The organism is Phenylobacterium sp. LjRoot219 (genome assembly GCF_964252995.1).
Taxonomy (GTDB): domain Bacteria; phylum Pseudomonadota; class Alphaproteobacteria; order Caulobacterales; family Caulobacteraceae; genus Phenylobacterium.
The window spans coordinates 3,561,520-3,616,190 of record NZ_CAXUQI020000001.1 but is presented as its reverse complement, the minus strand read 5'-3'; the positions used below and the strand labels follow the sequence as shown (position 1 = coordinate 3,616,190).

The window sequence follows — 54,671 nt, the reverse complement described above, 5'->3', positions numbered from 1 at the left end:
CGGTCCCGGCCGCGGCCTGGACAGCCCCGGGCCTGCCGCCGGCGGACGGCGACATGGCGCGCACCGCGGTGGTGGAGAGCGGCCGCACGCTGGTCGACCAGCTTCGGCCGCTGCTCAAGGACAACGGCGTGACGTTCGCCTACCCGATGCTGATCTGGTGGAACGCCAAGGGCGAGCTGCGCGCCTGCCCCTGCGAGAAGCGCGAGAGCTACGGGTACGTGCGCAAGGAACTGGCCGGCTAGCCGCGGGCGCGGCCGTCAGCCTCGCCGGCTGATGATGTCCTTGGTCATGCGCCGGGTCTTGGCCCCTTGGGTGTGGTCCGGTTCGTCGTGGTCGCCACGACGGGTGGCCGAGAGCAGCATCCCTTCTTCAACCGCCTCCCCGAGGTCCTCCTGCGGGTCATCGATGCGTTCGTCTGGCTCCGCGCTCTGCGGGCGGGTCGACGACATGTCCGGAGCGAAGCTGCGATCTTGATCGGCCATGGGTCGGTCCTCCTGTTGTTGGGGGATCAACCCGCCCGCGCGAGGGCCGTTCCTTGCGAAAAGCCGCGTCCGCCTTTAGGCGGGGCGCCATGGCCTCCGCGCTGCAAGCCGCTTACGACGCCCGCCTGGAGCGCGGCGAGATCCGTCCCGACCCGGCGCAGGCCGCCGGTTTGAAGCCGTTGGCCCGGCTGGAGGCCGAGCTCGCCGCCGCCCAGCCGGCCGGCGGACTGGCCGCCCTGTTCAAGAAACCGCAGCCGGCGTCGCAGCGCGGCGTCTACCTCTGGGGGCCGGTCGGCCGCGGCAAGTCCATGCTGATGGACCTGTTCTTCGAGACCGCGCCGGTCGCCGCCAAGCGCCGGGTCCACTTCCACGTCTTCATGGGCGAGATCCACCGGCTGATCGACGCCTGGCGCCGCGGTGACGCGGCGGCGCGCAAGGCTCGCTTCGGCCAGCACAAGGGCGACGACCCGATCCCCCCGGTCGCCGACGTGGTCGCCAAGGAGGCGACCCTGCTGTGCTTCGACGAGCTGCAGGTCACCGACATCGCCGACGCCATGATCCTGGGCCGGTTGTTCGAGGCGCTGTTCGCCCGCGGCGTGACCCTGGTCGCCACCTCCAACCGGGTGCCGGACGCGCTCTACAAGGACGGCATCAACCGGCAGCTGTTCCTGCCGTTCATCGACATGCTGAAGCGCCGGCTCGAGGTGGTCAGCGTCGCAGGCGTGCACGACTACCGGCTCGACCGGCTGCGCGCCGCCGGCACCTGGTTCTCGCCGATCGACCGGGACCACGAGCGGGCCTTCGACGCGCTCTGGAAGGAGATGCTCGGCGGCCAGGAGGAGACCGGCGCGGAGATCGAGGTGCTCGGCCGCAAGATCACCCTGCCGCACGCGGAGGGCGGCCTGCTGCGCGCCAGTTTCGCCAGCCTCTGCTCGGTGGCGCTGGGCCCGAACGACTACCTGGCGATCGCCCAGGCCTTCCACACCGTCTTCCTCGAGGACGTGCCGCAGCTTTCGCCCGCGCGCCGCGAGGAGGCGAGGCGCTTCGTCACCCTGATCGACGCGCTCTACGAGGCGAAGACCCGCACCATCGTGCTGGCCGAGGCCGATCCGATCCGCCTCTACCCCGCCGGCGACGGCGCCTTCGAGTTCGAACGCACCGCCTCGCGCCTGCAGGAGATGCGCTCGGCGAGCTGGCTGGAAGAGCGGTAGCGATGCCCGTCGTCCGGGCCGCGGCAACCTCAGGCGGCCGCGGCGGCCAAGCTTAACCATTGAGCGAACAGGCCGTGCTTATCCTCAGGTCCGACGCCGGGGGGCGTGGGATATTTGGGGGGACGCGTGATGAGGATGCAGACGGCGGCGGTCGCCATGGCCGCCCTGGGGCTGATCGCCTGGGTGGAGCCGAAGACGGCGACGCCTCTGGTGGCGAAGGACGCCGCGGCCGAAGAGGCGAAGCGGCAGATGGTCTATGTGCACAAGACGCGCGCCAAGGAAGCGCAGCGGGTGCAGGACATCGCCTTCCGCATCATGGTCGCCAACCAGGACCTCTGCGCCGACCGCGCGCCGCGGCTGGGCATGGACTGGGACGTCGCCGACAGCTTCGACGCGAAAGTCCGGCCGGCGGCGGTCGAGGCCTACAAGATCGGCGATGGCGTGACGGTCACCCAGGTGATCGCCGGCTCGCCGGCGGCGGCCGCGGGCCTGCAGCCCGGCGACGTCGTGGTGTCCGTGAACGGGGAGGCGGCGCCGACCGGCAAAAGGGCGGACCGGAAGCTTTCCAAGCGGGTCGACGAGATCAAGGGCGCCTCCACCGCGCCGCTGACCTTCGTGGTGCGCCGGGCCGGCCAGGAGCAGACGCTGGCGGTCACGCCGGTGATGGCCTGCGCCTATGGGGTGGCGGTGGCCGACCAGCCCGAGCTCAACGCCTACGCCGACGGCAAGAACATCCACATCACCCGGCCGATGCTGCGGTTCGCGGCGAGCGACGAGGAACTCGCCCTGGTGATCGCCCATGAGATCGCCCACAACGGCCAGCATCATATCCAGGCCAAGCAGAAGAACGCCGCCGTCCTCGGCGTGCCGGGGCTGCTGATCGACATCGCCGCCGCGGCCGGCGGAGTGAACACCAACGGCGCCTTCGCCAAGGCCGGCATGCAGTACGGCGCGTCGCGCTCGTCCGCGGCCTTCGAGGCCGAGGCCGACTATGTCGGCATGTACTACCTGGCCAGGGCCGGCTACCCGACCGACGGGGTCGAGGACTTCTGGCGGAAGATGGCGGTCGAGGAGCCGAACGCGATCTTCATCAAGTCGACCCATCCGGCCACCCCGGACCGTTTCCTGGCGATCGCCTCGGCGGACGACGAGATCGGCGCCAAACGCGCCAAGGGCGAGCCGCTTACGCCCAACCAGAAGGTCAATGAAGCCCGCGCCGCCGAGGCGGGCGGCGCGAAATAATCCCGAGCGTCGTGTGCATGGGTCCCGGACAGCCGCCGCGCGGCTTCCGGGATGACATGGATGGATGGCGTCAGGCCGCCTTCAACGCCTCGACCAGTTCGCGGGCGTAGAGGCCCAGCGCCTCCACCGAGCGGACGCAGAGCCGCAGCTCGCGCAGCGCCCAGTCGTCGGCCAGGGTGACGACGCTGAGGTTCATGGTCTTGGCGGCGCGCGCGGCGGTGGTCTCCGGGACCACGCCGACGCCGACCCCGCACTCCACCAGCCGGCAGACCCCGTCGAAGCTGCGCAGCTGCACCCGCAGGCGCAGCGGCCGGCCTTCGCGGGCGGCCTTGGCGGCCAGGAAGCGCTGCAGCGAGCTCGAGCGCTCCAGCCCGACGATGTCGTGCGCCAACACCTCCGAGAAGGAGACGGTGGTGCGGCCAGCCAGCGGGTGATCGGGCCCGGTGACCACCACGAAGCGGTCAGAGCGGAACGGGAAGGTCTCCAGCGCGCCCATGTCGACGGTGCCGGCGACGATGCCGACGTCGCCGACGCCTTCGGCGATCAGCCCGACGATCTCGTCGGACAGCCGCTCCTCCAGGTCGACGCTGACGTGCGGATGCCGCGCCAGAAACGAGGACAGCGCCTCGGGCAGGAATTCGGTCAGGGCGTTGGTGTTGGCCAGCAGCCGGACCTCGCCGGAGAGTCCGCCGGCGTAGGCCCCGAGGTCTTCGCGCATCCGGGCGCTCTGGGCGATGATCACCCGGGCGTGCTTCAGCAGCGCCCGGCCGGCCGGCGTCGGGGTGACCCCCTGGCGCGAGCGGATCAGCAGCGGCGCGCCGAGCTGCTCCTCCATGCCGCGGATCCGCGTCGAGGCGGCGGCCAGCGCCAGCGCGCTGCGCTCGGCCCCGCCGGTGATGGTGCCGGCCTCGACCACGTCGCAGAACAGCCGCAGGTCGGTCAGGTCGTAGCGCATCCTTCGCTCCACGATACGGGGCCGCGGCCATCGCATCCGCCGAACGCCCCCTCGGTCTCGCGCTTGGCGGCGCGGGGGAGCTGTCAGCGAAGCTGGCCGAGGGGCCGTTTACGGCCTCGCAACCATCGCCCTAAGAGGCTTCGCTCGGGTCATCCTTCGCGTTTCGCGAAGGACCCCTACAACAAAGAAGCATTGCGCCCAAGGGCTTGCGGCGCGATGTGTTCGGCTTCGGCGAAGTAATTGCGAATTGTTCGCAACTACGCTTGCGCCGGGTTCGTTGACACCCCATGGCGGCGGCCTACAAGGCCCGTCGTTCTGTGAGAGATTTTCGAGGGGCTCTGAATCATGACCGACGCCGCCAAGGCGCCCCGTGCGCGGCCGATGTCGCCGCACCTGCAAGTGTGGCGCTGGCATATCACCATGGCGACCTCGATCGCCCACCGCGCCACTGGCGTGGCGCTCTATGTCGGCGCGTTGATCGCCGCCGCCTGGGCGCTCGCGCTGGCCAGCGGGCCGGACGCCTACGCTTCGTTCCAGGGGCTGCTCGGCTCGCCGCTCGGCCTGCTGGTGATGTTCGGCCTGACGGTCTCGTTCTTCTTCCACCTGGCCAACGGCATTCGGCACCTGGTGTGGGACACCGGCCACGGCCTCGACATCAAGTCGGCCAACGCCAGCGGCGTCTTCGTTTTCGCCTTCACCGCGGTCGCCACGGTGGTCACCTGGGTGATCGCCCTGCTGATGGGAGCGCTCTGAACATGGACAGCTATCGCACGCCGCTGTCGCGCGCCCGCGGCCTGGGCGCGGCCAAGCACGGGGTCACCCACTGGATCAGCGAGCGCGTCGGCGCGGTCGCCCTGGTCCCGCTCACCCTGTGGGGCGTCTTCGCCGTCCTGCGCCTGGCGGCCAACGACTACGACTTCGCGGTCGCCTGGATCGCCCAGCCGCTGAACGCGGTGCTGATGGTGCTGCTGCTGGGGATCAGCTTCTGGCACATGGCCAGCGGCCTGCGGGTGGTGATCGAGGACTACATCCACGTCACCCTGAACAAGTCGGCGTTGCTGATCCTCAACCTGTTCGTCTGCGGCCTCGCCGCCGCGCTGTCGATCTTCTCGATCCTGAAAGTCGCGCTCAGCGGCGGAGCCTACTGATCCATGGCTGATTACAACTTCATCGACCATAAGTTCGACGTCGTCGTCGTCGGCGCCGGCGGTTCGGGCCTGCGCGCGGCGCTGGGCTGCGCCCAGGCCGGCCTGAAGACGGCCTGCATCTCCAAGGTGTTCCCGACCCGCTCGCACACCGTGGCGGCGCAGGGCGGCATCTCGGCCAGCCTCGGCAACATGAGCCAGGACGACTGGCGCTGGCACATGTACGACACCGTCAAGGGGTCGGACTGGCTGGGCGACCAGGACGCCATCGAATACCTCTGCCGCAACGCGCCGGCGGCGGTCTACGAGCTCGAGCACTGGGGCGTGCCGTTCTCGCGCACGGCCGAGGGCAAGATCTACCAGCGCGCGTTCGGCGGCATGACCCGCAACTACGGCGAGGCCCCGATCCAGCGCACCTGCGCGGCGGCGGACCGGACCGGCCACGCCATGCTGCACACCATGTACGGGCAGAGCCTGGCGAACGACACCGAGTTCTTCATCGAGTACTTCGCGCTCGACCTGATCATGGACGAAGGCGTCTGCCGCGGCGTCACCGCGTGGAAGCTCGACGACGGCACCCTGCACCGCTTCCAGGCCCAGCAGGTGATCCTCGCCACCGGCGGCTACGGCCGGGCCTACTTCTCCTGCACCAGCGCCCACACCTGCACCGGCGACGGCAACGCCATGGTGCTGCGCGCCGGCCTGCCGCTGCAGGACATGGAGTTCGTGCAGTTCCACCCGACCGGCATCTACGGCTCGGGCTGCCTGATCACCGAAGGGGCCCGCGGCGAAGGCGGCTACCTGACCAACTCCGAGGGCGAGCGCTTCATGGAGCGCTATGCGCCGTCGGTGAAGGATCTGGCGCCGCGCGACATGGTCAGTCGCGCGATGACCATCGAGATCCGTGAAGGCCGCGGCGTGGGTCCGAACAAGGACCACATCTTCCTGCACCTCGACCACCTGGATCCGAAGATCCTGCACGAGCGCCTGCCGGGCATCTCGGAAAGCGCCAAGATCTTCGCCGGCGTCGACGTGACCAAGGAGCCGATCCCGGTGCTGCCGACCGTGCACTACAACATGGGCGGCATCCCGACGAACTTCTACTCGGAGGTCGTCACCCGCGAGGGCGAGAACCCCGACAAGGTGGTCCCGGGCCTGATGGCCGTGGGCGAAGCCGCCTGCGTCTCGGTGCACGGCGCCAACCGCCTGGGCTCCAACAGCCTGATCGACCTCGTGGTGTTCGGCCGCTCGGCCGCGCTGCGCTGCGCCGAGACCATCAAGGCCGGCGCGACGCAGCCCGAACTGAAGCCGCACATGACCGACGGCCACCTGGCCCGCCTGGACAAGCTGCGCAACGCCAACGGCTCGACCTCGACCGCCTCGCTGCGGCTCGAGATGCAGCGCGCCATGCAGGAAGACGCCGCGGTGTTCCGCGACGGTCCGGCGCTGGCGTCCGGCGTGAGCCGCCTGCAGGCGGTCCAGGACAAGCGCGCCGATCTCAAGGTCACTGACCGCGGGCTGATCTGGAACACCGACCTGATGGAGACCCTCGAGTTCGACAACCTGATCGGTCAGGCGGTCGTCACGGTGAACGGCGCGGCCAACCGCACCGAGAGCCGTGGGGCGCACGCCCGCGAGGACTTCTCGGACCGCAACGACGATCAGTGGATGAAGCACACTCTGGCTTGGTTCGACGACGCCTCCGGCAAGGTGAAGATCGACTACCGGCCGGTGCACAACTTCACCATGACCAACGACATCGCCTACATCCCGCCCAAGGCGCGGGTGTACTGAGCCACGCTTAGGAACGCACACTCATGGTTCAGCTCCGGCTTCCCGAGAACTCCCGCGTCAAGAAGGGTAAGCACTACCCGGCTCCCGCGGGCGCGACCAAGACCAAGACCTTCCGCGTCTACCGGTATGACCCGGAAGACGCCGGCAACCCGCGTTGGGACACCTACGACGTGGATGTCGACGCCTGCGGCCCGATGGTCCTGGACGTCCTGATCCACATCAAGAACACCATGGACCCGACGCTGGCGTTCCGCCGGTCGTGCCGGGAAGGGGTGTGCGGCTCCTGCGCGATGAACATCGGCGGCCGCAACACGTTGGCCTGTACCCAAGGCTGGGACGAAGTGGCCGGCCGGCAGGCGTCGATCAGCCCGCTGCCGCACATGCCGGTGGTCAAGGACCTGGTCCCCGACCTGACGCTGTTCTACGCCCAGTACGCCTCGATCGAGCCCTGGCTGCACACCGAGACGCCGGAGCCGCAGAAGGAGTGGATCCAGTCGCCGGAGGACCGCGCCAAGCTCGACGGCCTCTACGAGTGCATCCTCTGCGCCTGCTGCTCGACCTCGTGCCCGAGCTACTGGTGGAATCAGGAAAAGTATCTCGGACCTGCGGCGCTGCTGCACGCCTACCGCTGGCTGATCGACAGCCGCGACGAGGCCACCGGCGAGCGCCTGGACGAGCTGGAAGACCCCTTCAAGCTCTACCGCTGCCACACGATCATGAACTGCGCCCAGGTCTGCCCGAAGGGCCTGAATCCGGCCAAGGCGATCGCCGAGGTGAAGAAGATGCTCGTGGAGCGCGTCGTCTAATCCGCTAGGGTCAAGCGCGCGCCGGAAATCTGAGGCAGATCAAAGCGCCCGCAGCGCGGTCCGTAAAACTGCCCACGGGTTTTGCGGAATGCGCTGCATCCCTTACTTGGAGCCATTCCCCGGAATGGCTCCGGGGGATCGTCAGCGCGATGGATGGCCATCGCCGCTGGGGGTGCGCCGGCGCCACGTTGACCGGCGTTCGAGTTTTCGGCATCGGGGGCTTATGAGCGATCTCAACGCGCATGTCGTGATCATCGGGGCGGGCCACGCCGGCGGTACGCTGGCGGCGCTGCTGCGGCAGTACGGCCATACCGGGCCGATCAGCATGATCGGCGACGAGCCGATCCCGCCCTACCAGCGGCCGCCGCTGTCGAAGGCCTGGCTGAAGGGCGAGGCCGACGCCGACTCCCTGGCGCTGAAGCCGCTGGAGTTCTACGCCGACGAGAACATCGACTTCCGCCCGAACGTGAAGGCGGTGAAGCTCGAGCGCGCAGCGCGCAAGGTGAAGCTCTCCGACGGCTCCGAGCTGACCTACGACTTCCTGGTGCTGGCGACCGGCGCGCGGGCGATCGCGCTGCCGATCCCCGGCGCCGACCTGCAAGGCGTGATGTTCCTGCGCACCGCGGCCGACGCCGAGGCGCTGAAGACCACGGTCGGCCCGGGCAAGCGGCTGGCGGTGGTCGGCGGCGGCTACATCGGCCTTGAGGTCGCGGCCTCCGGCCGGGCGCTGGGCGCCGAGGTCGTGGTGCTGGAGCGCGAGAGCCGGCTGCTGGCCCGCGTCGCCAACGAGGTGCTCTCGGAATTCTTCCGCAGCTACCACGCCAAGCACGGCGTGACCTTCGAACTGGGCGCCAGCGTCACCGGCTTCGAGGGCGAAGGCGGCAAGATCACCGGCGTGAAGCTGGCCGACGGCCGGGTGATCGCCTGCGACGCCGCCGTGGTCGGCGTCGGCGCGCACCCGAACGATGAACTGGCGTCGGAAAGCGGTCTGGAGACCGCCCGCGGCGTGGTCGTCGACCTCGAGGCTCGGACGTCCGATCCGCACGTCTTCGCGATCGGCGACGTCGCCCACCGGCCGATGCCGATCTACGGCCGCATGTTCCGCATGGAAAGCGTGCCCAACGCACTGGAGCAGGCCAAGCAGGCCGCCTGCGCGATCACCGGCCGGCCGGCGCCGACGGGCGAGGTCCCGTGGCAATGGTCCGACCAATATGATCTGAAGCTGCAGATCGCCGGTTACGCCTTCGACGTCGACGAGATCGTCGTGCGCGGCGACCCGGCGAGCGGCAAGTTCGCCGTCTTCCATTTGAACGGCGATCAGGTGCAGTCGGTAGAGGCGATCAACGCGCCGCCCGAGTTCATGATGGGGCGGCAACTGATCGGCAACCGCAAAGCCGTCAATAAGGCGAAGCTTGCGGACCCGGCCGTCTCCATGAAAGAAGTCACGGCCTAAAGAGAAGAAGAGCAGATGGCGAAGATCACCTACATCCAGTTCGACGGGTCCGAGAGCGTCGTCGACGTGAAGCCCGGCCTGACCGTCATGGAAGGCGCGGTGAAGAACAACGTCCGCGGCATCGACGCGGACTGCGGCGGCGCTTGCGCCTGCGCCACCTGCCACGTCTTCGTCGACGAGGCCTGGGTCGGCAAGGTCGGCGACAAGTCGGCGATGGAAGAGTCCATGCTCGACTTCGCCGAGAACGTTCAGGACAACAGCCGCCTGTCCTGCCAGATCAAGATCACCGAAGAGCTGGACGGCCTGGTCGTCCGCCTGCCGGAAAGCCAGCACTAAGGCGCGCTGCGCGCCGCCCCGGCGGCGCGCTCCCGCATAGCTGACCAAAGGGGTCGATGGCCGCGCCCAGCGGCCTCGGCCCTTTTTTGCGTTCAGCCCTCTTCAATTGTCATCCCGGTTTTCGCGCAGCGAAAGACCGGGACCCAAGAACACGGCGTCGCCGAACGAAGCGGCGGCGTTGCGAGCACCGCCCCCAATCGGCGTTCTTGGATCCCGGACAGCCGCTGCGCGGCTTCCGGGATGCCAGTTGGGAGAAGGGGCGGGAGGCTCGAGCCCGCTACCGCGCGAACCCCAGCTCCGGCTGCGCGGCGGTCGCCTGGGCCTCTTCCGGCAGGTGGCAGGTGAAGGTCGCGCCGGCGCCCGGTTCGCTCTCCAGCGCCACCCAGCCGCCATGCAGCTCGGTCAGCGCCTTGACCAGCGCCAGCCCCAGGCCCGGCCCGCCGCGCTCGCGGCCGACGAAGCGGTCGAAGATGTGCGCCTGGACGTGGAACGGGATGCCGCGGCCGGTGTCGGTCACCTGCAGCTGGATCTCGCCGAGCGCGCGGCGCGCGGCGATGGTGATGGTGCCGCCGGGCGGCGTCTGGCCGAGCGCGTTCTCCAGCAGGTGGTTGAGGATCTGGCCGAGCCTTCGGGTGTCGCCGCGGATCACGCCGACGTCGTCGGGGCGCTCGACCACCAGCGAGATCCGCATGCTCTCGGCCTCCGGCTGCCAGCGGGTGGCGATCGTCAGCAGCAGGTCGGCGACGCGCACGTCCTCCAGGTCCAGCGCCATCTCGTCGGCGTCGATCTGCGCCATGTCGAGCACGTCGTCGATCGAGCGGGCGAGCTGGGTGGCGGCGGACTTCACCGACGCGGCGTGGCTGCGGCCGCGGTCGGACAGGCCCTCGCCGGAGCGCTCGAGCAGCTCCGAGTAGCCGATGATGGTGGTGAGCGGGGTGCGCAGCTCATAGGAGACGTTGCCGACGAAGTCGCGCTTCAGCCGCTCGGTCTCGGCCAGCGCCGCCTCGCGCGCCGCCAGCGCGCTCTCCAGCTTGCGTGCGTCGGTGACGTCGGTGAAGGCGATCAAGGTCGCCCCGTCCGGCAGCGGCCGCGACTGATAGGCGACGATCCGCGAATCCGAGGTCTTCACCTCGCCGGACATCGGTGCGCGGGCGCTCGGGTCGGGATCGGCGACCCGGCCCTTCAGCTCGCGCCAGAAGCCCATGTCGTGCAGCTTTGGCACGCACAGCTCGACCACGCCTTCGAAGTCGCCGGCGGTCTCCAACTGCTGCGGGGCGATCTGCCAGAAGCGGGCGAAGGCCTCGTTGTGCAGCCGCAGGCGCCCGTCGGAGCCGAACACCGCGACGGCGTCCGAGAGCTTGTCCAGCGTCGCCTGCTGCACCTGGATCAGGGCATTGTACTGCGCCTTGAGCTTCAGCTCGCCGGTGATGTCGGAGAACAGCAGCAGCAGGCCGCCCAGCGGGTGCGGCTGGCGCACCACCTTCAGCGTGCGGCCGTCGGCCACGCTCCACAGGTCGTCCGGACCGGCGGCGAGCTGTTCGTAGCGGTCGAGCTCGGCGGCCTTCCACTTGCCGTAGTCGGCGGTCTCCGGCAGCCGGCGGCGCTGGCGCAGCCGGTCGAGCACCTCGCCGTGGCTCGGTTGGTCGGCGAGCCAGGCCGGCTCCAGGCCCCAGAGCTCGGCGAAGGCGGTGTTGTGGAAGATCAGCCGCTTGGCCTGGCTGAACACCGCCACCGCCTCGGCGATGTGGTTCAGCGTCTCGTCGTGCGCCTCGACGTTGCGCTTGAGGACCTCGCGCAACTCCTCCAGCTCGGTCACGTCCTCGGTCCAGACGCCGACGCCGCCGCCTTCCAGCGGCTGGGCGGTGACCTGATAGGCGCGGCGGCGGCCGCCGGCGGTGATCCAGCGCACGCCCTGGCGGCGCTGGCCGAGATTGGCCGCCTCGCTGGCCAGCGCCTCAGCGCCGCGGTCGAACGACGCCTGCCGCGCCGCCGCCTCGTCGAGGCTGGCCGCGTCGACCGCCGCCAGCCAGGCGGCGTTGACCCACACCGGCGAGCCGTCGGCGGCGGCGATCCACGAGGGGCAGGTCCGGGCGTTGAGGAAGGCGGCGAAGCGCGGCGCCGTCGGCAGGCCGGGGGCCTCGCCCATCACCGCCGAGAGCCGCAGCCAGGCCAGCGCGCCGGACGCGCGGCCTTCGACCGACACTGCCCCGCCGCGGCCCTGCACCTCGAAGGCGCAGGCCTCGCCGCGCTCGAACAGCGCGCGCAGCCGCCGCGCGTGGTCCGGATCGGCGCGCATCAGCACATTGACCAGCGCCTGGGGCGTCGCCTCCTCGAGGCCGAGCGCCGCGGCGCAGGCGGCCAGCGACTCCTCGCCGGACGCCAGGCTGGCCTGGCCCTCCTCGACGGCGAGCAGGGCGGAATCGAAGGCTTCGGCGGAGGCCTGGGCGGCGTCGGCGTGCTGTTCGAGGGCGGCGAGGCGGCGCGCCAGTTCGCCGACGCGAGCCTCGGCGCGGCCGCGCTGGGCCAGCGCCCAAAGGACGGCGCAGATGGCCAGGGAGACCGCGCCTGCCGCGGCCGCCAAAATCAGTTCGTGCGCGCTCATCGGCCCCAGTCCGCGCCCGCCGCCCGCCAGCGGACGAATCACTCTCCTCGAACATTAGGCGGCTTGGGCCCCGCCCGCACGCACGGTGCGTTTATCCCGGCGAGCTTTTGCGCCATATGAGCCGCAACATGACCGCCATCCTCTATCCCGTCGCGACGAGCGCCGACCAGGCGCTGAGCCAGCCGAAGGCGCAGGCGACCCGCGAGCGCGAGGCCGTCAGGGCCGCCGGCGAGCCCGTGGTGTTCACCACCGAGCTGGCCGGCCCGGCCTTCGCCACTCGCGAGGCGGCGCTCGACGCCTACCAGGGCCGGCTGGAGGACGACCGCTCGGGCTTCACCCCGGCGATCGAAGACCGCTGGTGCAAGCTGGTCGAGCAGGCCGTGACCGAGGCGGGCCGACCGGCGTCGCTCGGCCCGGTGCAGCCGACCTGCCAGGACGGCCACCGCTGGCCCGCGCCGCCGGCTGTCCCGCCGCGCACCGCCTGGCGGCTGGCGGTCTCCTACTGGCGGATCGCCAGCGCCGAGCGCCCGCTGGACGCCCCCCAGGCGCGCAAGGCGCGCCGCTCGAAGCAGGACGTCGACACCGCCACCCTGCGCGCCATCGCCCGCCAGCCGCTACGGCCGGTCGAGCCGCAGCAGCCGCTGGACATCGGCCTGTTCGAGACCCGGCTGCCGGAGAACCCCAGCATCGTCGTGCCGGATGAGTGACGCCGTGGGCTGCAGCCGATGACGGCCGCCAAGTCAGCCGATTTCGGCCTCGCCCCCAGCCTCGACGATTTCGCCGAACTGGCCGAGGCGGCGTTCGCCGCCCTGCCGCAGGCGTTCCGGCGGATGACCGGCGAGGTGCTGTTCCGGGTCGAGGACTTCGCCTCCGAGGAGGTGCTGGACGCGCTCGGCATCGAGGACCCGTTCGACCTCACCGGCCTCTATCACGGGGTCGACGTCGGCCACCGCTCGGTGCTGGATCCGGCGCCACAGCCGTCGATGGTCTTCCTCTACCGCCGGCCGATCCTCGACGAATGGGCCGAGCGCGGCGACGTCGCGCTGGAGGCGCTGGTCGAGCATGTGCTGATCCACGAGATCGGCCACCACTTCGGCCTCTCCGACGCCCAGATCGAGGCGATCGAAGAGCGCGGCTGAGGCCCGCAAGGTCCAGCCCCCGCTTGTCTGCACGGCGCGAAGGCTTGACCCCGCGCGACCTGCCGCGAACTTCGGGGTTGCCGCAGCGCTTCTGTCCGGTCGCAATGGGCCGCCCGCGCCGGCGAGCCGCCAAGAGGTCGCCGGAGCGCTCGGGCGGGAGGACGAACGCCATGGAGCCTTTCACGATCGCCGTTGCGGACGAGGTCCTGAGCGACCTGGACCGGCGGCTGGCGGCGACCCGCTGGCCCGACGACTTCGCCAACGACGACTGGGGTTACGGCGTCAACGTCGCCTACCTGAAGAGTCTGGTGGGCTACTGGCGCGAGAGCTACGACTGGCGCGCCCGCGAGCGGCTGATGAACCAGCTGCCGCAGTTCACCACCACGGTCGACGGCCTACGGATCCACTTCGTCCACGTCCGCGGCAAGGGGCCCAACCCGGTCCCGCTGATCCTGACGCACGGCTGGCCGTGGACCTTCTGGGACTATCGCCAGGTGATCGGCCCGCTGACCGATCCGGCGGCGCACGGCGGCGATCCCGCCGACGCCTTCGACGTCGTCGTCCCCTCGCTGCCGGGCTACGGCTTCTCCACCCCGCTGACGACCCCGGGTATCAACTGGTGGAAGACCGCCGACCTGTGGGTCAAGCTGATGGACCAGCTGGGCTACGGCCGGTTCGCGGCCCAGGGCGGCGACTGGGGCTCGTTCATCTCCGCCCAGCTCGGCCACAAATATCCGGAGCGGATGCTCGGCGTGCACATCCACACGCCCTCGTTCCTCGACTTCCTGACCACCGGCAAGTTCGACAAGGCCGACTTCACCGACGCGGAGAAGCCGAACCTCTACCGCATGGCGGCGTTCGCCGCGGACGAGACCGGCTACATGGCGCTGCAGAAGACCAAGCCGCAGACGCCGGCGGTGGCGCTGAACGACTCGCCGGCGGGCCTGCTCGGCTGGCTGGTCGAGAAGCGGCGCCGGTGGAGCGACTGCGGCGGCGACGTCGAGCGCCGCTTCAGCAAGGACGAGCTGATCGACCTCACCATGCTCTACTGGGTGACGGGGAGCTTCCACACCTCGGCGCGCTTCTACCGCGAGGGCTACAAGGACCCCTGGACGCCGTCGCACGAGGGCTTCCCGGTGGTCCGCGCGCCGACCGCGATCGCCGTGATGCCGGAGGAGCTGACCCATCCGCCGCGCAAGTGGGCGGAGCGCTACTACAACCTGCAGCGCTGGACGCCGATGGCCGCCGGCGGGCACTTCGCCGCCGCGGAGGAGCCCGCCGCCCTGGTCGAGGATCTGCGCGCCTTCTTCCGCGACAAGCGCTGACGCGGACGGCGGCTGCGCCGAGGTCAGCCAGGCTCAGGTCAAGCTGGGGTTGCGTCGTTTTGCAGCGCCTCCACTGGGCGAGCCGACGTTCCTTTCGTCACATTGCACCAGTATCTGAAGGCGCATGCTGAAGCGCTTGTTCGTCATCGTCGCGGCGCTGGGCGCCGTTTTCGCCGCCGTCCCGGCGTCTGCCGGCTCCGAGCCCGTGCGCCAGGTCGAGCTGACCAGCATGATGGGCCGCTGGTACGAGGTCGCCCGGGTGCCCAACCAGCTGCAGCGCGGCTGCACCGGCGGGGCCTCGGAATGGACCCGCACCAAGGACGGCTTCTCGGTCGTGCAGTCCTGCCACAAGGGTGCGCCCAACGGGCCGGTGTCGCAGTGGCGCGCCAAGGCCCGGGTGTCGGACCCGTCGAACACCAAGTTCAAGATGACCTTCTTCGGCGGGCTGGTGTCGCAGGACTACCAGGTGCTCGACCATCGCCCCGGAGAAGGCTGGCTGATCCTGTCGACCCGCGACGGCAAGTACCTGTGGCTGATGTCGCAGAAGCCGACCCTGCCGGCGCCGATCAAGGCCGAGGCGATCTCGCGGATCCGCCAGCTGGGCTTCGACCCCGGCCGGCTGGAGTTCCCGTCGCCCGCGCGCAGCTGACGCAGGCCGGCGAGGCCCGCGGGCCTTGCATCTGCAGAACGCATGCGGAACATTGAGCCCGCATGGAGATCTCCGTCAGCGTCGTGACGGCTTCACGGCCGGAAACCACCGTCCAGGTGACCCGCGGCGCGGCGCGTCTGCTCGCCGCCCTCGGCTATGCGCCGCTCACCGAAGTGACCCTGCCGAACGGCCGCCGCGCCGACCTGATGGCGCTCGGACCGAAGGGGCAGATCTTCATCGTCGAGGTGAAGTCGAGCGTCGAGGATTTCCGCACCGACCAGAAGTGGTGGGAATACCGCCCCTACTGCGACGCCTTCGCCTTCGCCGTCGCGCCGGAGTTCCCGCGCGAGATCCTGCCCGACGAGCCCGGCCTGATCGTCGCCGACGGCTTCGGCGGGGCGGTGCTGCGCGAAGCCCCGGTCGAATCCCTCGCCGGCGCCCGCCGCAAGGCGCTGACCCTGGCCTTCGCCCGCCTCGCCGCGATGCGCGCCGCCGGCGTCCCAGCGACGACGCTGGAGTAGGCGCTCAGGGCTGGATGCCCATGTTGGCGAACTGGCGATCAATCCGCGCGTCGAGCTGGCGCGCCGCCGCGAGGTCGGAGTCGCCGCCCGCCTTGTTTCCGGTACGTAGCTTGGCCAGGCCGCGGCCGAACAGGCTCGTCGGCATGTCGGCGTCCTTGCTGAGCGCCGCGTCGTAATCGGCGATGGCGTCGGCATAGGCCTCCAGCCTCAGGCGCACCAGGCCGCGGCTGTCGAGAAAGCCGGCCTTCGGATCCAGCGCGATCGCGGCGCTGCAGTCCGTCAGGGCGCGGTCGAGCTGCACGCCCCACGTCGCCCGCGCCCAACAGGCGTTGTTCAGCGGGTTGGGATCCTTCGGCTGTTTCGTCACCTCGGCGTCATAGCGAGCCAGCAGGCCGTCCGGCTCGCCGGCGGCGGCTGCGACGATGCTGCGGCCAAGGGCGATAGCGCCTGCTTCAGCCGGGCTTGCCGGCTTGGCGTCGTCGTAGGCGGCTTCCAGCTGCTTGCGGGCGCCGGGAAGGGCTATCACCCTTACAACGTCTTCCTCCGGAATCTTCCGGGTCGGCTGTAAGCGGATCATTGCGAGCAGGTCCTGGAGCGTCGCCTGGTCGTCGCCTGACAGCCCGTAGTGGACGCGGATCAGGTAGGCGTCGGCGTTGGGCTCCAACTTCAGCGACAGCGCCGCGGCCTTGGCCGCCTCGTCGCGTCGGCCGGCGCGCGCAAGCATGCTGGCGTGCGCGGCGTGCGTGAGCGCGCTCTGCGGGAAACGCGCGGCGACGGCGCCGGCGTCGCTGAGCGCTTTGTCGCGCTCTCCCAGGGCGTAGAGCACGTTGAGGCGGTCGATATGGAGCGCCTCGCCGCCCACCTGCTTCTCGATGGCGATGTCCCAGTCGGCCAGCGCGCCCTTGTAGTCGCGGACCTGTTCACGCGCGGAGCCGCGCAGGCGGTAGACCGTGCCCTCCTCGGGCGCGACGAGAACCAGCCGGTCAGCCAGGATCAGCGCGTCGTCGGGACGGTTCTGCATCAGCAGCAGGGTGGCCTTGCCGGCGAGCGCCAGGCGATGCGTGCGATCAAGCGCTAGGGCCTCGTCGAACGCCGTCATGGCGTCGGGATTGCGGCCCAACTGGGCAAGGACAGAGCCGCGAAGCGCCGCGGCGTGCGCTTTCAGGTCGCCGGGCCACTGCTGCTTCTCTAGTGCAGCCAGGGCCTGCTCGAACTTGCCGTCCTGCGTCAGCTTCAGGACGGCTTGGATCGCGGCGGCGTCGGTCGGCGTGACGCCCGACACCGGCCTGCCGGCGACCATCGTCGGCGGCAGGGCGATGAACACGCCCTTGTCGAACAGCGCGTCGGTCTTGCGGTCCGCGGCGTGGGCCTCGGCGAAGCTGAGCTCGCCCTGCGCCGAACGCGTCGTCGCGGTCATGTCGAAGCGCTCGCCGCGGAGCGACGCGGTGCGTGTGTAGCGAACGCCGCCGATGGTCTCGTCGACCGGCTCGCTCTGCAGGGTGAAGCCCTGGCCGCCGGCCGGCAGCAGGATGGTCTGGTGGACTGTCTCGTAGCGCGCGCCGACCGCCACGGGCGCCAGCTTCGCGACATCGGCGTCGCGCGACGGGGCCAGGTCGACGCCGAGCCTCGCCTTGTTGGCCTCATAACGGTTGGCGGCCTCCGGGCCCTGGGTGTCCCAGTCCATCACGCCGGAGCCGGTGAAGCCGAGGCGCACTTCGCCGGTGGCCTCGTCGTCCTCGTAGGTGACGTGGTCGACGGTCACCCAATCGTGCCGGTCCTGCCAGAGCTTGGTGATCCCTTGGTCGCGCTCGTCGCGGCTCAGCAGCGACGCGGCGGTGCGGAACGTCATGGCCTCGTCGCCGCGAAGCACGACCAGGCCCTGGGCTTTCGCCGGTCTCCCAAGGCCGGCGCGGGCATCCAGGTCGAGCCGCCACTCGTTGAGGGCGACCTGCGGCGGCGCCGGCGGCAGGGCTTCGAGCGCGCGCTGATGCGGACCGAGCGGCAACGCCCATTTGAACGGCGGCGGGTCCAGCCGCTCGAGAGAGCGGTCGCCCGGCCGCGAGCCATCGAGCCAGTAGGTCTGGCCCTGCACCGTGGCGCGGACGAGCACATGGTTGAACCGGACGACGCCGGGCAGCGCCGCTTCGAGGCCGTCGCCGCGCACGGTCGACAGCAGCGCGGGCTCCGCCTCGACGCCCAGGCCGCGCAGCAGCGCGAGCAGCAGCACCGTCTTGCCTTTGCAGTCGCCGCTTCGCGTGCGCCAGACCATGTCCGCGGATTGCGGAACATAGCCGCCCAGACCGTCCAGGCGCGCGAAGTAGCGCACCTGGGTCTGCACCAGCTGCAGCGCCAGTTCGGTGCGCACCTTGGCGTCCGGGCTGGCGGCCGCGATCTTGCGGATCTCGCCGTGGAGCGGCGAGTCGGCCGTGATCTGAGCGGCCGTCTCGAAGAGCGGCGCGGCCGCCTCGGCCACCTCCCGCCAGCTGCCGTACTCGCTCACCGCGACGGCCCCGCCGTCGAGATAGCGCATTGGCGCGCCTGGAATGATCGCCGGCGGCTTCACGTTGTCGCCGCTGATGACGATCGCGGCGGCCCCATCCTTCGCTTCCCGCTTCGCCGGCGGCAGCCGGTCGCCGACGCGCCAGTTGACCTTGCGGCCCTCCGGCCAGCTGTAACGCACGAACAGGCGGTCGACCGTCGAGCCGCTGATGAAGTCCTCCGCGTCCTGCCGCTCGCCAAGGGCCGGATTGCGCCGATCGATCGTGAAGCTGAACTCCAGCTCGTCGCCGATCCGCAGATCGGGGACCTGCAGCACCGCCGTGAGCAGGCCGTTCACCTGCAGGGCTTCGAGGCCGGCCTCCCGCTGGATGACCTTGAACGCCGCGCCGGTCTTCAGGACGTCGATTCGCTCGTCGCCACGGCGGATCACCAGTCGGTTCACTGTGGCCTGGCCATAGGCCGGCTGCCAGGTGACGGCGACAGTGCCGGCGTTCTGCAGCGCCGCAAGCGACGAGAGCCGGTAGATCTGATGGCCGAACTGATGGACGCCGGTCTCATCGAGCCGCGTCTGGTAGTCGAGCAGACGCACCTCGAAGCCCGCCGGCCGCGCCGAGCGCGGCGGCGGCTCGACCGGGATGACCCAGGCCGGCGGCGGCGCGATCGGCACGCTGTCTTCCGCGCGGGCGACGCTCGCCACGCCAAGGACCAGCAAAATCATCAGCCGACGCATCGCACCCCCCACGGACTTGTGCGGGGACGGTGTCACAACTGCCCCGAGGTTGGAACTACGGTAGAGCTTCGCCGCGTTCGCAGCCTGTGGTTCTACAGTCCCGCGCCCCAGCGGTACTGCCAGGCGACGCCGACCTGGTCGTAGTCGTTGCCGGTCCGCGCCGAGACGCCGCGGCTGGCGTTGAGCTTGATCGAGTGGCGGCGGGTCACCGGGCGGGCGAGGGTCACACCGACGCGCCAGTTGCGTTGCAGGTCGCGGTTGACGACGTCGTTCAGGGTGGTGCGGCCGCCGGTGAAATAGGTCGCGTCGAGCGAGCCCCAGGCGCCGCCAGCGAAGCTGTAGATCAGGTGGCCCTGGGCCGAATAGAGCGGACTCTGCGAGCGCCGATTGCCGCCGAAGAAGTCGCGGTTGACGGTGTAGAAGGTGACCGCGGCCTTGCCCTCCACGGTCCAGCGGCCCAGCGTCTTGGAGGCGCCGATCTCCGGTTTCACCCACCAGCGGTGGGCGCCGAGGTTCACCAGCCGGTCGGAATCGTACTGGCCGAGCGGCGCCGACACCTGGACGCTGGCGCCAACGATCAGGTCCGGGCGGTAGGCGCGGAATTCCGCGGCGTCGAGCGCCGGCGCGCCGATCAGGCTGACCGACAGCCGCAGCAGCGGATCGCCCAGCCCGGAGACCTCCCGCTGCACCGGCTCGCCCTGGTACAGCGCCCGGCCCGAAAGCCGTCCGGTCGGCAGGATCACGTCGACCTTGCCGGACTTGCCCCACAGGTCGATCGAGCGCGCATAGGCCAGGATCGGGCCGTCGATGCGCAGCTTCGGGTCGGTGAGCGGCAGCGAGGTGTCGAACGACACGCCGCCCCAACTGCGGGCGTAGCCGACGATCACGAAGTTCACCCCCACCGGCGCCGGCGAATAGGCCCGCGGCTCGATGCTTTGCGCCCGCGCAAGACTTCCCGCGCCCGCCGCCGCCAAGGCGGCAGCGAGGCCCGCGCGCCAGGTCCTGGTGGTTGCGCGCCGCAGAGGCGCCTCCCGCGTGGTGATCGGCCGGCCCGGAGCGACCGGCGGCGCTTCCGAGGAACCGGCGCCGCGCGCCCAAGGGCAATCAGGTGTTCGCCTGAGCCGTGGCGGATGGCCGCCGGTTGCGGCGGGCAGCTAGGTGGCCAGCGCCGCGGCGACCATCTCGACCAGGTCTTCCGGGTAGATCTTCTCCGCGGCGGCGGCGATCTCGGCCGGGGTCCACCAGCGGTGCTCGGTCATGATCTCGCGCTCGAGCTCGGTCCAGCCGGCGTCGGCCAGGGCGAAGGGATCGGCGCGGACCAGGAAGTAGCGCTCCTCGGCCATCACCTCGTCGCCCTCCGGCGCGCGCATTTCGAACCGGCGGACGGCGATCTGCGGGCCGGGATGGTCGATGGAGAGGCCGGTCTCTTCGAACAGCTCGCGTCGGGCGCCGTCCTCGAAGCTCTCGCCCGGCTCCAGCGCGCCGCCCGGGGTGGCCCAGAAGATGCGGCCGGTCATCGGGCCGCTGCGGAACTCGAAGCGGAACAGCAGGATCCGGCCGTGCGGATCGACCAGCAGCAGGCGCGCCGAGGGGCGCGGCCGCAACGCCGGCGGCGACGTCAGGCTTTCGCTCACCGCGGGGCGCGCTTGGCCAGGATCCGCTGCAGGGTCCGGCGGTGCATGTTCAGCCGCCGCGCGGTCTCCGAGACGTTGTGGTTGCACAGCTCGTAGACCCGCTGGATGTGCTCCCAGCGGACCCGGTCGGCGCTCATCGGATTCTCGGGCGGCGGCGGGGAGGTGTCGGCCCGGGCCAGCAGCGCGCGGGCGACGTCGTCGGCGTCGGCCGGCTTCGACAGGTAGTCGACCGCGCCGGCCTTCACCGCCTGCACGGCGGTGGCGATGTTGCCGTAGCCGGTGAGCATGATGATCTTGGCCTCGGGGCGGGCGTCGCGCACCGCCTCCACGACCTTGAGCCCGGTGCCGTCCTCCAGCCGCATGTCGAGCACGGCGAACGCCGGGGGGTTCGCCTTCACGGCGGTCAGCGCCTCGGCGACGCTGCCGACCAGGGTGGTCTCGAACCCGCGCTGTTCGAGCGCGCGTCCCAAACGCGTTCGCAACGGCGCGTCGTCGTCCAGCACCAGCAGCGACCTGTCGGGCAGGGCGGCGATGTCAGCGGAAAGGTCGGTCATTCGCTCACCCCGGAGGGGGCCTCCCTTATTCCAACGCCCGCGTCATCCTGTCGCAGGTCGGGCCTGTTCGGCAAGCCTGCTCAGCTCGTCGCGACCTCGATCTTCGGGCGAGGCCAACGCGCCGACACAACTGCGCCGCGCGGCCGGGCGTTCTGAAACGTCACGACCGCGCCGGTTCGTTCCAACAGATTCTTCGAGATGAAGAAGCCGAGGCCCATGCCGATGTGGCCGGTGCGCGAGCCTTCCGCCCCCGGACGGCTGGTGACATAGGGCTCGCCCAGCTTGGCGAGGATCTCCGGCGCGAAGCCTGGGCCGTCGTCGCGCACCTCCATCGACACCGTGTCGGCGTCGAACCGGGCGCTGACCAGCACCTCGGAGGTGGCGAAGTCGACGGCGTTCTCGACGAAGGAGGTGAAGGCGTGGGTGATCTCCGGCATCCGCCGGATGTCCGGGGCCGAGGCGCCCGCTGCGCCGGTGACGATCGCCTCGACGCGGACGTCGGGATGGTCGGCGGCGTGCGGCTCGATCACCTCCTGCACCAGCTGGCGCAGCGACAGCCGCTCGTGCACCTCGTCGGTGGCGGCGTCCGGCTGGTCGGTCAGCCGGCGCAGGATCTCGCGGCAGCGCTGCGCCTGGGCCATCAGCAGCTCGGCGTCCTCCTTGACCTGCGGGGTCGGCGCCTCGCGGAGCATCTCCTTGGCGACGATGGCGATGGTGGCCAGCGGGGTGCCCAGCTCGTGCGCCGCCGCCGCGGCCAGGCCGCCCAGCGCCGACAGCTGCTTTTCGCGCGCCAGCACCTTTTCCGTGACGTCCAGCGCCAGCGTCATCCGCCCGGCCTCCAGCGCCGACTGCCGCACGTAGCTGGCGATCAGCGCGCCCCCGGCGATCACCGCGACGGCGGCGGCGATCCGATAGCCGTGGCCGGTGGCCAGCGCCTGGCCGCCGGGCAGCGGCAGCGAGACGAAGGCGAGGAAGACCGCCACGAGCCCGGCGAGCACGCCGAGCGCCACGACCTGCCGCAACGGCAGGGTGGCGGCCGCCAGGGTCACCGGGGCCACCAGCAGCAGCACGAAGGGATTGGCGGTGCCGCCGGTCAGGAAGACCAGCGCGCCGATCTGCAGCACGTCGAAGGCCAGCTGGCCGGCGGCCTCCCAGTCCGGGAACTCGCGCTGGCCGGGCCAGGCGACGCCGGTCGCGAGGTTGAGCCAGGCGGCCGCGCCGATCACCGCGAAGCCCAGCGGATAGTTCGCCTGGAAGCCGAGGCGGACGCCGATCACCAGCAGCAGCACCACCTCGCCGATGATCACCAGCCAGCGCAGGCTGACCAGGGTGCGCACCCGCAGGTGGCTGCGGTAGACCGAGCCCGATTGCAGGTCGAGGACCGCCGCGGCGACCGCGTCTTGCGCCGCCGCCGGCCGCAGCTTATCGAGCGCTTCAGGCTTCAGCGCCGCTTGCGCGGTTGTGCGCCCCATCTCAGCGGCGCGCGCCGCTGGCCGCCGGTCGCGGCGCGGGGCCAGCTGGAGACCTGTTCATGAACCGCCGTCTGCTCGTCATCCTCGCACTCCTGGCCGTGGCCTTCGCGGTTCTGACGGGCGTGGCCGTCAAACGGGGCGTTCTGGCCCCCAGACCGGAAACCGCCGCCGTGGGCGGCCCGTTCCAGCTCGTCGACCAGACTGGAAGGAAGGTCGACCAGAGCGTGCTCAAGGGCAAGTGGAGCGCGGTGTTCTTCGGATTCACCTATTGTCCCGACGCCTGCCCGACGACGCTGTTCGCGCTCGGCCAGGCCGAGCAACTGCTTGGCCCGAAGGCGGACGACTTCCAGACGGTGTTCATTTCGGTCGATCCGGCGCGCGACACCCCGGCGAAGGTCGCCGAGTACCTGGCGACCGACGCCTTCCCGAAGCGTTCGCTGGGCCTGACCGGCACGGCGGACGAGGTCGCGGCCGCCGCGCGCGCCTATCGGGTCTATTTCCAGAAGGCCGGCGAGGGCGAGGCCTACAACGTCGACCACTCGACCATCACCTATCTGATGAGCCCGAAGGGCCGGTTCGTGTGCGTCATCCCCTACAACACGCCGCCGGAGCAGATCGCCGCCAAGGTGAAGGCGGCGATGGCCAAGGGGCCGGGCGCCGAAAGCTGCTGATGCGGCGCCGCACCCGGCTGAACTGACTGGACCCCTTTAGCCTTTTGGGTGTTATGCTGCAGCGCACAAGGGTCGTCGCATGCTTTATTCGCTGTATGAAGCTGGCTTCTACGCCGCCGCTCCGCTGCGCGCCGCCGCGCTGGCCGCGCGGGATTTCTGGAGTTCGCCGCTCAATCCCGCCCGCGACAGCGAGGCGGCGCGGCGGATCTACGCCGGGGCCGATCTCTTTGTGAACCTCACCCGCCGCTACGGCCGCCCCGCGTGGGGGATCCACGAGGTGCAGATCGACGGCAAGCCGGTGCGGGTGAGCGAGGAGACGGCGTGGAGCACGCCCTGGGTGAAGCTGAAGCATTTCGCCCGCGATCCCGACGACCTGCGCCAGGCCGGCCGCAGCGAGCCGGAGCCGGCGGTGCTGATCGTCGCGCCGCTGTCGGGCCACTACGCCACCCTGCTGCGCGGCACGGTGCAGACCTTCCTGCAGGACCACGAGGTCTACGTCACCGACTGGGAGAACGCCCGCAACGTGCCGATCGTCGAGGGCCGCTTCGACCTGCACGACTACATCGACCACATCCGCCAGATGCTGCGGGCGATCGGGCCCAGGCCGCACGTCGTCGCCGTCTGCCAGCCCGGCCCGCCGACCCTGGCGGCCGCCGCGCTGATGGCCGAAGACGCCGAGCCGAGCCGCCCGGCTTCGATGACCTTCATGGGCTCGCCGATCGACGCGCGGCTCTCGCCGACAGTGACCAACAAGCTGGCCGAGGAGAAGCCGTTCGCCTGGTTCGAATCCAACGTGATCTACACCGTGCCGGCCCCCTATGCGGGCGTCGGGCGGCGGGTCTATCCGGGCTTCGTCCAGCTGGCCGCCTTCATGTCGATGAACCTGGAGCGGCACCAGGAAGCGCACCTGCAGTATCTGCAGCACCTGATGCGCGGCGACGGCGACTCCGCCGACAAGCACCTGGATTTCTATGACGAGTATCTCTCGGTGCTGGACCTCACCGAGGAGTTCTATCTCCAGACCATCGACCAGGTGTTCCAGCGCTACCTGCTGCCGAAGGGCGAGCTCGAGCACCGCGGCCGGCTGGTGCGGCCGGAGCTGATCCGCGACATCGGCCTGCTCACCGTCGAGGGCGAGAACGACGACATTTCCGGTATCGGCCAGACCCAGGCGGCCCACGCGCTCTGCGCCGGCCTGCCCGAGGAGCTGAAGGAAGACTACGTCCAGCCGCACGTCGGCCACTACGGGGTGTTCAACGGCCGGCGGTTCCGCGAGGAGATCTATCCGCGCGTGCGGGCGTTCATCGGTCGCACCCAGCCGGCCTTCGACAAGCAGCGCCGGAGCGCTTAGATTCACGGACGATGAGTCCGTTCGGTCGCGCCTTCGCCGACGGCGACCGGCTGAGCGTGGCCGGCGCCGTGGTCACCCTCAAGGTTCACCGCCGCGCCCGACGGGTTTCGCTGCGGCTCGACCGAGTGCGCGGCGAGATCGTCGCCACCGCGCCCTCCGCGCGCCGGCTGGGCGAGGCCGCCGCCTTCGCCCGCGAGCGCGCCAGCTGGATCGCCGAGCGCATCGCCGAGCTGCCCGAGGCGGCGCCGCTGCGGCCCGGGGTGACCCTGCTGGTGTTCGGCGAGACGGTGCGGCTGGAGGCCGGGACCGGCCGCGCCCGCTGGCTCGCCGCCACCGAACACTATCCCGCCCGCATCGCGGCGATGGGCGAGGGCGAGGGCTACGCCCGCGCCGTGACTCTGGTGTTGAAGAAGCGCGCGCTGGAGCTGCTGACCGAGCGCACCGCGCATTACGCCGCCCTGCTCGGCGCGCCGATGCCGAAGGTGGCGGTGGCCGACGCCAAGGGCCGCTGGGGCTCCTGCCGCCCGGGCCGTCCCGGCCACCCGGGCTCGATCCGCTATTCGTGGCGCCTCGCGCTGGCGCCGTTCGCCGTCGCCGACTACGTCGCCGCCCACGAGTGCGCCCACCTGCTGGAGCTGAACCACGGCCCGAAGTTCTGGGCGCATGTGAAGCGGCTGGTCGGCGACCACCAGCCGCACCGCGACTGGCTGCGCGCGGAAGGCGCCCGGCTGCACGCCTTCGGGCGGGGATAACCCCCAATCCGCTCATCCCCGCTTTCGCGGGGATGAGCGGGGCTTTGATTAGCCCCGCTCCGCGGCCTCAGAACGGCGGTAGGTTGGGATCCTGTGGGGCCGGTTCGAACACCGGTTCCGGCGGATGCGTCAGGGCGACTTCGCCGCTCAGCATGTCGCCGATCGGGTCTTCGCCAGGGACGATCTCGGGCATCGGCAGCTCGCTGCCGGGGATCGGCGCGGCCTGCACCCGGCGCAGGGCCGAGGTCATGAAGGTGTGCCAGATGCCGGCCGGCGCGCCGCCGCCGGTGACCTTCTTCATCGGCGTGTTGTCGTCGCGGCCGACCCAGACGGCGGTGACGAAGCCGCCGGTGTAGCCGACGAACCAGGCGTCGCGGTAGTCGCTGGTGGTGCCGGTCTTGCCGGCCTCGTCGAAGCCCGGCACCAGCGCCCGCGCCCCGGTGCCGGAGACCAGCACCTGGCGCATCATCTGGTTCATGTAGGCCAGCGCCGGCTGGGCGATCACCGCGCGCCGTTCGGGCTGGGCGACGCTGCGGTCGTACAGCACCTGGCCGCTGGCGGTGCGGATCCGCTCGATGCCGTAGGCCTTGGCGTAGTAGCCGCCGTTGGACAGCGGGGCGTAGGCCTGGGCCATCTCCAGCGGGCTGACCTCCACCGCGCCCAGCGCCATCGACGGGTCGAGCTGGATCGCCGAGGTGATCCCCAGCCGCCGTGCGGTCGAGGCGACGTTCGAGGTGCCGACCTCGCTCGCCAGCCGCGCGGCGACGGTGTTGACCGACTCCTTCAGCGCGGTCTCCAGGGTGATCGGCCCGAGGTACTTGCCGGTGTAGTTGCGCGGCTGCCAGGCGCCGATGGTCACCGGCTCGTCGATCACCGGGGTCTGCGGGGTGCGGCCGGCCTCCATGGCGGTCAGGTAGACGAACGGCTTGAAGGCCGAGCCGGCCTGACGCCTCGCCATCGTCGCGCGGTCGAACTGGGTCTGCAGATAGCTGGTCCCGCCGACGTAGGCGCGCACCCGGCCCTGTCCGTCGAGCGCCACCAGCGCGCCCTGCTGCACGCCCTGGCCCTTGCCGGCGGCGACGCCGTCCTGCAGCGACTGCTCGGCGTTGGCCTGCAGCGGCAGGTCCAGGGTGGTGTCGACCACCAGGTCCTCGGTCGGCTCGCCGACCAAAGCGCGGACCTGGTCGTCCACCCAGTCGACGAAATACTGCGCCCGCTGGTTGGCGAGCACCGGATTGACCGTCACCGGCGTGCGCAGCGCCTCGTCGCGCTGCTCCGGGGTGATCGCGCGGATGCGCACCATCTCGTCGAGCACGGTGGTCGCGCGCCGGCTCGAGCGGTCCGTGGCCGCGACCGGCGAATAGCGCGACGGCCCCTTCATCATCCCGGCGAGGATCGCCGACTCGCCGATCGTCAGCTGCGCGGCGGGCTTATTGAAATAGCGCTGCGCCGCCGCCTCGATGCCGTAGGCCCCGGCGCCGAAATAGACCCGGTTCAGGTAGAGCTCGAGGATCTGCTTCTTCGAGAAGCGCGCCTCCAGCCAGACCGCCAGGATCAGCTCCTGGGCCTTGCGCCGGTAGTTTTGCTTCGGCGTCAGGAACAGGTTGCGCGCCAGCTGCTGGGTGATCGTCGAGCCGCCGCGCAGCGGGCCGCCGTCGTGCGTCACGTTATAGAAGGTGCTGCGCGCGATGCCCCACGGGTTGAACCCGAAGTGCCAGTAGTACCAGCGGTCCTCGATGGCGATGAACGCCTTCGGCACGTAGCGCGGCAGCCGGTCCAGATCGACCGGCGGCGCGTACTGGCTGCCGCGCACGGCGATCGCCGCCTGCGAATGGTCGAGGTAGGTGATCGAGGGCTGGCGCTTGACGTCGTACAGCTTCGAGGTGTCCGGCAGGTCGACGGCGAACACCGCGAAGAAGGCGACCACGAAGATCAGCCCCCAGACGCCCAGCACCAGGCTCCAGTAGAGGATCGCCTGCAGGGGGGAGCGTCGCTGGCCGCGCGGCTCGCGCGGCTCGCGACCGCCCGATCCTGACGACTGCGCATTGGCCATGACTCGTCCTGTGATAGCCGCCCGTCCCGGCGGCTCCCTTAGCACCGCGCTCCTAGCCGCAACAACATGGACGAGCGGTGAATGCCCGGGGTGGGACGCTGCAGCGCACTCCCGGCCTCGCGCGCGAGCGCGCGTTCTGTCTCTTTGACGCTTTGAGGGCGGTTCGTCGGAAAGGCGCGCGAAACGGCCCCTGCGACGCCGCGCGCGGCGGGGTTTGGTTGCGACGCCGAAATCTGCGTGCTATCAGGCGCGCGGCTGTGGGACAGGGGCCTTTCGGGTCTTTGCGCCTACTCTGCTTTTCCAAGCGTTTCCAAGCAGTTAGGGCTGTAGCGGAAAATATCTTCGCTGCGGCCTCGATGCGCACCGGACGGACAAATAAGTGGCGGACGATTCCCAGACTTCGAATGTCGGCGCCAGGTATGCCCAGGCCCTCTTCGACCTCGCGAAAGACCAGAATGAAGTGGCTAAGGTCGAAGCCGACCTGAAGTCGCTGAAGGCGGCGATCGCCGACAGTCGCGACCTGCGCGTGCTTCTGGAGTCGCCGACGTTCGGCTCCGAGGCCAAAGGCAAGGGCCTGGCGGCGATCGCGGACAAGGCCCGCTTCGCCGCGACGACCAAGAAATTCCTCGGCCTGCTGGCCGCCAACGGCCGCGCCTCGGCGCTGTCGGCCGTGATCGCCGGCTTCGAGCGGCTCGCCGCCGACGCCCGCGGCGAGGTCCAGGCCCAGGTGACCACCGCCCTGCCGCTGAGCGCCGCCCAGGCCAAGGGCGTCGCCCAGGCCCTGCGCCAGGCGCTCGGCAAGGACCCTCAGATCGAAACCCGCGTCGATCCCGCCATCCTCGGCGGCATCAAGGTGCGGGTTGGCTCCCGACTGTTCGACGCTTCGCTTCGTTCGAAGCTCGATTCCCTGAAGTTCGCCCTGAAGAGAGCGTAAGAAGATGGACATCCGCGCCGCCGAAATTTCGGCCATCCTGAAATCCCAGATCGCCAATTTCGGCGAGGAAGCCGACGTCTCGGACGTCGGTTCGGTGCTGTCCGTCGGCGACGGCATCGCCCGCGTCTACGGTCTCGACAACGTCCAGGCCGGTGAAATGGTGGAGTTCCCCTCCGCCGGCGTGAAGGGCATGGCCCTGAACCTCGAGCGCGACAACGTCGGCGTCGTGATCTTCGGTGAAGACCGGGCGATCAGCGAAGGCGACGAAGTCCGCCGCCTGAGCGAAATCGTCGACGTGCCGGTCGGCAAGGGTCTGCTGGGCCGGGTGGTCAACCCGCTCGGCGAGCCGATCGACGGCAAGGGTCCGCTGACCAACGTGGCCGAGCGCCGCCGGGTCGACGTCAAGGCTCCGGGCATCATCCCGCGGAAGTCGGTGCACGAGCCGGTGCAGACCGGCCTGAAGGCGATCGACACCCTGATCCCGGTCGGCCGCGGCCAGCGCGAGCTGATCATCGGCGACCGTCAGACCGGCAAGACCGCGGTCGCGATCGACACCATCCTGAACCAGAAGTCGATCAACGCCGGCGATGACGAGAGCGCCAAGCTCTACTGCATCTACGTCGCCATCGGCCAAAAGCGTTCGACCGTCGCCCAGATCGTCAAGACGCTCGAAGAGCGCGGCGCCCTGGACTACACGATCATCGTCTCGGCGACCGCCTCCGAGCCGGCCCCGCTGCAGTTCCTCGCCCCGTTCGCGGGTTGTGCGATGGGCGAGTGGTTCCGCGACAACGGCATGCACGCCGTGATCATCTATGACGACCTTTCCAAGCAGGCCGTCGCCTACCGCCAGATGTCGCTGCTGCTGCGCCGTCCGCCGGGCCGCGAAGCCTACCCGGGCGACGTCTTCTACCTGCATAGCCGCCTGCTGGAACGCGCCGCGAAGCTGAACGCCGACAACGGCTCGGGCTCGCTGACCGCGCTGCCGATCATCGAAACCCAGGCCAACGACGTGTCGGCCTACATCCCGACCAACGTGATCTCGATCACCGATGGCCAGATCTTCCTCGAGACGGACCTGTTCTTCCAGGGCATCCGTCCGGCGGTGAACGTCGGCATCAGCGTCAGCCGCGTGGGCTCCTCGGCCCAGATCAAGGCGATGAAGGCCGCCGCCGGCCCGATCAAGGGCGAGCTCGCCCAGTACCGGGAAATGGCCGCCTTCGCGAAGTTCGGCTCCGACCTCGACGTCGCCACCCAGCGCATGCTGGCGCGCGGCGAGCGCCTGACCGAGCTGCTGAAGCAGCCGCAATACGCGCCGCTCGCGGTGGAAGAGCAGGTCGTGTCGGTCTACGCCGGCACCCGCGGCTACCTCGACAAGGTGCCGACCGCCGACGTCGGCCGCTTCGAGGCCGAGCTGCTGTCGCACATGCACGCTCAGCACCAGGGCATCCTGGACACCATCCGGACCAAGAAGGATCTGGGCCCGGTCGAAGATCAGCTGAAGTCGGTGCTCGCCGCCTTCGCCCAGAACTTCGCTTAAGCCTGGCGCCCAGGGAAAGATCTTAGGGGATGGCCAGCCTCAAGGAGATGCGCAATCGGATCGGAAGCGTGAAAGCCACGCAGAAGATCACGAAAGCGATGCAGATGGTGGCGGCGGCCAAGCTGCGCCGGGCGCAGGACGCGGCGCAAAACGCCCGTCCTTACGCCCAGCGCATGGCCGCGGTCATCGCCAACCTCGCATCGGGAGTGTCCGGCGACGGCGCGCCGCGACTGCTGGTGGGCACCGGTTCCGACCGGCGCCACCTGGTGGTGGTGGCGACCTCCGACCGCGGCCTCGCGGGCGGGTTCAACTCGTCGATCGTCCGCGCCGCGCGCGAGCGGATTCAGAGCCTGCTGAACGAGGGCAAGGACGTCCGCGTCCTGACCGTCGGCCGCAAGTCCCGCGATCAGCTGCGCCGGCTCTACGGCAATCTGTCGGTCGGCGAGTTCGAGGCGGGCGGCAATCCGTCGCTGGAGCGTGCGGAAGAGATCGCGGCGAAGATCCGCGAGCTGTTCGACGCCGGCGAGGTGGACGTGGTCACCCTGGTCTACAGCCGCTTCGCGTCGGTGATCAGCCAGGTGCCGACGACCAAGCAGCTGATCCCGGCCGAGGTGCAGGCGGGCGCCCCCGTGGTCGACCTGAAGGGCGCTTCGTATGAATACGAGCCGGACGAGGCCGGCATCCTGGAAGCTCTGCTGCCGCGGAACCTGACCACCCAGGTCTTCTCCGCGATGCTGGAGAACCAGGCGGGCTTCTTCGCCGCCCAGATGACGGCGATGGACAACGCCACGCGAAACGCCGGCGACATGATCGCCAGCCTCACCCTGCAGATGAACCGTGCACGCCAGGCGCAGATCACCAAGGAGCTGATCGAGATCATCTCCGGCGCCGAAGCGATCTAAAGACCGAAAGAGACCGTTATGTCCGAAGCCTCCGTCAAGAAGCCCGCTCGTCGCGCGCCGGCCAAGAAGTCTGCCGCTCCCGAAGCTCCGATCGCCCAAGGCGTGGCCACCGGCCGCCTGGTGCAGATCATCGGCGCCGTCGTGGACGTGGAGTTCGAAGGCCACCTGCCGGCGATCCAGAACGCGCTCGAGACCACCAACACCGACCAGCGGACCGGCCTGCCGTTCCGCCTGGTGCTGGAAGTCGCCCAGCACCTCGGCGAGAACACCGTCCGCGCCATCGCCATGGACACCACCGAAGGCCTGACCCGTGGTCAGCCGGTGGCCGACACCGGCAAGCCGATCACCGTTCCGGTCGGCCCGGCGACCCTCGGCCGCATCATGAACGTCATCGGCGAGCCGATCGACGAAGCCGGTCCGATCTCCTCGGCGTTCCAAAGCCCGATCCACCGCGAGGCCCCGTCCTTCGCTGAACAGTCCACGTCCTCGGAAGTGCTGGTCACCGGCATTAAGGTCATCGACCTGCTCTGCCCCTACACCAAGGGCGGCAAGGTCGGCCTGTTCGGCGGCGCCGGCGTCGGCAAGACCGTGACGATGCAGGAGCTGATCAACAACATCGCCAAGGCCTACGGCGGTTACTCCGTGCTGGCCGGCGTGGGCGAGCGGACCCGTGAAGGGAACGACCTCTACCACGAGATGATCGAGTCCAACGTGAACGTCGATCCGAAGGCGAACAACGGTTCGACCGAAGGCTCGAAGTGCACCCTGGTCTACGGCCAGATGAACGAGCCCCCGGGCGCCCGCGCCCGCGTCGCCCTGACCGGCCTGGCCCAAGCGGAATACTTCCGCGACCAGGAGGGCAAGGACGTGCTGCTCTTCATCGACAACATCTTCCGCTTCACTCAGGCCGGCTCGGAAGTGTCGGCGCTGCTGGGCCGCATCCCCTCGGCGGTGGGCTATCAGCCGACGCTGGCGACGGAGATGGGCAACCTGCAGGAGCGCATCACCTCGACCAACAAGGGTTCGATCACCTCGGTGCAGGCCATCTACGTGCCCGCCGACGACCTGACCGACCCGGCGCCGGCGACCTCGTTCGCCCACTTGGACGCGACGACCGTTCTGAGCCGCGACATCGCCGCCCAGGCCATCTTCCCGGCCGTGGACCCGTTGGACTCCACCTCGCGGATCATGGACCCGCTGGTGATCGGCGAAGAGCACTACAACGTCGCGCGCCGCGTGCAGGAGATCCTGCAGCAGTACAAGGCGCTGAAGGACATCATCGCCATCCTCGGGATGGACGAGCTGTCGGAAGAGGACAAGCTGGTGGTGGCCCGCGCCCGGAAGATCCAACGCTTCCTGTCGCAGCCGTTCCACGTGGCCGAACAGTTCACCAACACGCCCGGCGTGCTGGTCAGCCTCGAGGACACGATCCGCTCGTTCAAGGCGCTCTGCGACGGCGAGTACGACCACCTGCCGGAGCCGGCCTTCTACAACGTCGGCACCATCGAAGACGCGGTCCGCAAGGCCGAAAAGCTGGCTGCGGAAGCCTAATCGACAATGGCCGCGAACAAGCTCCACTTCTCCCTGGTCTCGCCGGAGCGTGAGCTCTTCGCGGGCGACGTTGACCAGGTGGACGCGCCCGGCGCCGAAGGCGACTTCGGCGTCCTGGCCGGCCACGCGCCGTTCATGACGACGCTCAAGGAAGGCCCGCTGCGGGTCTTCGCCGACGGCAAGGTGCGGACCTTCGAGATCCGCGGCGGCTTCGCCGACGTGACGCCGGAAGGCCTGACCGTGCTCGCCGAGCACGCCGTCGAGGCCCAGCCGGGCGCCTAAGACCCCAAGCGCCGCCCTGGGCGGCGCTGCAAGGTCCAGTCACATCAAGGGCCCCTGTCCGCACCGGACAGGGGCCCTTTTTGCGTATTGCGCGCCGCCCGCATCGTACGGCTTAGCTTGGGTGCTTGCCTCCGGGCCTATGGTCCCGTTTTATTGCCGCCTGTTGTTCGATTTGGGGAAGACTCCATGCGCACCGCGATCGCCAGTCTGACTTTCGGCGCCGGCCTGCTCCTTAGCGCCGGCCTCGCGAGCGCCGCCCAGGCCCAGGCAGAGGCCCAGCCGGCCCCGGCCCCGGCCCCGGCGGATGCGGCCGCGCCCGCCGCGGCGGAGCCGCCCCCCAGCCTGCCGACCAGCGGCGACGGCGCGCAGGTGCTGCAGGCGCTGGAGAAGGTCTGCGTCCCGGCCGTGCGCGGCCAGGGGCTCGACGCCGCGGCCAAGGCCGCCGGCCTAAAGCAGAACCGTCGCGAGGGCACCTGGACGATGCCGCTGACCAGCGGCCGCGGCTACGCGATCATCTTCCAGCCGCAGTACTCGCAAACCAACGTCTGCCAGGCCGAGGTCCGCTACGCGGTCGGCCAGGACAAGCCGATCGTCAGCGCGCTGAACGTCTGGGCCTTCATGCAGCAGCCGAAGCTGGTGCTGGGCGCCAACTACGTCAACGTCGACGCCGACGGGGTGAAGCGGATCCGCAAGTCCTGGGAGTCCGTCACGGGCGGCGCGACCCGCGCGGTGAACTTCTCGGTGCAGCGCAAGCCCGACGACACCCCGCTGAACCCGAACTTCGACACCGGCATGCTGTTCTACCAGGAACGCACGGGCGGCTGAGCCGGCCGGCTCCACCGGCCGCGGCCTCAGGCCGCGGCGCGGGCCTCTTGGCCGATGAAGTCGAGCGCGGCCTGGGCGACCTGCTCCCAGCCCGGCTCGCCGATCAGCCAGTGGCTCATCTTCGGGAAGCTGAGGAAGGCGCCGCCGATGCGCTCGGCGACCAGGCGGCCGGTCGTCGCCGGGTGCACCTGATCGGCCTCGCCGGAGATCACCAGGCTGGGGGCGGGCAGCGGGCCGGAGCCGACGCTGGTGGTCATGAACGGGTCGAGCCACCAGTTGAGCGTCTCGCGCAGCGCCTGAGCGCTCTCCGGCCGCAGCCGCGCCAGGATCGGCTGGGCTTCGGCCTGGGTCATCCGGTCGAGGGTGTAGCCGCGCATGACCTCGCGGCTCGGCTCGACGGCGCCGTTGGACATCAGGCTGGCCATCTGCGCGCCGAACGCGGTCATCGCCTCCTCGACGCTCCAGCCGGCCATGCCCCAGGGGGGCGAGGGGGCCAGCAGGACGACCGCCTTCGGCTGCACCCGCCGGACCGCCAGCTGCGTCACCAGCCCGCCCATCGAGTGGCCGATCAGGATCGGCGGCGCCGCCAGGTTGCGGCAGAACTCGGCGAGGTCGTCGGCGTAGTCGCGCATCGACAGGCCGATCACCGCCTTGCCCGGGGCCTTGGCTTCATGGCCCCGCAGGTCCGGCGTCAGCACCCGGTGGCCGGCGGCTTCGAACGGCGCGCGGAAGCGCTCGAACGACCAGCCGCCGACGAAGGCGCCATGCACCATGACAATGGGGTTCATGCCGACCTCCGGGCGCGAACTAACGCCTGGAGCGGCGCACGCCAGGACCCTAACAAGGAACCTCAGGCCGCGGTATGCGCGTCACGTCGCAGGCGAATGCGCCGCGAAGCTGGCGAAAGCCCGGGCGACCAGCTCGTAGGCCGCCCGTTTGAACGGCACGATCAGCGCCGGGGTCTCGTCCAGGTAGCCCCAGCGCCAGGCGTCGAACTCCGGATGGCCGTAGGCCTGGAGGTCGAACTCCGCCTCCTCGCCGTCGAAGCGGAAGGCGAACCACACCTGCTTCTGGCCGCGCCAGCCGCGATAGGCCTTGGGTCCGCCGTGGCCTTCTGGAAAATCGTAGGTGATCCAGCCGTCGGTGCGGCCGAGGTAGGTGGCGCTGCGCACACCGGTCTCCTCGGTCAGCTCGCGGCGGGCGGCGGTCTCGAGGTCCTCGCCGGCGTCGACCCCGCCCTGCGGGAACTGCCAGTTGTGCGGTCCCGGCGTGTTCGCGCGCCGGCCGAGCCAGACGCGCCCGTCGGGATGGAACAGCACCACGCCCACATTGGGCCGGTAGGCGGAAAGCTCGGTCATTTCGTGGTCGCGAGCGCCGAGGCGGGCGCCAACTGATAGCCTCTCCGCTCGACGCTCTGGGCCCAATGGGCGACCTTGTCCAGCGTCACCGGATAGGCGAAGCCGGCGCCCAGCGCCTGGCCGTGCTGCAGGGCGCTGGCCTCCAGCCGCAGCAGCTGGTCCTCGATCGCCGCCTGGGTCAGCTGGTCGTCGATCACCCGCTCGGCCGAGGCGCGCGGCGCGCCGCCGCCGCTCTGGCGGCTGGCCGAGCCGTCGTCGATGAAGCCAAGGCCGCGGCCGCGCACCGCGCCCATGAAGCTGCCGTAGGCCTCGCCGTCGGTGAGGAAGCGCGAGCCGAGATAGTTGGTCAGGGCGAAGTAGCCGCTCGCCCGCGACAGGATCCACTCGAGCTTCTTGGCGGTCTCCGGGCCCGGCGCGTCGGCCATCAGGGTGTAGGGCCCGGGGTCGTTGTCCGGATAGTCCAGCGGCTCCATCGGCGTCTCGAGCAGCACTTCGTGGCCGTTCGCCCGGGCCATGTCGATCCAGCCCTGCAGCCCCTCAGCGTAGGGCACGAAGGCCAGCGTCACTTCCGGCGGCAGGGTCAGGATGGCCGCCTGGGTGGCCCGGGCGTTGAGGCCCAGGCCGCCGATGATCATCGCCACCCGCGGCCGCCCGTTGGGCGTGAACGGCCGGGCATAAGCCTGATAGGGCGTGCGGCCGTCGCGGGCGATGATCGGCAGCGGGCCGCCCGGCCCGGGGGCGTAGAATCCGGCGATCGGGGCCTGGGGCAGGGCGCCGGCGGCGGGCGCGGCGGACGGCGCGGCGCGAACGCTGGCGGCCGCGGCCGCGGACGCATCCGCCGACAGCTGCAGCACGTCCTCGCTCAGCCAGGTCATGCTTCCCGGGCCCAGCGCCTTGCGCCAGTCGTCCGGCGCATGGGCGAACACCGCGGTCAATTTGACGCGCACCGGCTTGCCGGACGGTGGACCGAGCAGGGCGACCACGGCGGCGGCGCAGGCGACGAACAGGCCTGCGGCGGCGGCCGCGCCGACCTTGGGGGAGCTCAGCGCCGCCTTCAGGCCGTCCAGCCTCGGCGTCCACGCCCGCGACATCGCAATCATGGCCACGCTAAGCGCCTCCCCATCCGCGGAGGCTCGACCGATATGGTTAATCAAAACCTTCCAAGGCGTGAACAGGCCAGCAAAGCGCCGGTCCGTGGCTACGGCGCCGTCGTCGTGGGCGCGGCAGCGGGGGGCGGCGGGGCGTCCCGATCCAGGGTTGCCACCAGTTCCTCTAGCGCCCGCTGGGGCACCAGGATGGCGCCCGTCCGCGGCCGGTCGAGGTCGATGATGGTCATCAGCATGACCGCAAACAACGCGAACAGCGCGGTCGTCGCCTGTCGTTTCAGCCCTGGCTGGTCGCCCATCTCGTAGCCGAGCACCCAAGCCGCCACCAGCAGGTAAAGGACGAGCACCTCGATAACGCGGACCGGAATGTGCGAGCGTCCGGCGAGCTGGCGGCGGGTGCCGACGCTGAGCACTTCATTCATCGCCTCGCCAACGTAGGCGGCGAGGTCGGTCTCCCGCACCGGGTAGATCGCGGCGCGCGTCTGGTCCCAAAGCCGCTGCCGGAGCGCCAGGCTGTGCGCCAGCTGCGCCTCGTTCCGCTCGTCCCACTCGCCTCCGGGCACGATACGGGTGTGGGCGTACTCGCGGAGCGTCGCCTGAAGCTGAGATCGGTAGGGCTCGTCCAGCAGGCTTGCGCGAAGGTAGCTGGTGTTGATCGCGGTGGCTTCCTCCGCGACCCAGCTCCGCCGGGCGTCGAAGCGGGATTCCCCGATGGAGAAGGACAGGCCGATGATGAAGGCCAGAAGTCCGAAGATCGGCCCGACGATGTGCCCGTCGGCGTCACCCTTGCGGCTTTCCTCGGTCGCCGGCCGGCGCGCCTTCTGCCACCCGTAGAACAGCGACCCGGCTTCGCGGGCGACCATACAGGCGACGACCAGCAGCAGGCCCATCGTCCACAGCGGAAAGGTCCGGAGAATGGGACCGAGCACGCCGCCGTACTGGCCGGGCATGGAGAGGTCTCTCCCTCAGGATTTCACGCGCGCCAGCGCTTCATCGGCCGCCGCGGTCAAGGCGTAAGCGAAGCTAGAGCCGGACCCTGAGCGCGCCTATCAGGGCAAACCCGTAAGCGGATGGGTGGCTCAGCTGAGCGACGACACGCAAATCGCCGCGCGGTCGAGGGCGCGGCGGCTTGCCGGCGCGGGATTCGGCGTGGCAACCAAGGTCCTGCGGCGCAGCGCCCGGCCGCGCCTTGAAGGAGCCCGCCCGTGGCCAGATCCAGCCCCGCCGCCCTCGTCGGAGACCTCGGCCGCGGAGGCTTGTGGCTGTTCCTCGGGCTGATCTTCGTCGGCCTCGGCCTGCAGCTGCTGACGCCCTACCAGGCCCATGCGGTGCATCCGCTGGCGGGGTCCAGCCCGCTGCTGCGCTGGTGCTACAATCTCTGGGGCGCGCGCGGCGCCAGCGCGGTGTTCGGCCTGCTCGCCGTCCCGGTCGGCCTCGGCCTGCTCTCCGGCCTGTTCCGGCCGGCGGACTGGCCGGCGAAGGTGGGGGCCGCCGGCGCGGTGCTGACCTTCGCGGTGACCGCCAGCTTCCTGTTCACCGCGCCCGGGGTGATCGCCGGCCACACCCTGCTGCACGCGCCGCTGCTGTCGCTGTCGGTCGGCCAGCTGTTCGTGCGCGACGTCGCCCTGCTGGCGGCCAGCCTGCTGCTGCTCGCCGAAAGCCTCGGCGGCGGCCGGCGGTAGTCCTCCTCCGCTTCGCCTTCCCCCTCCCCCTCTGCGAGGGGGAGGGGGACCGCCCGCCGCAGAGCGGGTGGTGGAGGGGGCAAGCCACGAGCGCGGCGCGGCCGCGGCCTTCTGACCGTCAGCTTTCGATGCGGCGAAGTCCCGCGGCGGCTCGCCCCCTCCACCACGCGCTCTTCGCTTTGCTCGGCGCGTGGTCCCCCTCCCCCGCTGCGCAGGGGAGGAAAGACGGGAAAGAAAAAGGCGGCTGATTGCTCAGCCGCCTTTCTGCGTTTGCTGCGGCCGCGCCGACTACTTCTCGGTCGCTGGCGGCTTGACCGAGGCGACCTTGGCCTTCGAGCCGGCGAGGATCTCGGCCATCTTGGCGGTCGGCGTCGCCAGCTTCGGCGTCGCCGCGACCGAGCCGTAGCGCAGCACGTCGGCGGCGCGGGTCAGCTGGAAGTCCTTCTTCACGTCGAAGCCTTCCGGCGGCTCCTCGGCCGGGGCGTGGGCGCCGGCGCGGACCTTGCCCTCGTCGGCGTTCAGCGCGTTGCGGAACGAGGCCTCGGAGAACTGGAAGGCCTTGTTGGCGATGCTCTGCGCCTCGTCGCGGGTCGAGGCGACCTCCAGGTCCGGGGTGATGCCGGTCTTCTGGATCGAGCGCCCGGACGGGGTGTAGTAGCGCGCCGTGGTCAGCTTCAGCGCGCCGTCCATGCCGCCGCGCAGCGGGATCACCGTCTGCACCGAGCCCTTGCCGAAGCTGGTCAGGCCGACCAACTGGGCGCGCTTGCGGTCCTGCAAGGCGCCGGCGACGATCTCGGCGGCCGAGGCCGTGCCCGAGTTCACCAGCACCACGATCGGCAGGCCGTTGGTGATGTCGCCCGGGCGGGCGTTGTAGCGCTCGATGTCGCGCGCATCGCGGCCGCGCTGGCTGACGATCTCGCCGCCTTCCAGGAACAGGTCGGAGACGCCGACCGCCTGGTCGAGCAGGCCGCCCGGATTGTTCCGCAGGTCGAGGATCAGCCCCTTCATCTGCGGGTTCTTCGCCCGCAGCGCGGCGAACGCCGCCTCGGCCTCGTCGGTGGTCTTTTCGTTGAAGGCGCCGACGCGCAGCACGCCGTAGTCGCCGTCCATCTTGGCGGTCGCGGACTTTGGCTTGATCACCTGGCGCACCAGCTTGACGTCGAACGGGTCCGACTTCTCGCGGGCGATGGTCAGGGTCACCGCCTCGCCGGGCTTGCCGCGCATCTGCTTGACCGCGTCGTTGACCGACAGGCCGAGCACGCTCTCGCCGTTCACCGCGGTGATGTAGTCGCCGGCCTTCAGCCCGGCCTGGGCGGCGGGGGTGCCGTCCATCGGCGAGATCACCTTGACCACGCCGTCCTCGCTGGTGACCTCGATGCCGAGGCCGCCGTACTCGCCGCGCGTCTGGTCGCGCATCTCCGAGAAGCTTTCGGCGTCGAGATAGCCGGAGTGCGGATCGAGCGAGGTCAGCATTCCGTCGATCGCCGCCTGGATCAGCTTGGTGTCGTCCGGCTCGGTGACGTACTGCCGCTCGACGGTGTCGAGCACGTCGCCGAACAGGCCGAGCATGCGGTAGGTTTTCGCGCGCGGCTCGGCCGAGGCCATGGCCTGCTGGCTGACATAGGCCATGGAGCCCGCGCCGAGCACGAACGCCGAAATGCCGATCAACAGGTACTTCTTCATCGCCCGAAGGCTCCTTCTGCGGCCGGAGCGACCGCGTAGACTCTAAGCTCTACGGAACCGCGTCGTTCCGCCGGCTACTGTGTCATCCAGCGCCCCGGGTTCACCGGAGCGTCCCGTTCTCGAATCTCCAGATAGAGTTCCGAGGACGATTGTCGAGCATCGGGCATCCAACCAACTGGCTGCCCCGGCGCGACGGATTGTCCAACGGCGACCGTCGCTTGGGCCAGACCAGCCAGCACCAGATGGTATCCACCGGTCAATCGGAAGATCAAGATGACGCCCCAGCCCTTCACCGGGCCGACGTACTGCACGACGCCCGCAGCCGGGCTGCTCACCCGCGCGCCACGCACCGTGGCGTAGCTCAAGCCGCTGGAGCGGCCGCCGCCGGGGGCGGGGTCGCCGAAGCGCCGCACCAGCTCGCCGGTGACCGGCGTCGCCAGCCGCTCCGGCGCGCTCAGCGGGCCCGAAGGGCGGCCGCCCGCGTCCAGCGCCGCGCTCGTCTCTTCCGGCGCCGGCGCGGCCTCGGCGCGGCGGCTCTCGAGGGTGAACAGGGCCTCGTTGGCGACCGCCGCCAGCCGCCGCTGGCGCATCATCTCGCCGGCCTCGCGGGCGTAGGCCCGGGCGCGGGTCTGCAGCTCCGGCGTCAGCGCCTTGACCAGGATCGCGGCGCGCGCCGCGTCGCGGGCGTCCTGCGGCGAGACCAGCAGCGCCGGCGGCGGGTCGCGCCGCAGCTGCTCAACCACCGACAGCAGCTGGGCCAGCTGGCTCATGTTGCGCGCCTGCTCGGCGGTCAGCTCGGTCTCGCGCATGTTCAGCCGGGTGAGCTGGCCGGCGCCCTGGGCGAGCGCGGCGACGGAGACGGCGGCGAGTGTGATGCCTACGATGACCGCCGCTCCTCCCCTGCGAAGCGGGGGAGGGGGACCGTCCGCCGCAGAGCGGACGGTGGAGGGGGCGAGCCGCGCGCGCAGTGCCCGCCACAGCACCCGCAAAATGTCGGGCACGCGGCGCATCAGTCGCGATGATACGGCGAGCCGGCGAGGATGGAGACGGCGCGGTAGACCTGTTCGGCGAGCATCGCCCGGGCCAGGGCGTGCGGCCAGGTCTGCGGGCCGAAGGCGAGCTTGCCCTGGGCGGCGGCGATCAGCGCCGGATCGAGCCCGTCGGCCCCGCCGATCACGAAGGCCAGCTTGCGCACGCCGCGGTCGCGCAGGGTCGCGAGCTCGGCGGCGAAGGCGCGCGACGGCCGCGCCGCCCCGTGCTCGTCGCAGACGATTACGTGGCAGCCTTCCAGGTGCGGGCGCAGGACGTCGGCTTCGGCCGCCTTGCCGGGCTTCTTCGCCTCGACCTCGACGACCTCGACCGGGCCGAGGGACAGGGCCCGCCCGGCGTTGGTCGCACGCTCGACGTAGAGCTTGACGAGTTCGGTCTCGGGCGAGCGCGCGAGCCGGCCCACCGTCACGATGGTGATGCGCAAGGGCCGGCTGCCTCAGAGCTGGTCCCGATCAGGTTGGCGCCTGATCGGAGGAGAATGCTCGAATCCGCTCGAGGAAATCAGCTCGCGGTGCGGTGCGCGGAGTCGACCGACCAGATCTTCTCGATGTTGTAGAAGGCCCGGACTTCGGGGCGGAACAGGTGGACGATGACGTCCCCGGTGTCGATCAGCACCCAGTCGCAGGACGGCAGCCCCTCGACCCGGCAGCGGCCGTAACCGGCCTCTTTCAGCGCCCGCAGCAGGTGATCGGCGATGGCGCCGACGTGCCGGTGCGACCGGCCGGAAGCAACCACCAGGCCATCGGCCATGGCGCTCTTGCCTTTGAGATCGATGAAGATGACGTCCTGGGCCTTGTCGTCGTCGAGCTTGGCCAGGATCAGGCTTTCCAGAGCGTCTATGCGGCCCTGGTCCTCTAGCGAAGGTTCGGCTTCCCGCGAAGGAATGTGGGCCGGACCTTCATGCGCACGTGGCGCGGCGTCTTGTTGCAGCGGGGTAGCTCCTTTGATGTCCTCGCTTTTAGAACCGTAGCATGTGGGAGGGCTGCGGTCAGCCCGCCATCACAAAGGGTTCAAAAGGCCGCGGGCCGGGCAAGTGCCCGAAGATCGGTCGACGACTCGTGGTTCAGCGGCGCGGTGAGGAACACCCAGGCCGGCGGCGCGGCCCCGAGCAGGCCGGCGGCGTCGGCGGCCGGGCGGCGGAAACGGGCGAAGCGGCGCGCGGCCGGCGAGAACCGGCTCGGCAGCGAGACCCCCGGCCGGGCGATCACCGCGACCGGGATCTCGCGCAGGATCTCGGCCCAGCCGCGCCAGCGGTGGAAGCCGGCGAGGCCGTCGGCGCCCATGATCCAGACGAACTTCACGCCCGGATGGCGGGCCTTCAGCGCCCGGACGGTGTCGATCGTGTACTGCACGCCAAGCCGGGTTTCGGCGTCGGAGACCTTCATCGACGGCCCGCGGGCGACCCGCCGGGCGCCGTCCAGGCGGGCGGCGAGGCTGGCGGTGTCGGCGGCGGACTTCAGCGGATTCTGCGGCGAGACCAGCCAGATCACCCGGTCGAGCTTCAACCGGGTGCGGGCGGTCTCGGCGACGTGCGCATGGCCGTCGTGGGCGGGATTGAACGAGCCGCCGAACAGCCCGACCCGCTGGCCGCGGCTCAGCGCAAAGCCGAGCCGCAGGGCGCCGGGCCGACCGCCCGGACCGCGCCGCGGGGCGCGGCCGGCGGCGCCGAGCGGCCTCTGGCTCAACCGTCGCGGCCCGGGGTCGGCGCGCCGGCGCGGTCGAGGTGCGGATCGGTCTGGCGCACCCGGGCGCGCACGGTGAACACCCCGTCGCCGGCCAGCACGCCGCCGCGGGCGAACAGCCGGCCGTGCTCCCAGTTGGAGAGGCCGAGCTCCGGCCGGTTCAGCGCGTACTGGCCGTCGACCCAGCGGGTGAAGCCGTCGCCTACGAACGGCGCGTCGACGGCCTCGTAGAACCGCGCCTGGGCGCCTGCGTCCTCGGCGATCAGGCTGACGTCGAACCGGGGGCTGTAGCGGTTGAACAGGGCGGCGGCCTCGGCGGCGTCGGCGACGATCTTCAACGAGGCCTCCGGGGTCTCCTCCCACTCCCACTCGTGGCCGAGCTGGTCGTCGGCCAGCGGCTCGACCCGCGGCTCCTCGCGCGGGCCCTCGGCGCGGACCACCTCGCCGCGGGCGGCGCGCACCGCGGCCGGCAGGCGGGAAAGGTCGGCCTCGGCGACGTGCAGCTTCCAGCCGCGGCGGCGCTCGCCGGCCTTGGCCAGCGCGTCGAGGAACACCGGGATCAGCGCCTCGGCGCGGCTGGCGACGATGCAGCAGGTGTTCAGCGTGTTGCAGACCTTGCGGTCGAGCGAGTGGTAGACGGCGGCGAAGAAGCGGTCGGCGTCGGCGCTCTCGTCGGCGACCATCCAGGCCCCGCCGGTGCCGTGCAGGCTGACCGGGATGCCGGCCTGGCGGGCGATGGCGCCGAGTTGGGCGACCGCCGGGCCGGAGCCGCGCGCCACCGCCAGCGCCAGGCGGGCGTCGGCGAACATCGCCCAGCCGGCGGCGTGGGCGGCGGAGTCCACCAGCGCCGCGGCGCCCGCCGGCAGGCCGGCCGTCGCGATCGCTGGGTCGAGCGCCTCGCGGACGATGGCGCGGGCGGTGCCCAGCGCGTCGGAGCCGATGCGGAAGACCACGGTGTTGCCGGCGCGCAGCACGCCGGTGGCGTCGGCGAAAACGTTCGGCCGGCCCTCGAAGATAAAGCCGGTCACGCCCAAGGGCGCGGTCACCTGCTCGACGCTCCAACCGGGGTGCTCGACCCGCTCGACCAGCCGGCCGCGCGAGGGCGGGGCGTCGCGCCAGGCGCGCAGCCCGGCGATCATGTCGCGGCGCATGGCGTCGGAGGCGATCAGCCGGGTGGTCGAGCGGCCGCGGGCCTTGGCCTTCTCGACGTCGGCGGCGTTGGCCTGGGCGATCGCGCCCCAGCGGGCGTCGTCCTCGAGGTTGGCGGCGAAGGCTTCGAAGAAGGCGGTGATGGCCGCGTCCGAGACCTGGCCCATCCGGGCGAAGGCCTCCCGCGCCCGGCCGACCGCGCGCTCGGCGATCGCCTGCTCGGCGGCGGGCACGTGCAGCAGGGCGCCGCTGTCGGGGGCCACCAGCAGCCGGTCGCCGGCCTTGAACGCCGCCGCCAGCTCAGGGCCGACATAGGCCACCCGGTCGCCGCCGTAGACGATCGGCTGGCCCGGCTGCAGCGCCTCGAGCCTGCCCGTCGCCGGCCCCGTCGTCTGCGATGTCGCGCCCTTGGTCACGTCGGAAAATCCCTCAAGTTCGCCGCCTACCTAGGCTTTCTCAGCGATGGCGGAAAGAGCGCGACGCTTGCACCCGCTCATCCCGGCGAGAAGGCCGGGATCCAGATGACGCGCGCCAAGGGCTGCTCATGAGGGGAGCCCAATCAGGTCATCCATCCGTTGCGGCCGAATCTGGGTCCCGGCCTTCGCCGGGATGAGCGGTGGGAGTAGCGACGCCTTCCTCCCTGTCATCCCGGAAAGCGCGGAGCGCTTGTCCGGGACCCCAGAACACGGCGGCTGCGAGTGGCCGCGGCCCTGCCGATGATCTTTCACGTCCGCCGTGTGCTTGGGTCCCGGACTTTCGCTGCGCGAAAACCGGGATGACACGGGGGAGGGGTTACGCCGCAGCGTGGGCGGCGAGCGCCAGGTCGTCGACGTGGATCAGCGGGCCTTCGGTGTAGCCGAGCACGGCTTCGATGGCGTCGGTCTTCAGGCCGCAGATGCGGGCGGCGTCGGCGGCGTCGTAGCGGACGATGCCGCGGCCGATCTCGTGGCCGGCCTCGTCGCGCACCAGCACCGCGTCGCCCTTGTCGAACTCGCCGGCGACGCCGGTCATGCCGGCGGCCAGCAGGCTCTTGCCGCGCCGCAGCGCCGCGGCGGCGCCGGCGTCGACCGTCAGCGTGCCGGCGGGCGCCAGGCTGCCGGCGATCCAGGCCTTGTAGGCCGCCGCCGGCGTCGTCGAGGGCTCGATCACCGTGGCGCGCGCGCCGTCCTCCACCGCCCACAGCGGCGAGGGGCGCTGGCCCAGCGTGATCACCGTGGCGCAGCCGGCCGCCGAGGCGATCCGGGCGGCGGCGATCTTGGTTGTCATGCCGCCGGTGCCGACGCCGGCCGCGGCGTTCGCCCCGCCGGCCATCGCCTCGATCTCCGCCGTCAGCCGGCTGATCCGCGGCAGGTGCTCGGCGTCCGGGTTGGAGCGCGGGTCGGCGGTGTAGAGGCCGTCGACGTCGGACAGCAGCACCAGCACGTCGGCGCCGATCATCTGCGCCACCCGCGCCGCCAGCCGGTCGTTGTCGCCGTAGCGGATCTCCTCGGTCACCACCGTGTCGTTCTCGTTGACGATCGGGATGACGCCGAGCTGCAGCAGGGTCTCGACGGTGGCCCGGGCGTTCAGCCAGCGGCGGCGCACCTCGGTGTCGTCGCGGGTCAGCAGGATCTGCGCCGCGGCCATGCCGTGCGGCTCCAGAGCCTCTTCCCAGGCGCGCATCAGCGCCGACTGGCCGGCGGCGGCGGCGGCCTGCTTCTCCGGCAGGGTCAGGGCGCGCTTCTTCGGCAGCGCCAGCCGGCGGCGGCCCAGGCCCACCGCGCCCGAGGAGACCACCAGCACCTGCTGGCCGCGCGCGCGCACCCGCGCGAGGTCGGCGGCGAAGGCTCCCAGCCAGTGCCGGTCCGGGCCGTCGGCGCCGACCACCAGCGCCGAGCCGACCTTGACGACCAGGCGCCGCGCGGCGCCCAGGTTCGCGCCCCCCGTGCTGCTCACGGTCGCCACTCTCCGGGTTGCTCCCCACCGCCCACCGCCTGCGCCGCCAGCGCCCGGCGCTCGCGCACCAGGGCCCAGGCGTCGCGCAGCAGCTCGGTCACGCCCATGCCGGCGACGCCGGAGACCCGGCGGGGCTGCACGCCGGCGGCGGCGGCCAGTTCGGCGGCCTTCTCGTCCAGCGTCTCGGGATCCAGCGCGTCGATCTTGTTCAGCGCCAGGATCTCGACCTTGTCGGCCAGCTCCTCGCCATAGGCTTCGAGCTCATGGCGCACGGTGCGCCAGGCCTCGGCGACGTCCTCCTGGGTCGCGTCGACCAGGTGGATCAGCACCGCGGTGCGCTCGACGTGGCCGAGGAAGCGGGTGCCCAGGCCCGCACCCTCGCTGGCCCCTTCGATCAGCCCGGGGATGTCGGCCAGCACGAAGCGCTCGTTGGTCGACAGGTCGACCACGCCAAGGTTGGGCGTCAGGGTCGTGAACGGATAGTCGGCGATCTTCGGCTTGGCGGCGCTGGCGGCGGCCAGGAAGGTCGACTTGCCGGCGTTCGGCAGGCCGACCAGACCGACGTCGGCGATCAGCTTGAGGCGCAGCCAGATCCAGCGCTCCTCGCCCTCCTGGCCGGGGTTGGCGTGGCGCGGGGCCTGGTTGATCGGGCCCTTGAAGTAGTTGTTGCCGAAGCCGCCGTTGCCGCCCTTCAGCAGGCGGATGCGCATGTCCGGCTTGTCGAGGTCGAGCAGCACCGTCTCGCGGTCCTCGTCGAGCACCTGGGTGCCGACCGGCACCTTCAGCACCACATCCTCGCCCTTGGCGCCGTGCAGGTTGCGGCCCATGCCGTGGCCGCCGGTCTGGGCCTTGAAGTGCTGCTGGTAGCGGTAGTCGATCAGGGTGTTGAGCCCCTCGACGCTCTCGATCCAGACGTCGCCGCCGCGGCCGCCGTCGCCGCCGTCAGGGCCGCCGTACTCGATGAACTTCTCGCGGCGGAACGACACTGCGCCCCCGCCGCCGTTGCCGCTGCGCAGATAGATCTTGCACTGGTCGAGGAACTTCATTGGCGAGGCGCTTAGCACAAAAGCTGAAGTGAGCCCCTATCGTCTCGCGAGAGGGGCGGCGGTTAGACGGTCAAACGAACCACAGGCGCGGTTCGGGAACCACGAAAGACACGAAAGACACGAAAGCGCCTGAGCCGAGAGCAGGCCGTCGGCGAGGGCGTGGGCGAGGTTCGACCGGCCGTCGGCCGGTCAGTGCTTCCGGGCCTCGCCGGCAAGGCCTTTCGTGTCTTTCGTGTCTTTCGTGGTTCCTAATTACGAGGGGGCTTCCACGGGCGCGGAGGATTGCGCGCCTCCGCAATGTGGGCGGAAGCCCCCTCCCTCTCCGCGAGGAGAGGATCTCGAAGCGTCAGGCGAGCCAGACCATCAGCCGCGTGCGCACCGGCCCCTGCCGGGCCTGGCTCCAGGTCTGCTCGACGTCGCCGGTGTAAAGGAAGCCAGCCTTGCACAGCACCTGGCCCGAGGCCGGGTTGTCGGCGAAGTGGCCGGCGACCACCAGCTTGCGCCGCCAGTCGCGCCGGGCCCAGTCCAGCACCGCGCGGCAGGCCTCGGTGGCGTAGCCGCGGTTCCAAAACGGCCGACCCAGCCAGAAGCCCAGCTCCGGCCGTCCGTTGGCCCGCGGCTTGAAGCCGATCGCGCCGACCAGGCCGAAGTTGCGGTGCTCGATCATGAACCCCGGCTCGCGGTCCCAGTCGCGGCTCGGCGCGCCGGCGACGAAGCGCTCGGCTTCGGCCTGGGTGTAGGGATGCGGCATCGAGCTCAGCATCGCGGAGACGCCGGCGTCGTTGGCCAGCTCGGTCAGGCGCTCGGCGTCCGCGTGCACCGGGCCGCGCAGCAGCAGCCGTTCCGTCGCCAGCGTGGGCGTCACATCGATCGCGCACATCATGCCTATCTCCCGGACCCTGCGGTGCAAGGCCCAAAAACAAAACGGGGAGCCCGGCGTTCCGGACTCCCCGCTTGAAGTCTTTGTCCGGTTCGCCTGATTGAGGAGGCGGAACCGGAACGAGAGGTCGGTTCGCCTTATTCGGCCGCCATCGCCACTGCCGGGACCACGGTCACGTAGGTGCGGTCGTCGCGCTTGGTGATGAACTTCACCGAGCCGGCAGCGGTCGCGAAGAGGGTATGGTCACGGCCCATGCCCACGTTGTCGCCGGCCCAGTACTTGGTGCCGCGCTGACGGATGAGGATGTTGCCGGCGAGCACCGCTTCGCCGCCGAACTTCTTTACGCCGAGACGGCGGCCCGCCGAGTCGCGCCCGTTGCGCGAGGAGCCGCCCGATTTTTTGTGAGCCATAACGCTCTCCTAGGGTTCTTTGTGGGCGAAAGCTTGGCCTACTCGGCCGCGCCCTCGTCGGTGGTCTTCTTGGCGGCGGCCTTCTTCGGCGCAGCCTTCTTCGGGGCGGCGTCGCCTTCGGCGGCGGCTTCAGCCTTCTTCGGCGCAGCCTTCTTGGCCGGGGCCTTGGCGACCGGAGCTTCCGCCGTCGCAGCGGCCACGGCCGGCTGGTAGGGGAGGTTGCGGGCGCGGGCGTCGAGCTCGGCCTTGGTGGTCAGGCTGACTTCGCCGTCCCACTTGGCGTCCTTGCCGGCGCCGCTGATGGCGGTCACGCGCAGCACGGTTTCCTGCTGGCGGTGGCCGCGGGTGCGGCGGTAGCCCTGACGGCGGATCTTCTTGAAGATCTTCACCTTCTCACCCTTGCGGGTTTCGATCAGGGTGGCCGCCACGCTGGCGCCTTCGACGACCGGCGCGCCGATCGTCACGGCCTCGCCGTCGCCCAGCATGAGGACTTCGCCGAACGCCACGTTCGCGCCGGGCTCGCCGTCGAGCTTTTCGACGACCAGCAGATCGCCCGGTTGAACCCGGTACTGCTTTCCGCCGGTCTTGATCACCGCGTACATGGTTCCGCGCCTTCGTACTTATAGAGAGTTGTGCAAAACGGAGTGCGCCCGCAGGGAGGCCCACGGGCGAGAGGGGCGGACTTATACGGATGGTGGGCGCAGAGTCAACGGAGAGTGGGCCGCGATCGGACGCGGCGCTGCTGGATCTGCGCAGGTCCTATTGAGCGCTGTTCGCGGCGCGCTTCAACCACGTGTCCGCGACCTTCTCTGCGCGCTGCTTCGCCGGGCCGGACGAGGCGGCTAAGCTCGGCCCATGCTGCGCATTCTCGGCCGACCGATCTCGATCAATGTCCGCAAGGTGCTCTGGGCCGCCGCCGAGGCGGGGCTGGCGTTCGACCATGAGCCGGAGTGGGCGGCCTCGCGCGACGTGAACAGCCCGGAGTTCCTCGCGCTCAATCCCAACGGCCTGGTGCCGGTGCTGGTCAGCGACGAGGGCGTCCTGTGGGAGAGCAACACCATATGCCGCTACCTGGCGGGCCGTGCTGGGCGATCGGACCTGCTGCCCGCGGCGGCCTTCGCCCGGGCCGAGGTCGAGAAATGGATGGACTGGCAGGCGACCGAACTCAATGGCGCCTGGGGGCCGGCCTTCCTCGCCCTGGTGCGGCGGCATCCGGACCATGTGGGCGACGAGGGGGCGATCGCCCGGAGCGCGGCGCGGTGGAATTCGCTGATGCTGCTCTTGGAGCGGCGGCTGGCGGAGACCGGGGCCCATGTCGCCGGCGAAGCCTTCACCCTGGCCGACGTGGCGATCGGACTATCGCTGCAGCGGTGGCTGCGGACGCCGATCGCGCGGCCGCCGACGCCGGCGCTGCTGGCCTATCGGACGCGGCTGCAGGAACGGCCCGCGGCGCAGGCGTGGATCGATCCGGACGTGCCGTAGCGCCCGATCTGCCGGTTTCCCACCGACCACGCTCCTCCACCGCAACGCGGGGGAGGGGGACCGCGCGCCGCAGAGCGCGTGGTGGAGGGGGCGAGCCGCGCGCACCGCGCCACAATGGCAATCGCAAGCGTGGATGTTGGCGGGGGAGGCGCCCTACTGGCGGCCTGCCCCCTCCACCGGCCGCTCTTCGGCGGCCGGTCCCCCTCCCCCGCTTCGCAGGGGAGGAGCGGTGGAGTTCTCAGCCCAGCTTGCAGGCGGCGAACTTGTTGCCTTCCGGGTCGCGGAAGTAGGCCATGTAAAAGCCCGGGCCGCGCTCGCCCGGCGCGCCTTCGTCGGTGGCGCCGAGCGCCAGAGCCTTGGCGTGGAAGGCGTCGACGTCGGCGCGGCTCGGCAGGTCGAAGGCGACCATCGCGCCGTTGCCGGCGGTCGCGGCTTCGCCGTTGAACGGCTTCAGCACGCCCAGCACCGGCGCGCCGCCCTTGCCGAACAGCGCCCCGCCGCGCGGGTGGTCGAACAGCTTGGTGACGCCCTGGGTGCCGAGCAGCTCGGTGTAGAAGGCCATGGACTTGTCGAGGTCGTTGGAGCCGATGGTGGCGTAGCGCAGCATGGGGGTTTCCTCGCGAAGATTTGCGGCGGCGATCATAGAAGTCGCGGCGCCGGCCGCTAGTCCTCGTGACCGCACTGACGCTTGATGATCGTCGCCAGCGCCTGAAGCATCGCCGTCTTGTCCTGCGCCGACAGGTGGCCGCTGATCCGGTCTTCCTGCCGCTGCAGCGCGGCGCGCACCTCGCCGAGCCGTTCGACGCCCTGCTCGGTCAGATGCAGGCTGAGCGCCCGGCCCTCGCCAGGGACGCGGGCGACCAGGCCGGCGGCGGCCAGGCGGGCGACCAGCGGCACCATGTTGGCGGGCTTGACCCGCAGGTCGCGGCCCGCCTCGCTCTGGGTGCGGCCAGGGTTCTCGCCGAGATAGATCAGCAGAGTGGATTCGCTGGCGCGCAGGCCCAGCGGCTCCAGCTCGGCCTCGACGCCGGCCTTCAGCAGGGCGGCGGCGCGCGGCAGCTGAAAGCTCAGCATGGCGGCCATGCTGTCGAACTTCATGCGCCCGGCGGTCATCGCGCCGCGCCGCCGCTTGCCATGCGAGTTATGTTATATAACATAAGTCCAACCATAGCTGGTCTCGCCGTCGCGGGCCAGCGTCGTCGCCCGCACGACGGGCCGAGTGACTGGGAGGGGAACCCAATGAAAATCGATACCAAGCGTGGTCTGCGCGCGCGCCTGCTGACGGCCGCCGCGGCCCTGGCCGTGATCGGCGTGTCCGCCCACGCCGCCAGCGCCCAGCCGGCGCCCGCGGCTCCCGCCGCCGGCGGCGGAACCATCGAGGCCGACGGCACGGTCAACGTCGCGCCGTTCCAGCTGCCGCCGTCGATCTACCTCAGCGAGAAGGCCAAGGCCGCGCTGCCGCGCAAGCCCACCGATCCGCAGGAGCAGATGTACCGCGCGCTCCAGGCGGGCAAGGCCGGCGAGATGCGCGCGCGGATCGGCGAGTTCATGGCCCCGACGATCAAGCACCACGCCGATCTCTATCCGGTGACCATGGCGCCGACGACGATCGCCGGCGTGCAGGCGGTCCGCGTCTCCCCGGTCAAGCCGATCCCGGCGGCCAACAAGAAGAAGATCCTGCTGAACCTGCCGGGCGGCGGCTTCGTGATGGGCTCGGCCAACGGCACCGGCATGGTGGAGTCGATCCCGCTGGCGGCGCTGGCCCAGGTGGAGATCGTCAGCATCACCTACCGCCAGGCCCCGGAGACCAGCTTCCCGGCGGCCAGCGAGGACGTCGAGAAGGTCTACCGTGAGCTGCTGAAGACCCATAAGCCCGAGGACATCGGCATCTTCGGCTGCTCGGCCGGCGGCCTGCTGACCGCCGAAGCGATGGCCTGGTTCCAGAAGGCCGGCCTGCCGCTGCCCGGCGCGATCGGCATCTTCTGCGCCTCGGCCGACGCCCGCTGGGGCGGCGACAGCCGCGCCTTCGCCGGGCCGTTCCAGGGGCTGCCGCCCGGGCCCGGCGCGCGCAACTACTTCGCCGAGGCCGACCTGACCAATCCGCTGGCTTCGCCGGTGCTGGCCCCCGACGTGCTGAAGCGCTTCCCGCCGACCCTGATGGTCACCGCGACCCGGGCGATGGAGATGAGCGCGGCGGTCAACAGCCACAGGGAGCTGGTCAAGGCCGGCGTCGACGCCGATCTGCACATGTGGGACGGGCTCGGCCACGCCTTCTTCTACAACATCGACCTGCCGGAATCGCGCGAGGCGTTCCAGGTGATGGCCGACTTCTTCGGCAGGCGGCTGAAGCTCGCGAAATAACCCGCAAGCGGGAGGGGGCGGGACGGCTGCGGCGCACGCCGGCGCGGCCGTCCCCATCACCCCATCGCCCGGCCGATAGGAGGCCTTTGGCGCCTGGCCAAAGGCTTGACGGATCGCACCCGGCAGGGCTCGCATTCGCCCCCATCAGAACAAGGGGACGGACATGGTCGTCGAACAGGTCGAGCTGAATGTCATCGCGGGCCGCGAAGACGAACTCCTGCAATATGTGACCGCCACCCGGGCGGTGATCGACGACTCCCCCGGCTGCCGGTCGTTCATCTTCGGCCGCGGCGTCGAGGATCCCTCGAAGGTGTTCTTCGCCGTCACCTGGGACACGATCGAGCTGCACAAGGCGGCCACCCAGACCCCGAAGTTCCAGGAGTTCAGCGGCGGCCTGCGCGGCTTCGTCACCGGCGCCAAGGCTGAGCACTTCGCGATCCACGGGGCGTAAGGCGCGCTCCCTCCCTTAATGGGGAGGGACAGCTCGCCGCAGGCGAGCAGGGTGGGGATGGGCGGATCAGGCTCGGGCGCCGAGTTCAGGCCCCTGACTCCCCCACCCCTGACCGCTTCGCGGTCGTCCCCTCCCCATTAAGGGAGGGGGGGAATTGTTCACCCCGCCAGCGCCGCCAGCGCCTGGGCCACGTGGCCGCGCAGGTCCGGGTCGCGGGTGGTCTCCAGCATCGAGCTTAGGCTCAACCGCGCGGCGTGGACGTCGCCGAGCGCCTGTTCCAGCCGGGCGCGCTCCCACCAGGCCAGGCTGTAGGCCGGGGCGACGGTGGTGATCCGCGACAGCACCGTCAGCGCCCGCGGCAGCCGGCGGGCCTGCTCGGCGCGGGTCGCCTGGTTCATCAGCAGCCGGGTCAGCACCGCGCGGTTGGCCATCGGCGCGACATGGTCGGGCGCGTGCGAGTCGAGCCGCCCCTCGGCGGTCAGCAACAGGCTGGCCAGCTGCTCGCGGCCGACGAAGGCGCCGCGGTTGAACGGATCGATCAGCAGCGCCCGCGGCTGGCCGACGCCGACCAGCACATGGCCTGGGGTGTTCAGCGCGTGCGCCACCCAGCCGACCCGGCGGGCCAGCGCCACATAGAGGATCGACAGCGTCACCGGCAGGCCGCGCCGCCGGTCGATGACCCGGATCAGGTCGGCGTTGGCCGGATCGTCATAGGTCTCGCGGTCGCCCTCGAAGCCGAACTCCAGCCCCAGCACGTCAGCCAGGCTCTCGGCCTGCTCGCCGGGCGCTCGGGCCGTGGCGGTGCGCGCCCGCAGCCGCCCGGCGATCTGCTCCAGCACGTCGAGGTAGCGTTCGAGGTCCGCCTCGGGGTGGTCGAGGGCGGCGATGTCCAGCGCGGCCTTGTCCAGTTCGATCTCGGCGTCGTCGACAAGGCCGAGGTAGGCGATCTGCTCGAACATGACCTCCAACAGGTACTCCCGGGGCGTCCCCCCATCCATGCAAAACGCGCGTGTGCGGCGGCCGCTGCGGGTCTATGGCAGGCGACCAATACGAAAGGGAGGCCGAAGATGGCGGCGGGAACGGGGCGCGTCGCGCTGGTCACGGGCGCGAGTTCGGGGATCGGCCTGGCGGCGGCCAAGGCGCTGGCGGCGCAGGGCTGGCGGGTGATCGCGGTCGGCCGCGATCCGCAGCGCAGCGCCGCGGCGGCGGCCGAGCTCCAGGCGGCGGCGAGCGGCCCGGCGCCGGTCATGCTGCGCGCCGACCTGTCGCTGCTGGCCGACGCCGCCCGCGCGGCGGACGAGATCGCCGGGCTCACCGACCGCATCGACCTGCTGCTGAACAACGCCGGCGGCATGGCGAAGGAGAAGGTGATCACCGCCGAGGGCTTCGAGCAGAACTTCGCCGGCAACCACCTCGGGCCGTTCCTGTTGACCACCCGGCTGCTGCCGCTGCTGCGCCGCGCCGCCGCCGAGGCGGCGAAGGGCGAGGTACGGATCATCAACACCTCGTCGGACGCCAGCGAGATGATCCCGGGGCTGGATTTCGACGACCTGCAGGGGCTCGCCAGCTACCACCCCGGCCTCGCCTACTGCCGCGGCAAGCTCGCCAACGTGCTGTTCGCCCGCGGCCTCGCCCGGCGGCTGGCCGGCGACGGGATCGTCGCCCACGCCCTGCACCCCGGCACGGTGGACTCCAACTTCATCACCCACGCCGACGAGAAGGCGCAGGCGCACATGCGCACCTTCGCGATGAAGACCCCGCAGGAGGCGGCCGAGGCGCTGCTGTGGCTGGCGACCGGCGACGAGCCCGGCCGGACCAGCGGCGGCTACTTCCACCAGCGCCAGCCGCACGCCCCCCACGCCCAGGCCGATGACGCCGCCGCCGTCGAGCGGCTGTGGTCCGAGAGCGAGAAGCTGCTTGCCCAGGCCGGCGTCTAGCCCGCCGATCATCCCGGAACGCACATCGGCGACGGAACAAGCTGTACTATGGCTTGGGCTGATTTCTATGGCCAAGCTGTCCCGGCGGCTCCGCGGGCGTGCGGTCACCACGTTGTGATCAGCGGTTCCGTCGTCGATTCGCCGCCGCCCGAAGCCGACTTCGGGGCCGTGGCCGAGCTGCTGATCGCCGGCCCGGGGGACCCTCCGGGCCGCGCGCGCGTCCGGTCCTGAACAGGCGATCGGAGCCGGCGTCCCGCGCCGCGGCGGGCCGGTCGTGGCAGGTGGCAAGAACGCGGCTGCTAAAGCCGTGGTTGTCTGCGACGCGAAACATTTCAAGGGCATCGGCGCCCCTCCGGGCCGGCTTGCGGCCGCCGGAAGGTCGGGTCGCGAGGGTTCCGCCGGCGCCGTCGCCGTGGCGTCGACGGGCGTTTCAGGCTTGGCCGTGCGGGGGTTCGCGGCCGGGTCGACCGGCGTCCGCAGCCGCCGAAGCGGGGCCTTTAGCGGATTGTTCTCAGGCCGCGGCGACCCTCCGCCTCCGTAGAGTCACCCATGTTATTGCCGCGCGATGCAAAGTGAACTGCTTTGCTGTTCGTAAGTTAATTGAGGCATTCAGCAGCGGAGGTTGTTCATGCGCAAATTTGTAACCAAGAGCTCGTTGGTGGTTCTGGCGGTCGGCGCTCTGGCGCTCGGCGGCTGCGCCACGACGGATTCCGTCAAACAGGCCCAGGCTACGGCCGACCAGGCTCTGTCGACGGCTCAGGCGGCCCAGTCTGCGGCGCAAAACGCCCAGTCTTCGGCCGACGCGGCCAACCAGGCGGCGCAACGGGCGCAGGCCACGGCCGACCAAGCGAACCAAGCGGCGCAGGGTGCGTCCGCGGCTGCGGCTGCGGCTGCGGCCCGCCCGCAACCCGGCGAGCGAGGCTAGAGCTCGGCCGCCTGACCGGCGGTCCGTTCACGTCCTCGCCGTTCTCCGCGCCCACCGGGCAAGCCGTTCGACAGACGGCGCGCCGGCGTGCGCGGGGAGCGGTCCAGGTTCGGACTGGCGCGGGTCC

Annotated in this window: 56 protein-coding genes (1 of these 56 running past the window's edge); 29 read left to right on the top strand and 27 right to left on the bottom strand. The window is 70.7% G+C overall.

The genetic code is table 11. The features are described from left to right. Window positions 1–242, top strand: the 3' end of a protein-coding gene (locus ACSQ14_RS17705; RefSeq protein ID WP_436015154.1) for a hypothetical protein. The gene continues 394 nt to the left of window position 1, outside the view; the window shows 242 of its 636 coding nt (coding positions 395–636); the start codon falls outside the window, past its left edge; its stop codon occupies window positions 240–242. Window positions 243–257: 15 nt separating this feature from the next. Here the strand turns inward: ACSQ14_RS17705 and ACSQ14_RS17700 are convergent, their stop codons facing one another. Next, entirely contained in the window at window positions 258–482 is a 225-nt protein-coding gene (locus ACSQ14_RS17700; protein ID WP_436015152.1) for a hypothetical protein, read from the bottom strand. Window positions 483–571: 89 nt separating this feature from the next. Here ACSQ14_RS17700 and zapE point away from each other — a divergent pair, with 89 nt between their 5' ends. Both zapE and ACSQ14_RS17690 read left to right on the top strand, forming a co-directional pair. Next, the gene (gene zapE / locus ACSQ14_RS17695; protein WP_436015150.1) at window positions 572–1,693 is read left to right on the top strand and encodes a cell division protein ZapE; all 1,122 of its coding nucleotides are present in this window, start codon (window positions 572–574) and stop codon (window positions 1,691–1,693) included. 129 nt (window positions 1,694–1,822) lie between these two features. Next, entirely contained in the window at window positions 1,823–2,935 is a 1,113-nt protein-coding gene (locus ACSQ14_RS17690) for a M48 family metalloprotease (protein ID WP_436015148.1), read from the top strand. Between the two features lie 70 nt (window positions 2,936–3,005). Here the strand turns inward: ACSQ14_RS17690 and ACSQ14_RS17685 are convergent, their stop codons facing one another. Further along, the gene (locus ACSQ14_RS17685) at window positions 3,006–3,890 is read right to left on the bottom strand and encodes a LysR substrate-binding domain-containing protein (RefSeq protein ID WP_436015146.1); all 885 of its coding nucleotides are present in this window, start codon (window positions 3,888–3,890) and stop codon (window positions 3,006–3,008) included. 345 nt (window positions 3,891–4,235) lie between these two features. On the opposite strand from ACSQ14_RS17685, the gene sdhC reads away from it, so the two are divergent. The 6 genes from sdhC to ACSQ14_RS17655 all read left to right on the top strand — a co-directional run bounded on the left by sdhC (window position 4,236) and on the right by ACSQ14_RS17655 (window position 9,424). Continuing rightward, the gene (gene sdhC / locus ACSQ14_RS17680; protein ID WP_436015144.1) at window positions 4,236–4,643 is read left to right on the top strand and encodes a succinate dehydrogenase, cytochrome b556 subunit; all 408 of its coding nucleotides are present in this window, start codon (window positions 4,236–4,238) and stop codon (window positions 4,641–4,643) included. Between the two features lie 2 nt (window positions 4,644–4,645). Continuing rightward, entirely contained in the window at window positions 4,646–5,038 is a 393-nt protein-coding gene (gene sdhD / locus ACSQ14_RS17675) for a succinate dehydrogenase, hydrophobic membrane anchor protein (protein ID WP_436015142.1), read from the top strand. Between the two features lie 3 nt (window positions 5,039–5,041). Beyond that, window positions 5,042–6,829, top strand: a complete 1,788-nt coding sequence (sdhA, locus tag ACSQ14_RS17670; RefSeq protein WP_436015140.1) for a succinate dehydrogenase flavoprotein subunit — start codon at window positions 5,042–5,044, stop codon at window positions 6,827–6,829. Between the two features lie 23 nt (window positions 6,830–6,852). Continuing rightward, entirely contained in the window at window positions 6,853–7,635 is a 783-nt protein-coding gene (locus tag ACSQ14_RS17665) for a succinate dehydrogenase iron-sulfur subunit (protein WP_436015138.1), read from the top strand. 223 nt (window positions 7,636–7,858) lie between these two features. Beyond that, entirely contained in the window at window positions 7,859–9,088 is a 1,230-nt protein-coding gene (locus ACSQ14_RS17660) for an NAD(P)/FAD-dependent oxidoreductase (RefSeq protein WP_436015136.1), read from the top strand. A 15-nt stretch (window positions 9,089–9,103) separates the two neighbouring features. Then, window positions 9,104–9,424: a 2Fe-2S iron-sulfur cluster-binding protein gene (locus tag ACSQ14_RS17655; RefSeq protein WP_436015134.1), complete on the top strand. Its 321-nt coding sequence runs from the start codon at window positions 9,104–9,106 to the stop codon at window positions 9,422–9,424. 277 nt (window positions 9,425–9,701) lie between these two features. Here ACSQ14_RS17655 and ACSQ14_RS17650 read toward each other — a convergent pair whose 3' ends face one another. Next, entirely contained in the window at window positions 9,702–12,026 is a 2,325-nt protein-coding gene (locus ACSQ14_RS17650; protein WP_436015132.1) for an ATP-binding protein, read from the bottom strand. Between the two features lie 128 nt (window positions 12,027–12,154). Here ACSQ14_RS17650 and ACSQ14_RS17645 point away from each other — a divergent pair, with 128 nt between their 5' ends. From ACSQ14_RS17645 to mmcB, 5 genes are all read left to right on the top strand, one after another. Beyond that, window positions 12,155–12,733, top strand: a complete 579-nt coding sequence (locus ACSQ14_RS17645; RefSeq protein ID WP_436015130.1) for a hypothetical protein — start codon at window positions 12,155–12,157, stop codon at window positions 12,731–12,733. Window positions 12,734–12,751: 18 nt separating this feature from the next. Then, window positions 12,752–13,165 (top strand): metallopeptidase family protein, encoded by a 414-nt coding sequence (locus ACSQ14_RS17640; protein WP_436015128.1) that lies wholly within the window; start codon window positions 12,752–12,754, stop codon window positions 13,163–13,165. Window positions 13,166–13,335: 170 nt separating this feature from the next. Next, complete coding sequence (locus ACSQ14_RS17635; RefSeq protein ID WP_436015126.1) at window positions 13,336–14,490, top strand: epoxide hydrolase family protein; 1,155 nt, start codon at window positions 13,336–13,338, stop codon at window positions 14,488–14,490. 124 nt (window positions 14,491–14,614) lie between these two features. After that, window positions 14,615–15,139: a lipocalin family protein gene (locus ACSQ14_RS17630; protein WP_436015124.1), complete on the top strand. Its 525-nt coding sequence runs from the start codon at window positions 14,615–14,617 to the stop codon at window positions 15,137–15,139. A 62-nt stretch (window positions 15,140–15,201) separates the two neighbouring features. Continuing rightward, on the top strand, window positions 15,202–15,660 hold the full coding sequence (gene mmcB / locus ACSQ14_RS17625) for a DNA repair putative endonuclease MmcB (RefSeq protein ID WP_436015122.1): 459 nt from the start codon (window positions 15,202–15,204) through the stop codon (window positions 15,658–15,660). A gap of 4 nt (window positions 15,661–15,664) precedes the next feature. Here mmcB and ACSQ14_RS17620 read toward each other — a convergent pair whose 3' ends face one another. From ACSQ14_RS17620 to ACSQ14_RS17600, 5 genes are all read right to left on the bottom strand, one after another. Further along, entirely contained in the window at window positions 15,665–18,877 is a 3,213-nt protein-coding gene (locus ACSQ14_RS17620) for a DUF3857 domain-containing protein (protein WP_436015120.1), read from the bottom strand. A 104-nt stretch (window positions 18,878–18,981) separates the two neighbouring features. Continuing rightward, a complete protein-coding gene (locus ACSQ14_RS17615) occupies window positions 18,982–19,785 on the bottom strand; it encodes a transporter (protein WP_436015118.1) in 804 nt (267 codons plus the stop codon). Between the two features lie 258 nt (window positions 19,786–20,043). Beyond that, window positions 20,044–20,523, bottom strand: coding sequence for an NUDIX hydrolase (locus tag ACSQ14_RS17610; protein WP_436015116.1), 480 nt, complete (start codon window positions 20,521–20,523; stop codon window positions 20,044–20,046). Continuing rightward, the gene (locus ACSQ14_RS17605) at window positions 20,520–21,077 is read right to left on the bottom strand and encodes an ActR/PrrA/RegA family redox response regulator transcription factor (protein ID WP_436015114.1); all 558 of its coding nucleotides are present in this window, start codon (window positions 21,075–21,077) and stop codon (window positions 20,520–20,522) included. Before ACSQ14_RS17605 ends, ACSQ14_RS17610 begins: the two co-directional genes overlap by 4 nt. Before the next feature lie 80 nt (window positions 21,078–21,157). Next, window positions 21,158–22,549: an ActS/PrrB/RegB family redox-sensitive histidine kinase gene (locus tag ACSQ14_RS17600; protein ID WP_436015112.1), complete on the bottom strand. Its 1,392-nt coding sequence runs from the start codon at window positions 22,547–22,549 to the stop codon at window positions 21,158–21,160. A gap of 59 nt (window positions 22,550–22,608) precedes the next feature. Between ACSQ14_RS17600 and ACSQ14_RS17595 the strand changes: the two genes are divergently transcribed. From ACSQ14_RS17595 to ACSQ14_RS17585, 3 genes are all read left to right on the top strand, one after another. Further along, window positions 22,609–23,220, top strand: coding sequence for an SCO family protein (locus tag ACSQ14_RS17595; RefSeq protein WP_436015110.1), 612 nt, complete (start codon window positions 22,609–22,611; stop codon window positions 23,218–23,220). A gap of 79 nt (window positions 23,221–23,299) precedes the next feature. Continuing rightward, a complete protein-coding gene (locus tag ACSQ14_RS17590) occupies window positions 23,300–24,571 on the top strand; it encodes a polyhydroxyalkanoate depolymerase (RefSeq protein WP_436015108.1) in 1,272 nt (423 codons plus the stop codon). Between the two features lie 11 nt (window positions 24,572–24,582). After that, on the top strand, window positions 24,583–25,323 hold the full coding sequence (locus ACSQ14_RS17585) for a M48 family metallopeptidase (RefSeq protein WP_436015106.1): 741 nt from the start codon (window positions 24,583–24,585) through the stop codon (window positions 25,321–25,323). Window positions 25,324–25,390: 67 nt separating this feature from the next. Here the strand turns inward: ACSQ14_RS17585 and ACSQ14_RS17580 are convergent, their stop codons facing one another. Beyond that, window positions 25,391–27,376 carry a transglycosylase domain-containing protein gene (locus tag ACSQ14_RS17580; RefSeq protein ID WP_436015104.1) on the bottom strand — a complete coding sequence of 662 codons (1,986 nt, stop codon included), beginning with the start codon at window positions 27,374–27,376 and terminating at the stop codon, window positions 25,391–25,393. A 379-nt stretch (window positions 27,377–27,755) separates the two neighbouring features. On the opposite strand from ACSQ14_RS17580, the gene ACSQ14_RS17575 reads away from it, so the two are divergent. The 6 genes from ACSQ14_RS17575 to ACSQ14_RS17550 all read left to right on the top strand — a co-directional run bounded on the left by ACSQ14_RS17575 (window position 27,756) and on the right by ACSQ14_RS17550 (window position 33,407). Then, a complete protein-coding gene (locus ACSQ14_RS17575) occupies window positions 27,756–28,310 on the top strand; it encodes a F0F1 ATP synthase subunit delta (RefSeq protein ID WP_436015102.1) in 555 nt (184 codons plus the stop codon). A 4-nt stretch (window positions 28,311–28,314) separates the two neighbouring features. Beyond that, a complete protein-coding gene (gene atpA, locus ACSQ14_RS17570) occupies window positions 28,315–29,847 on the top strand; it encodes a F0F1 ATP synthase subunit alpha (protein ID WP_436015100.1) in 1,533 nt (510 codons plus the stop codon). 29 nt (window positions 29,848–29,876) lie between these two features. After that, a complete protein-coding gene (locus ACSQ14_RS17565) occupies window positions 29,877–30,749 on the top strand; it encodes a F0F1 ATP synthase subunit gamma (RefSeq protein WP_436015098.1) in 873 nt (290 codons plus the stop codon). Window positions 30,750–30,767: 18 nt separating this feature from the next. Then, the gene (atpD, locus tag ACSQ14_RS17560) at window positions 30,768–32,300 is read left to right on the top strand and encodes a F0F1 ATP synthase subunit beta (protein ID WP_436015097.1); all 1,533 of its coding nucleotides are present in this window, start codon (window positions 30,768–30,770) and stop codon (window positions 32,298–32,300) included. A gap of 6 nt (window positions 32,301–32,306) precedes the next feature. Next, window positions 32,307–32,582: an ATP synthase F1 subunit epsilon gene (locus tag ACSQ14_RS17555; RefSeq protein ID WP_436015095.1), complete on the top strand. Its 276-nt coding sequence runs from the start codon at window positions 32,307–32,309 to the stop codon at window positions 32,580–32,582. Window positions 32,583–32,768: 186 nt separating this feature from the next. After that, window positions 32,769–33,407: a hypothetical protein gene (locus ACSQ14_RS17550; protein WP_436015093.1), complete on the top strand. Its 639-nt coding sequence runs from the start codon at window positions 32,769–32,771 to the stop codon at window positions 33,405–33,407. 26 nt (window positions 33,408–33,433) lie between these two features. On the opposite strand, the gene ACSQ14_RS17545 is transcribed toward ACSQ14_RS17550, so the two are convergent. The 4 genes from ACSQ14_RS17545 to ACSQ14_RS17530 all read right to left on the bottom strand — a co-directional run bounded on the left by ACSQ14_RS17545 (window position 33,434) and on the right by ACSQ14_RS17530 (window position 36,821). Next, window positions 33,434–34,195 (bottom strand): alpha/beta hydrolase, encoded by a 762-nt coding sequence (locus tag ACSQ14_RS17545; RefSeq protein WP_436015091.1) that lies wholly within the window; start codon window positions 34,193–34,195, stop codon window positions 33,434–33,436. A gap of 81 nt (window positions 34,196–34,276) precedes the next feature. Beyond that, entirely contained in the window at window positions 34,277–34,765 is a 489-nt protein-coding gene (locus ACSQ14_RS17540) for an RNA pyrophosphohydrolase (RefSeq protein WP_436015089.1), read from the bottom strand. After that, window positions 34,762–35,865: a divergent polysaccharide deacetylase family protein gene (locus tag ACSQ14_RS17535; protein WP_436015466.1), complete on the bottom strand. Its 1,104-nt coding sequence runs from the start codon at window positions 35,863–35,865 to the stop codon at window positions 34,762–34,764. The genes ACSQ14_RS17540 and ACSQ14_RS17535 overlap by 4 nt, the downstream gene beginning before the upstream one ends. A gap of 98 nt (window positions 35,866–35,963) precedes the next feature. Further along, complete coding sequence (locus tag ACSQ14_RS17530) at window positions 35,964–36,821, bottom strand: hypothetical protein (RefSeq protein ID WP_436015087.1); 858 nt, start codon at window positions 36,819–36,821, stop codon at window positions 35,964–35,966. A 255-nt stretch (window positions 36,822–37,076) separates the two neighbouring features. Here ACSQ14_RS17530 and ACSQ14_RS17525 point away from each other — a divergent pair, with 255 nt between their 5' ends. Beyond that, window positions 37,077–37,553 (top strand): DUF417 family protein, encoded by a 477-nt coding sequence (locus ACSQ14_RS17525; RefSeq protein ID WP_436015085.1) that lies wholly within the window; start codon window positions 37,077–37,079, stop codon window positions 37,551–37,553. A 288-nt stretch (window positions 37,554–37,841) separates the two neighbouring features. Here ACSQ14_RS17525 and ACSQ14_RS17520 read toward each other — a convergent pair whose 3' ends face one another. From ACSQ14_RS17520 to rplU, 11 genes are all read right to left on the bottom strand, one after another. Further along, complete coding sequence (locus ACSQ14_RS17520) at window positions 37,842–39,236, bottom strand: S41 family peptidase (RefSeq protein WP_436015083.1); 1,395 nt, start codon at window positions 39,234–39,236, stop codon at window positions 37,842–37,844. 74 nt (window positions 39,237–39,310) lie between these two features. Then, the gene (locus tag ACSQ14_RS17515; protein WP_436015081.1) at window positions 39,311–40,237 is read right to left on the bottom strand and encodes a murein hydrolase activator EnvC family protein; all 927 of its coding nucleotides are present in this window, start codon (window positions 40,235–40,237) and stop codon (window positions 39,311–39,313) included. An 8-nt stretch (window positions 40,238–40,245) separates the two neighbouring features. Next, complete coding sequence (rlmH, locus tag ACSQ14_RS17510) at window positions 40,246–40,710, bottom strand: 23S rRNA (pseudouridine(1915)-N(3))-methyltransferase RlmH (protein WP_436015079.1); 465 nt, start codon at window positions 40,708–40,710, stop codon at window positions 40,246–40,248. 77 nt (window positions 40,711–40,787) lie between these two features. Continuing rightward, on the bottom strand, window positions 40,788–41,171 hold the full coding sequence (gene rsfS, locus ACSQ14_RS17505) for a ribosome silencing factor (protein ID WP_436015464.1): 384 nt from the start codon (window positions 41,169–41,171) through the stop codon (window positions 40,788–40,790). Window positions 41,172–41,296: 125 nt separating this feature from the next. After that, window positions 41,297–41,971, bottom strand: coding sequence for a nicotinate-nucleotide adenylyltransferase (locus tag ACSQ14_RS17500; protein ID WP_436015077.1), 675 nt, complete (start codon window positions 41,969–41,971; stop codon window positions 41,297–41,299). Next, the gene (locus tag ACSQ14_RS17495) at window positions 41,968–43,533 is read right to left on the bottom strand and encodes an aldehyde dehydrogenase family protein (RefSeq protein ID WP_436015075.1); all 1,566 of its coding nucleotides are present in this window, start codon (window positions 43,531–43,533) and stop codon (window positions 41,968–41,970) included. Before ACSQ14_RS17495 ends, ACSQ14_RS17500 begins: the two co-directional genes overlap by 4 nt. Before the next feature lie 376 nt (window positions 43,534–43,909). Continuing rightward, window positions 43,910–45,052: a glutamate 5-kinase gene (gene proB, locus ACSQ14_RS17490; RefSeq protein ID WP_436015073.1), complete on the bottom strand. Its 1,143-nt coding sequence runs from the start codon at window positions 45,050–45,052 to the stop codon at window positions 43,910–43,912. Further along, window positions 45,049–46,098: a GTPase ObgE gene (gene obgE, locus ACSQ14_RS17485; protein ID WP_436015071.1), complete on the bottom strand. Its 1,050-nt coding sequence runs from the start codon at window positions 46,096–46,098 to the stop codon at window positions 45,049–45,051. The genes proB and obgE overlap by 4 nt, the downstream gene beginning before the upstream one ends. 346 nt (window positions 46,099–46,444) lie before the next feature. Beyond that, on the bottom strand, window positions 46,445–46,978 hold the full coding sequence (locus ACSQ14_RS17480) for a GNAT family N-acetyltransferase (protein ID WP_436015069.1): 534 nt from the start codon (window positions 46,976–46,978) through the stop codon (window positions 46,445–46,447). Between the two features lie 137 nt (window positions 46,979–47,115). Next, the gene (gene rpmA / locus ACSQ14_RS17475; protein WP_436015067.1) at window positions 47,116–47,388 is read right to left on the bottom strand and encodes a 50S ribosomal protein L27; all 273 of its coding nucleotides are present in this window, start codon (window positions 47,386–47,388) and stop codon (window positions 47,116–47,118) included. Between the two features lie 38 nt (window positions 47,389–47,426). Next, entirely contained in the window at window positions 47,427–47,990 is a 564-nt protein-coding gene (gene rplU, locus ACSQ14_RS17470; protein ID WP_436015065.1) for a 50S ribosomal protein L21, read from the bottom strand. A gap of 253 nt (window positions 47,991–48,243) precedes the next feature. Here rplU and ACSQ14_RS17465 point away from each other — a divergent pair, with 253 nt between their 5' ends. Further along, window positions 48,244–48,870 carry a glutathione S-transferase family protein gene (locus ACSQ14_RS17465; RefSeq protein WP_436015063.1) on the top strand — a complete coding sequence of 209 codons (627 nt, stop codon included), beginning with the start codon at window positions 48,244–48,246 and terminating at the stop codon, window positions 48,868–48,870. Between the two features lie 238 nt (window positions 48,871–49,108). Here the strand turns inward: ACSQ14_RS17465 and ACSQ14_RS17460 are convergent, their stop codons facing one another. Both ACSQ14_RS17460 and ACSQ14_RS17455 read right to left on the bottom strand, forming a co-directional pair. Beyond that, window positions 49,109–49,477, bottom strand: coding sequence for a VOC family protein (locus tag ACSQ14_RS17460; RefSeq protein ID WP_436015061.1), 369 nt, complete (start codon window positions 49,475–49,477; stop codon window positions 49,109–49,111). 56 nt (window positions 49,478–49,533) lie between these two features. Next, window positions 49,534–49,983, bottom strand: coding sequence for a MarR family winged helix-turn-helix transcriptional regulator (locus ACSQ14_RS17455; protein ID WP_436015059.1), 450 nt, complete (start codon window positions 49,981–49,983; stop codon window positions 49,534–49,536). A 126-nt stretch (window positions 49,984–50,109) separates the two neighbouring features. Between ACSQ14_RS17455 and ACSQ14_RS17450 the strand changes: the two genes are divergently transcribed. Beyond that, a complete protein-coding gene (locus ACSQ14_RS17450) occupies window positions 50,110–51,231 on the top strand; it encodes an alpha/beta hydrolase fold domain-containing protein (protein ID WP_436015057.1) in 1,122 nt (373 codons plus the stop codon). Window positions 51,232–51,394: 163 nt separating this feature from the next. Then, the gene (locus ACSQ14_RS17445; protein ID WP_436015055.1) at window positions 51,395–51,682 is read left to right on the top strand and encodes an antibiotic biosynthesis monooxygenase family protein; all 288 of its coding nucleotides are present in this window, start codon (window positions 51,395–51,397) and stop codon (window positions 51,680–51,682) included. Window positions 51,683–51,840: 158 nt separating this feature from the next. Here ACSQ14_RS17445 and ACSQ14_RS17440 read toward each other — a convergent pair whose 3' ends face one another. After that, on the bottom strand, window positions 51,841–52,641 hold the full coding sequence (locus ACSQ14_RS17440) for a SirB1 family protein (RefSeq protein ID WP_436015462.1): 801 nt from the start codon (window positions 52,639–52,641) through the stop codon (window positions 51,841–51,843). A gap of 108 nt (window positions 52,642–52,749) precedes the next feature. Here ACSQ14_RS17440 and ACSQ14_RS17435 point away from each other — a divergent pair, with 108 nt between their 5' ends. Both ACSQ14_RS17435 and ACSQ14_RS17430 read left to right on the top strand, forming a co-directional pair. Beyond that, entirely contained in the window at window positions 52,750–53,619 is an 870-nt protein-coding gene (locus ACSQ14_RS17435) for an SDR family NAD(P)-dependent oxidoreductase (protein ID WP_436015053.1), read from the top strand. 628 nt (window positions 53,620–54,247) lie between these two features. Next, window positions 54,248–54,544: a hypothetical protein gene (locus ACSQ14_RS17430; RefSeq protein ID WP_436015051.1), complete on the top strand. Its 297-nt coding sequence runs from the start codon at window positions 54,248–54,250 to the stop codon at window positions 54,542–54,544. Window positions 54,545–54,671 lie beyond the last annotated feature (127 nt).

Coding starts and splice junctions, on each gene's coding strand:
- ACSQ14_RS17630 (WP_436015124.1), top strand. CDS start 14,615: ATGCTGAAGCGCTTGTTCGTCATCGTCGCGGCGCTGGGCGCCGTTTTC.
- ACSQ14_RS17700 (WP_436015152.1), bottom strand. CDS start 482: ATGGCCGATCAAGATCGCAGCTTCGCTCCGGACATGTCGTCGACCCGC.
- ACSQ14_RS17650 (WP_436015132.1), bottom strand. CDS start 12,026: ATGAGCGCGCACGAACTGATTTTGGCGGCCGCGGCAGGCGCGGTCTCC.
- ACSQ14_RS17465 (WP_436015063.1), top strand. CDS start 48,244: ATGCTGCGCATTCTCGGCCGACCGATCTCGATCAATGTCCGCAAGGTG.
- ACSQ14_RS17450 (WP_436015057.1), top strand. CDS start 50,110: ATGAAAATCGATACCAAGCGTGGTCTGCGCGCGCGCCTGCTGACGGCC.
- ACSQ14_RS17430 (WP_436015051.1), top strand. CDS start 54,248: ATGCGCAAATTTGTAACCAAGAGCTCGTTGGTGGTTCTGGCGGTCGGC.
- zapE (WP_436015150.1), top strand. CDS start 572: ATGGCCTCCGCGCTGCAAGCCGCTTACGACGCCCGCCTGGAGCGCGGC.
- ACSQ14_RS17555 (WP_436015095.1), top strand. CDS start 32,307: ATGGCCGCGAACAAGCTCCACTTCTCCCTGGTCTCGCCGGAGCGTGAG.
- ACSQ14_RS17595 (WP_436015110.1), top strand. CDS start 22,609: ATGAACCGCCGTCTGCTCGTCATCCTCGCACTCCTGGCCGTGGCCTTC.
- ACSQ14_RS17455 (WP_436015059.1), bottom strand. CDS start 49,983: ATGACCGCCGGGCGCATGAAGTTCGACAGCATGGCCGCCATGCTGAGC.
- ACSQ14_RS17660 (WP_436015136.1), top strand. CDS start 7,859: ATGAGCGATCTCAACGCGCATGTCGTGATCATCGGGGCGGGCCACGCC.
- mmcB (WP_436015122.1), top strand. CDS start 15,202: ATGGAGATCTCCGTCAGCGTCGTGACGGCTTCACGGCCGGAAACCACC.
- ACSQ14_RS17540 (WP_436015089.1), bottom strand. CDS start 34,765: ATGACCGAGCTTTCCGCCTACCGGCCCAATGTGGGCGTGGTGCTGTTC.
- sdhA (WP_436015140.1), top strand. CDS start 5,042: ATGGCTGATTACAACTTCATCGACCATAAGTTCGACGTCGTCGTCGTC.
- ACSQ14_RS17460 (WP_436015061.1), bottom strand. CDS start 49,477: ATGCTGCGCTACGCCACCATCGGCTCCAACGACCTCGACAAGTCCATG.
- ACSQ14_RS17545 (WP_436015091.1), bottom strand. CDS start 34,195: ATGAACCCCATTGTCATGGTGCATGGCGCCTTCGTCGGCGGCTGGTCG.
- ACSQ14_RS17535 (WP_436015466.1), bottom strand. CDS start 35,865: ATGATTGCGATGTCGCGGGCGTGGACGCCGAGGCTGGACGGCCTGAAG.
- ACSQ14_RS17665 (WP_436015138.1), top strand. CDS start 6,853: ATGGTTCAGCTCCGGCTTCCCGAGAACTCCCGCGTCAAGAAGGGTAAG.
- ACSQ14_RS17445 (WP_436015055.1), top strand. CDS start 51,395: ATGGTCGTCGAACAGGTCGAGCTGAATGTCATCGCGGGCCGCGAAGAC.
- sdhD (WP_436015142.1), top strand. CDS start 4,646: ATGGACAGCTATCGCACGCCGCTGTCGCGCGCCCGCGGCCTGGGCGCG.
- ACSQ14_RS17480 (WP_436015069.1), bottom strand. CDS start 46,978: ATGTGCGCGATCGATGTGACGCCCACGCTGGCGACGGAACGGCTGCTG.
- ACSQ14_RS17440 (WP_436015462.1), bottom strand. CDS start 52,641: ATGTTCGAGCAGATCGCCTACCTCGGCCTTGTCGACGACGCCGAGATC.
- ACSQ14_RS17690 (WP_436015148.1), top strand. CDS start 1,823: ATGAGGATGCAGACGGCGGCGGTCGCCATGGCCGCCCTGGGGCTGATC.
- ACSQ14_RS17520 (WP_436015083.1), bottom strand. CDS start 39,236: ATGAAGAAGTACCTGTTGATCGGCATTTCGGCGTTCGTGCTCGGCGCG.
- obgE (WP_436015071.1), bottom strand. CDS start 46,098: ATGAAGTTCCTCGACCAGTGCAAGATCTATCTGCGCAGCGGCAACGGC.
- ACSQ14_RS17565 (WP_436015098.1), top strand. CDS start 29,877: ATGGCCAGCCTCAAGGAGATGCGCAATCGGATCGGAAGCGTGAAAGCC.
- sdhC (WP_436015144.1), top strand. CDS start 4,236: ATGACCGACGCCGCCAAGGCGCCCCGTGCGCGGCCGATGTCGCCGCAC.
- ACSQ14_RS17600 (WP_436015112.1), bottom strand. CDS start 22,549: ATGGGGCGCACAACCGCGCAAGCGGCGCTGAAGCCTGAAGCGCTCGAT.
- ACSQ14_RS17530 (WP_436015087.1), bottom strand. CDS start 36,821: ATGCCCGGCCAGTACGGCGGCGTGCTCGGTCCCATTCTCCGGACCTTT.
- atpA (WP_436015100.1), top strand. CDS start 28,315: ATGGACATCCGCGCCGCCGAAATTTCGGCCATCCTGAAATCCCAGATC.
- ACSQ14_RS17590 (WP_436015108.1), top strand. CDS start 23,300: ATGCTTTATTCGCTGTATGAAGCTGGCTTCTACGCCGCCGCTCCGCTG.
- ACSQ14_RS17655 (WP_436015134.1), top strand. CDS start 9,104: ATGGCGAAGATCACCTACATCCAGTTCGACGGGTCCGAGAGCGTCGTC.
- ACSQ14_RS17645 (WP_436015130.1), top strand. CDS start 12,155: ATGACCGCCATCCTCTATCCCGTCGCGACGAGCGCCGACCAGGCGCTG.
- ACSQ14_RS17685 (WP_436015146.1), bottom strand. CDS start 3,890: ATGCGCTACGACCTGACCGACCTGCGGCTGTTCTGCGACGTGGTCGAG.
- rpmA (WP_436015067.1), bottom strand. CDS start 47,388: ATGGCTCACAAAAAATCGGGCGGCTCCTCGCGCAACGGGCGCGACTCG.
- ACSQ14_RS17580 (WP_436015104.1), bottom strand. CDS start 27,376: ATGGCCAATGCGCAGTCGTCAGGATCGGGCGGTCGCGAGCCGCGCGAG.
- ACSQ14_RS17640 (WP_436015128.1), top strand. CDS start 12,752: ATGACGGCCGCCAAGTCAGCCGATTTCGGCCTCGCCCCCAGCCTCGAC.
- ACSQ14_RS17585 (WP_436015106.1), top strand. CDS start 24,583: ATGAGTCCGTTCGGTCGCGCCTTCGCCGACGGCGACCGGCTGAGCGTG.
- ACSQ14_RS17435 (WP_436015053.1), top strand. CDS start 52,750: ATGGCGGCGGGAACGGGGCGCGTCGCGCTGGTCACGGGCGCGAGTTCG.
- ACSQ14_RS17605 (WP_436015114.1), bottom strand. CDS start 21,077: ATGACCGACCTTTCCGCTGACATCGCCGCCCTGCCCGACAGGTCGCTG.
- ACSQ14_RS17620 (WP_436015120.1), bottom strand. CDS start 18,877: ATGATTTTGCTGGTCCTTGGCGTGGCGAGCGTCGCCCGCGCGGAAGAC.
- rplU (WP_436015065.1), bottom strand. CDS start 47,990: ATGTACGCGGTGATCAAGACCGGCGGAAAGCAGTACCGGGTTCAACCG.
- atpD (WP_436015097.1), top strand. CDS start 30,768: ATGTCCGAAGCCTCCGTCAAGAAGCCCGCTCGTCGCGCGCCGGCCAAG.
- ACSQ14_RS17635 (WP_436015126.1), top strand. CDS start 13,336: ATGGAGCCTTTCACGATCGCCGTTGCGGACGAGGTCCTGAGCGACCTG.
- ACSQ14_RS17550 (WP_436015093.1), top strand. CDS start 32,769: ATGCGCACCGCGATCGCCAGTCTGACTTTCGGCGCCGGCCTGCTCCTT.